The organism is Sinobaca sp. H24 (assembly GCF_023845525.1).
Genome location: NZ_JALBWT010000012.1, coordinates 1 through 57671 on the forward strand (window position 1 = coordinate 1; position 57671 = coordinate 57671).

Sequence of the window (57671 nt, forward strand, 5' to 3'; positions counted from 1 at the left end):
TTGTTACAACGATGCCTTCTCTTACTTTAGCCAGCTTCACGAGCTTACTGTCGACTTCCTGTATGTCTTCAAAATCACCTTCGAAGATTTCCACGTCATTATCAAGCTCTTTTTGAATACGGTTTAAAATATCAAGACCACGTCTTCCGCGATTGCGCTTTAATACATCCGAAGAATCAGCAATGTGCTGAAGCTCTTCCAATACAAATTCCGGGATAACCATTTTCCCTTCGATAAATCCGGTCTGGCAGATATCAGCAATCCGTCCATCGATAATAACACTTGTATCGAGAATTTTGTCCTTGCTTCCCCAGCCGGCTGGAACTTCCTGCTTTTCTTTGTCTCTCTCTGCCTGACGCGTGGAAGTAAAAAGGCCCATTAATTCATCTTTTTTCTTAAATCCAAGCTGGAACCCGAAATACCCAAGAAAAAAGCTGATAAAGCCGGGCAGTACAGAGTTCACTACAGGAATCTGCAGCGTATTCAGCTGAATCGTAACTAAAAACGCAATAAACAAGCCAAAAACCAGTCCTAGTGTTCCAAATAAAACATCTGTAATCGGCGCTCCTAAGATAGCTTCTTCTAAACGCTTCATCCATTTTACGATGTAATCCGCAAGCCAAAAGGTAGCTCCAAAGAAAAGAACCGCCCCTACTATACCGCCAATGTACGGGCTGGCCAGCCATGTAGGAATCGATGTAAGATTAAATAAAAATATAATATCAGGAATAAAAATGAATCCCAGCGTAGCCCCAGCCAAAATCAAAAATAGCTGTACAATAAGTCGTAACACCGTGCCATCCACCTCCTTATTAGAATTAATACCCTAATCTCATGATTTTACTTCCTGATTATACATGTCTTTCTAAAAATAACTGTTCCTGGATCTGCTGCAGGCCCTCTTTAATCTTCTTCGCTCTCGCACTTCCAATTCCTTCAATTTCGTCCAATTCTTCAATGGTTGCTTCGGTAATAAGCGAAAGGCTTCCATACCCCTGGACAACATTTTCGATAATGTATGGCGGAAGACGCTTGATTTTATTTAAGATGCGATAGCCGCGAGGGGAGATAGACTGGTCCTGTATGGTAGCTGCTTCAGGGTGTCCCAGTACTCTCATTATTACGTTATCATTGAGCAGTTCGTTTCGGTTCAATTTGGCGAGACCTTTTAATACCGCTTCCGGACTGGTCTGGGTATCTTTAACATAATCTTTAATTAGGTCATTTGTTTCCTGTTCCATTCCAGCCAGCAGTTCATCTAACTGCATGGTAATCAGACGGCCTTCTGTACCTAACTCGAGCACATAATTAAGAATTTCCTCTTTGATGCGAAGAACAAGCTCTGTTCTATGCAGAACCTGGGCTATATCCTGAAATGACACGGTTTCTTCAAATTCCAGGGCTCCCAGGTTAATGATGCTTTGATCCAATGCCGACTTGTATTTATCAAGCGTTTGAATACCCTGGTTGGCTTTTGTTAAAATCATTTCCATTTCACGCAGGGAATAGCGGTGTTCCCCTTTATAAAGGGTAATAACCCGTCGTCTCTGTGATACGGAAACAACCAGGCTTCCCGTCTGTTTAGCTACACGCTGGGCTGTTCGATGGCGGATGCCGGTTTCACTCGAAGGAATATCGTTATTAGGAACAAGCTGTGTGTTCGCATATAAAATTTTAGAACCATCGGCTGTTAAAATAATGGCCCCATCCATTTTGGAAAGCTCATATAAATAAGCCGGGGAAAACGCGCAGTTAATATAAAAACCGCCATCTACCATTTCTTTCAACTGGTCTGTATACCCTAAAACAATAAGTCCTCCTGTATTCGCTCTAAGCACATTATCTATACCACGCCTTAACTCCGTTCCCGGAGCAATATAGCGCAGCACCTCTCTCATAAACGTATGACGGCTTTCTTCCATTTTTACGACCTCCATGATCTGTTTCTTCCTTTTCTGCGCATATTATCTGGATATAGCTGTATCCAGTGCTTCTTCTAATGTCGTTACGCCTACGACTTTTATTTTAGCAGGAGGCGTCCAGCCGTCCATATTTTTTTTAGGAATAATGGCTCTCGTAAATCCAAGCTTAGCGGCCTCCCGTACTCTTTCTTCAATTCTCGATACCCTGCGTATCTCCCCCGTTAAGCCGATTTCACCGATAACAATATCTCCAGGGTACGTAGCATGATTTCGAAAGCTTGACGCAATGCTGACCGCAATTCCAAGGTCAACCGCAGGTTCATCCAGCTTTACACCGCCGGCTACATTTATATAAGCATCCTGATTTTGAAGCAGCATCCCCAGACGTTTTTCAAGCACCGCCATCAATAGAGCAATCCGGTTCTGATCCACACCCGTTGCTGTACGACGTGGGTAGGCAAAGCTCGATGGTGCTATCAATGCCTGCATCTCTACCAGAATGGGCCGGGTGCCTTCCAGCGAAGCGACAACGACAGACCCCGCCATGCCGTTCGTGCGCTCTTCCAGGAAAATCTCCGAAGGATTTTTCACTTCCTCCAGTCCAGCTTCTTTCATTTCAAAAATACCAATCTCATTTGTAGAGCCAAATCTATTTTTGACAGCCCGAAGAATTCGGAACGTATGATGACGTTCTCCTTCAAAATACAAAACCGAATCTACCATGTGCTCCAGTAGTTTTGGTCCTGCAATAGACCCCTGCTTCGTAACATGGCCTACAATAAATATAGCAATATTACGGCTTTTGGCAATTCTCATAAATGCAGAGGTGGATTCCCTCACTTGAGCTACACTACCCGGCGCTGATGTAACGGCCGGCTGATGCACGGTTTGAATCGAATCAATGATGACCAGATCCGGTTTGATATTATCAATCGCTTTTTCGATATAATCCATGTCTGTTTCTGCATAGACATACAACGTGTCTGATGTCACATGGAGCCTGTCCGCTCGAAGCTTTGTCTGTTTAATCGATTCTTCCCCTGAAATATAAAGTACTTTTTTCTGTCTGGCTGCCAAAATAGCAGAGACCTGCAGAAGAAGAGTCGATTTACCAATACCCGGGTCACCGCCGACGAGCACGAGAGAACCCGGTACAATTCCGCCTCCAAGTACACGGTTTAATTCCTCCATGGACGTCTTAATTCGGGGCTCCTGGTCTCCTGTTATTTTGGTGATAGATTGAGGCTGCTGATTATTGTTTTCATTAAAAGACCGCCGCTCGCCTTTGCCAGCTGAGGGTGTCTCCATTTCTTCCACAAGCGTATTCCATTGATTGCAGGAAGGACAGCGTCCCATCCATTTAGTCGTTTCGTATCCACATTCCTGACAGACGAATTTTGTTTTAGTTTTGGCCATATATACTCTCCCGTTCTCTTAAGTAATGATTTTATAACCTTAAGCATGCGTATGATGAAAAAAACTGCCCGTAGTGCGAATACGCACTTCCGGACAGTTGTTCCAGAAAAACTGTTTTATGCTTTCGCTCCTGATTTTGTAACCACAATGAATTCTCCGTCTTTTACATCAATAACAACAGTGCTTCCTTTTTCGATCGTTCCGCGTAGAAGCTCCTCGGAAAGGCGGTCTTCGACGTTCTTTTGAAGGGAACGGCGCAGTGGTCTTGCTCCATATTCCGGATCGTACCCTTCGTCTGCAATTTTCTGCTGAGCGCTCTTGGTAAGATCAAAAACAATGCCCTGTTCGGCAACACGCTTTTTCAATTCCTCAGCCATGAGAACGATAATTTTTTTCAATGTGCTCTTTTTCCAGGCTGTGGAATACAATGATTTCATCAATACGGTTTAAGAATTCAGGGCGGAATGTATTTTTCAATTCTCCCATTACCTTATCACGCATATTGTTATAATCTTTGTTTTCGTCTGTATGCGTAGCAAACCCGACGTATTTATTTTTCTTCAGCATGCTTGCACCAACGTTGGAGGTCATGATGATAGCAGTATTTCTGAAGTCTACTCTGCGGCCTTTGGAATCCGTTAGGAAACCATCTTCAAGTACCTGCAGCAAGATGTTAAATACTTCAGGGTGGGCCTTTTCAATTTCATCCAGCAGAATAACAGAGTAAGGATTGCGGCGCACTTTCTCTGTAAGCTGGCCGCCGTCTTCATATCCTACATAGCCCGGAGGAGAACCAACTAAACGGGAAGTGGAATGACGTTCCATGTACTCGGACATGTCTATCCGAATAACTGATTCCTCGTCTCCAAATAATGTTTCAGAGACCGCACGTGCCAATTCTGTTTTACCAACACCGGTAGGACCGAGGAAAATAAAGGAACCAATTGGACGTTTCGGATCTTTCAGCCCTGCTCTTGCTCTTCTGACAGCTTTGGAAACAGCTTTTACTGCTTCATCCTGACCAATGACACGGCCATGGAGAATCTCTTCCATTCTCAAGAGACGATCCGTTTCCTCTTCTGCCACTTTAGAAACAGGTATACCAGTCCAGCTTGCAACAATTTGGGCAATGTCTTCTGTTGTTACTTCTGTGTTTTCCTGGCCTTGCTTTTCTTTCCATTTGTTTTTCATATCTTCTACTTCTTCACGAAGGCGCTGTTCGCTGTCGCGAAGCGATGCTGCTTTTTCGAACTCCTGGCTCTGGACAGCTGCATCTTTTTCTTTTCTTGTTTCTTCGAGATTCTGTTCCAGCTCTTTAAGGTTTGGAGGAGCTGTGTACGAACGAAGTCTTACTCTTGATGCCGCTTCGTCAATTAAATCAATTGCTTTGTCTGGAAGAAAACGGTCTGGAATATAACGGTCTGAAAGCTTTACCGCTTCTGCAATTGCATCGTCTGTAATCTTCACGCGGTGATGGCTTCGTAACGATCGCGCAGGCCGGCAAGGATTTGAACGGACTCTTCTGTGGTTGGCTCATCCACTTGAATAGGCTGGAACGACGCTCAAGAGCCGCATCTTTTTCAATATACTTTCTGTATTCATCCAAAGTCGTAGCACCAATGCACTGCAGTTCTCCACGTGCAAGAGATGGTTTTAGAATATTCGATGCGTCAATAGCACCTTCTGCTCCACCTGCACCAATTAAGGTATGGAGCTCATCAATGAACAATATAACATTCTGCGATTGGCGGATTTCTTCCATCACTTTTTTAAGACGGTCTTCAAATTCCCCTCTATATTTGGTTCCAGCTACTACTGTACCCATATCAAGAGTCATGACCCGCTTGTTGCGGAGAATTTCCGGTACTTCGTTAGCAATAATAGATTGTGCAAGACCTTCTGCAATTGCCGTTTTACCAACACCCGGCTCTCCAATAAGGACCGGGTTGTTTTTTGTACGCCGGCTCAATACCTGAATAACACGCTCTATTTCTTTTGCTCTGCCGATTACCGGATCAAGAGCTTCCTCTTTTGCTACAGCTGTAAGATCACGTGCCAGACTGTCAAGCGTCGGAGTACTCGCATTGGATGCACCGGCTCCTGACTGCTGCTGTTGATGGCTGCCTGAACCGTCATTGCTTCCAAGAAGCTGAAGAACCTGCTGACGGGCTTTATTAAGACTGACACCGAGGTTATTCAAGACTCTTGCCGCCACTCCTTCGCCTTCACGGATTAATCCAAGTAGAATATGCTCTGTACCTACATAGGAATGACCAAGCTTTCTTGCCTCATCCATTGAAAGTTCAATAACTTTTTTAGCACGCGGCGTGTAATGAATAGTTTTAGAACCTTCCTGGCTGGCACCGATTAAGGCTTCTACTTCTTTTTGTATTTGGTCTGTTCCCAAATTAAGAGCTTGAAGGGCTTTTGCGGCAATACCTTCCCCTTCCCGAATCAAACCGAGTAAAATATGCTCTGTACCAATATTGTTATGGCCAAGGCGAATGGCTTCTTCTTGTGCAAGGGCTAGTACTTTTTGTGCCCTTTCTGTAAATCGTCCGAACATCATATATCCATGCACCTCCGTAGGTTAGTTAAGTTCTTTAGTTGATTGTACCTAATATATAAAAATAAATCCTCTATTTACATTAAAAATGCCGGAAGAATAGCTGAACCCTGTTAACTCGGTTCTATTTTCATCCGCTCCCGAATTAGAGAAGCACGCCTCACGTCCCGCTCTTTAGCTTCGAGCGGCCGATCTGCATACTGCTGTAGAAATCCAGGCTGCATGAGAATCATCAGCTCATTTAGAATATTACCCTTTATGTCTCTTATCAAATCAAGGTCAATACCAAGTTTCACATCAGATAGACGTTTTGCTGCTTCTTTTGTTTCTATAATCCTACTATTTGATAGGATCCCATATGACCGAAAGATGCGGTCTTCTATTTGAATACGGGACGTCTTCAATACAGAACGTCTTGCTTCATGCTCCTGTTCAATAATCTGAAGGACAATTCCCTGTAAGTCTTCCACGATATCCTCTTCTGATTTTCCAAGGGTCGTCTGGTTGGAAATCTGAAAAAGATTTCCAAGTGCTTCGCTTCCTTCTCCGTAAATGCCCCGGACTACAAAACCAAGCTGGTTAATAGCTGGCAGAAACCGGTTTAAAGCCTTTGTCATCACAAGCGCAGGAAGATGCATCATAACCGATGCTCTCATTCCTGTGCCTACATTTGTCGGGCAGCTTGTCAGGAAGCCCCGCTTTTCATCAAATGCATAGGTAACTTTGCTCTCTACCCAATCATCGAGCTCATTAGCGAAACGAAGGCCTTCTTCGGGTTGAAATCCCGGAAACAGGCACTGAATTCTTAAGTGGTCTTCTTCATTCACCATTAAGCTGACCGATTCTTTTTCATTCAGAAGAACGGCTCCGGCTGTACTTCGTTCTGCGAGATGAGGGCTGATTAAATGCTTTTCAACGAGCATCTTTTTTTCATTTTTAGAAAGCTCTTCCATGTTTAATAGTTCCAGACTGCCTGCAAAGCTCTCCTTATTTTCTGTCAGCTCTTTAGAAACAAAACCTCTCAGCGTCTCCGCAGAGTGTTCGGAAGAAATGATAGGAAATGGATAATCATTAAGATTTCTGGCGAAACGAATTCTTGTACTTAACACAATATCCTTCTCTGATCCGCTCTCTTCTTTCATCCATGGGCTCAGTGCATTTGATATGAAACGTTCCAGAGACATCAGCTTTCCTCTCCTTTCGGTTTCATCTGCTGCTCAAGCTCTTTGATGTGGTCACGGATCGAAGCTGCTTTTTCAAATTCTTCTTTTGCCACCAGATCTTTCAGCTTTTGACGCTCCTCATCAATTTCGCGCTGGACCTGCATTTGAGCTCCGGACCGCTTAGGTATTTTCCCATGATGACGGAGATTTCCGCTGTGTACTTTCTTAAAGATAGGATCCAGCTTTGCTTCAAAAGCTTCATAACAGTGCGTGCAGCCGAAACGCCCGGTTTTAACAAATCGTTCATAAGACAAACCGCAGTTATCACACACCAGCGGCTTTGGTGTATTAGTATATGACGTGTCGTTTTTTAATGGTTTATCAAATTTTAGAATACCGGAAAGCAGATCATGGATGGAATAGCTGTTTGTCCCATGAATCGTTTCCCCTTTTTCCCGTGCACACTCTTCGCATAAATGTACTTCTGTTTTTTGACCGTTTACTATTTTAGTAAAATGAAGGCTAGCTTGCCTCTGCTGGCATTCCTGACAATGCATGGCTGAGCCCTCCTTTCTGTAGTAAGCTTATCGATACCGAAGACTTTGAAGCATTGCTTTTAATAAATGGGCCCTGAGAAAATCTCTTTCCTCCGGATTTTTTAAAGCCAGAACTGTCCGGTCTACGGCAGAAAGCATAATGTTAGCTTCTCTTTTAGAGATAGCTTCTTCTTCAAACAGTCTCATTAAGATGCTCTCAGCAGAGACTTGATCGACCTTGCTGCCAATTAGTTCAACAATCTGGTCTACCAATTCTACGTGGTCATCTACTTTAATGCGGATAATACGTATATACCCGCCGCCGCCTCGTTTACTCTCTACTACATAACCTTTTTCAATGGTAAAACGAGTACTGATGACGTAATTAATCTGCGAAGGCACACATTCAAACTGTTTGGCCAGTTCACTTCTTTTTATTTCTATTAAATCTTTCTCGCTCTGTGTCAACGTTTGTTTAAGGTAGTGCTCAATAATATCTGATATATTCTTCATTGGTTTACCCTCCTGTCCGCTGCCGTTATAGGGTCTAACGCGTAACAATAACAAGGTATTGACCTTGACTATCTTTGACTTTAATATAATACAAATACATAGTTATTTCAAGTTATAGTCATTGTAACTTCAACTTCCACCGTTCCACTTTGAGAATAGAGCGCTTCGTATAAGTCAGCCTGCTTAGTAGAATTTGGCACTTCCACATGAATAGTAAATATTCTCGTATCTTTTCCCTCTTCGGTTTTTTGTTCTTTAACTTTTGATACTGTTACTTTTTGTTTTTCAAGCGCTTGAATAACACTGCTCAGTGAACCTGCATATTTATACATAGTCACTGTAATAGAGTTTGGCGTGGAAAATGGGTGGAATAAACGATCCACCTTATTCAATAAAAGAAGACTAAGCAGCACAATCAGCGTAGCAAAAGCCGCTGGAATATACATCCCGGCGCCGGCGGCAAGCCCAATAGCAGCAACCACCCATATGGACGCTGCAGTGGTCAGCCCCTTAATAGAAGCGCCCTGCACAATAATTGTTCCAGCTCCCAGAAAACCCACCCCACTGATTACATAGGAAGCAAGCCGGGAAGGATCATATGCAACAATATCTTCATTTAAACGAAGATAATCCTGAAAACCGAACAGTGCCATAACCATAACAAGGCATGCCCCGGTCCCTACAAGCATATGAGTTCGAAAACCTGCGGGGTGACGCTTAATCTCCCGTTCTATTCCAATGATACCAGCTAAAGCAGCGGCAGCTAAAAGTCGGATAAAGATAACGACCAGATCATAATCGAAGATAGACTCCATAATAAGTCCCCCAATCTCTCCCGTTCATGAATAAAACAAGAAAAGCTCTATATAAAAGAAAGTATAGTATAAAAGAACATATAAAAAAAGCACTCTTCCCAAAAGGGAAAAGTGCTTGCATTGGCCCGGCAACGTCCTACTTTCACAGGGGGTCGCCCCCCAATTATCATCAGCGCACAAGAGCTTAACTTCCGTGTTCGGCATGGGAACGGGTGGGACCTCTTGGCTATCGTCACCGGACAAGGCTGGTTCCTTCAAAACTGGATAGCGACATCCGAATGGAAAAAGTTGTTGGATAAGTCCTCGATCGATTAGTATTTGTCAGCTCCATGCGTCGCCGCACGTCCACCTCAAACCTATCTACCTTGTCATCTCCAAGGGATCTTACTCACTTGCGTGATGGGAAATCTCATCTCGAGGGGGGCTTCATGCTTAGATGCTTTCAGCACTTATCCCGTCCACACGTAGCTACCCAGCGATGCTCCTGGCGGAACAACTGGTACACCAGCGGTGTGTCCATCCCGGTCCTCTCGTACTAAGGACAGCTCCTCTCAAATTTCCAACGCCCGCGACGGATAGGGACCGAACTGTCTCACGACGTTCTGAACCCAGCTCGCGTACCGCTTTAATGGGCGAACAGCCCAACCCTTGGGACCTACTTCAGCCCCAGGATGCGATGAGCCGACATCGAGGTGCCAAACCTCCCCGTCGATGTGGACTCTTGGGGGAGATAAGCCTGTTATCCCCAGGGTAGCTTTTATCCGTTGAGCGACGGCCCTTCCATACGGGACCGCCGGATCACTAAGCCCGACTTTCGTCTCTGCTCGACTTGTAGGTCTCGCAGTCAAGCTCCCTTTTGCCTTTGCACTCTGCGAATGATTTCCAACCATTCTGAGGGAACCTTTGGGCGCCTCCGTTACTGTTTAGGAGGCGACCGCCCCAGTCAAACTGCCCACCTGACACTGTTCCTGATCCGGATCACGGACCGAGGTTAGAATAGTCGTACAGCCAGGGTAGTATCCCACCAATGCCTCCACCGAACCTAGCGGTCCGGCTTCCAAGGCTCCTACCTATCCTGTACAAGCAGTACAACCATCCAATATCAAGCTACAGTAAAGCTCCATGGGGTCTTTCCGTCCTGTCGCGGGTAACCTGCATCTTCACAGGTAATATAATTTCACCGGGTCTCTCGTTGAGACAGTGCCCAAGTCGTTGCACCTTTCGTGCGGGTCGGAACTTACCCGACAAGGAATTTCGCTACCTTAGGACCGTTATAGTTACGGCCGCCGTTTACTGGGGCTTCAATTCAAAGCTTCTCCCCAAAGGGGATAACCTCTCCTCTTAACCTTCCAGCACCGGGCAGGTGTCAGCCCCTATACTTCGCCTTGCGGCTTCGCAGAGACCTGTGTTTTTGATAAACAGTCGCTTGGGCCTTTTCACTGCGGCTCTCCTGGGCTATTCACCCGAAAGAGCACCCCTTCTCCGAAGTTACGGGGTCATTTTGCCGAGTTCCTTAACGAGAGTTCTCCCGCGCGTCTTAGAATTCTCCCACCCACCTGTGTCGGTTTGCGGTACGGGCACCTTTTTCCTCGCTAGAGGCTTTTCTTGGCAGTGTAGGATCGGGAACTTCGGTACTTAATTTCCCTCGCCATCGCCGCTCAGCCTTGATGAAGAGCGGATTTGCCTGCTCTTCGGCCTAACGGCTTGGACGTGCATATCCAGCAGCACGCTTGCCCTACCTTCCTGCGTCCCCCCATTGCTCAAATGGAAAGGAGGTGGTACAGGAATTTAAACCTGTTTTCCATCGCCTACGCCTTTCGGCCTCGGCTTAGGACCCGACTAACCCTGAGCGGACGAACCTTCCTCAGGAAACCTTGGGTTTTCGACGGAAGGGATTCTCACCCTTCTTTTCGTTACTCATACCGGCATTCTCACTTCCAGGCGCTCCACCAGTCCTCACGGTCTGGCTTTACGGCCCCTGGAACGCTCCCCTACCACGATCCCCCGAGGGGGATCCTCCACAGCTTCGGTACCGCATTTAGCCCCGGTACATTTTCGGCGCAGAGTCACTCGACTAGTGAGCTATTACGCACTCTTTCAATGGTGGCTGCTTCTAAGCCAACATCCTAGTTGTCTAAGCAACTCCACATCCTTTTCCACTTAATGCGGATTTAGGGACCTTAGCTGGTGGTCTGGGCTGTTTCCCTCTCGACTACGGATCTTAGCACTCGCAGTCTGACTCCCGGACAACAAGTCTCTGGCATTCGGAGTTTGACTGAATTCGGTAACCCGGGAAGGGCCCCTCGTCCAATCAGTGCTCTACCTCCAGGACTCTAATCCGAGGCTAGCCCTAAAGCTATTTCGGGGAGAACCAGCTATCTCCGAGTTCGATTGGCATTTCACCGCTACCCACACCTCATCCCCGCAATTTTCAACTTGCGTGGGTTCGGGCCTCCAGTAGGTGTTACCCTACCTTCACCCTGGACATGGGTAGATCACCCGGTTTCGGGTCTACGACCGCATACTAATACGCCGTTGAAGACTCGCTTTCGCTGCGGCTCCGCCTCTTCGGCTTAACCTGGCATACGATCGTAACTCGCCGGTTCATTCTACAAAAGGCACGCCGTCACCCATAAACGGGCTTCGACTACTTGTAGGCACACGGTTTCAGGATCTGTTTCACTCCCCTTCCGGGGTGCTTTTCACCTTTCCCTCACGGTACTGGTTCACTATCGGTCACTAGGGAGTATTTAGCCTTGGGAGATGGTCCTCCCGGATTCCGACGGGATTTCTCGTGTCCCGCCGTACTCAGGATCCACTCCGGAGGATCAGCGATTTCGGCTACCGGGCTGTTACCGTATCCTGCGGGCCTTTCCAGGCCGCTTCGCCTATCGCTGATCTTGATAACTCCGATGGAGTGTCCTACAACCCCAGGATGCAAGCATCCTGGTTTGGGCTGATTCCGTTTCGCTCGCCGCTACTCAGGAAATCGCATTTGCTTTCTCTTCCTCTGGGTACTAAGATGTTTCAGTTCCCCAGGTCTGCCTTTATCTACCCTATGTTCAGGTAGAAATACTATCGGATTAACGATAGTGGGTTCCCCCATTCGGACATCCCCGCCTCACAGCTCACTTACAGCTCCGCGGGGCGTATCGCCGTTCGTCGCGTCCTTCATCGGCTCCTAGTGCCAAGGCATCCACGTGCGCCCTTTCTTACTTAACCGTTTTTCCGTACAAAAAACAGCTGGCGCCTGCATAATGCAGGGCTTGCTTGGTCTTGTTTGTTTCGTTGTCGCTATCCAGTTTTCAAAGAACCAGGGTTCATCTTGCGAGAGGGTATCCTCTCAAAATGGAATGAAAACAACTGCGCGCACTCCGGACCGGTGGTCCGGGGTCGATCCACGAATCAAAGCTCCGTAGAAAGGAGGTGATCCATCCCCACCTTCCGGTAGGGATACCTTGTTACGACTTCACCCCAATCATCTGCCCCACCTTCGGCGGCTGGCTCCCAAAGGGTTACCTCACCGACTTCGGGTGTTGCAAACTCTCGTGGTGTGACGGGCGGTGTGTACAAGGCCCGGGAACGTATTCACCGTGGCATGCTGATCCACGATTACTAGCGATTCCGGCTTCATGCAGGCGAGTTGCAGCCTGCAATCCGAACTGAGAATGGCTTTGCGAGATTGGCTCCACCTCGCGGTTTCGCATCCCTCTGTACCATCCATTGTAGCACGTGTGTAGCCCAGGTCATAAGGGGCATGATGATTTGACGTCGTCCCCACCTTCCTCCGGTTTGTCACCGGCAGTCACCTTAGAGTGCCCAACTGAAATGCTGGCAACTAAGATTAAGGGTTGCGCTCGTTGCGGGACTTAACCCAACATCTCACGACACGAGCTGACGACAACCATGCACCACCTGTCATTTTGTCCCCCGAAGGGGAACCTTCTGTCTCCAGAAGTAGCAAAAGATGTCAAGACCTGGTAAGGTTCTTCGCGTTGCGTCGAATTAAACCACATGCTCCACCGCTTGTGCGGGCCCCCGTCAATTCTTTTGAGTTTCAGCCTTGCGGCCGTACTCCCCAGGCGGAGTGCTTAATGCGTTAGCTTCGGCACTAAGGGCATCGAAACCCCTAACACCTAGCACTCATCGTTTACGGCGTGGACTACCAGGGTATCTAATCCTGTTTGCTCCCCACGCTTTCGCGCCTCAGCGTCAATAACAGACCAGAGAGCCGCCTTCGCCACTGGTGTTCCTCCACATATCTACGCATTTCACCGCTACACGTGGAATTCCACTCTCCTCTTCTGCATTCCAGTTTCCAGTTTCCAATGACCCTCCACGGTTGAGCCGTGGGCTTTCACATCAGACTTAAGAACCGCCTGCGCGCGCTTTACGCCCAATAATTCCGGACAACGCTTGCCCCTACGTATTACCGCGGCTGCTGGCACGTAGTTAGCCGGGGCTTTCTGGTGAGGTACCGTCAGGGGGCGGCCCTGTTAGAACCGCCCTTGTTCTTCCCTCACAACAGAGCTTTACGATCCGAAAACCTTCATCACTCACGCGGCGTTGCACCGTCAGACTTTCGTCCATTGCGGATGATTCCCTACTGCTGCCTCCCGTAGGAGTCTGGGCCGTGTCTCAGTCCCAGTGTGGCCGATCACCCTCTCAGGTCGGCTACGTATCGTCGCCTTGGGGAGCCATTACCTCTCCAACTAGCTAATACGCCGCGGGCCCATCCCCAGTGCATGGTCCCGAAGACCATGCTTTTACAAGCCGATCAGGAGATCGGCTTGATTATCGGGTATTAGCTCCGGTTTCCCGGAGTTATCCCCGTCTGAAGGGCAGGTTGCCCACGTGTTACTCACCCGTCCGCCGCTCAATCCCCGGTTTTTCCCTCCGAAGAGGTCCGCCGGGTTTATGCGCTCGACTTGCATGTATTAGGCACGCCGCCAGCGTTCGTCCTGAGCCAAGATCAAACTCTCCATGAAAGTTGATGCTTAGTTCTTGCTGGTCTTACATTGCGCAGCAGACCTTGTCTGCCGCGACTTCTTGTTCGCGCGTTGTTTTCATTCCATTTTCAAAGGACACTGTTTTTGCTGCTTCGCCTCAATTTAGCGACTTTATTAGTATACCAAGCTGACTTGAAGATGTCAATATTTATTTGGTGGAGCCTAGCGGGATCGAACCGCTGACCTCCTGCGTGCAAGGCAGGCGCTCTCCCAGCTGAGCTAAGGCCCCATAATTAATGGTCGGGAAGACAGGATTCGAACCTGCGACCCCTTGGTCCCAAACCAAGTGCTCTACCAAGCTGAGCTACTTCCCGTTATAAAATAATAATGGTGCGCCCGAGAGGACTTGAACCTCTAACCTTCTGATTCGTAGTCAGATACTCTATCCAGTTGAGCTACGGGCGCATAAAAATGGAGCGGAAGACGGGATTCGAACCCGCGACCCCCACCTTGGCAAGGTGGTGCTCTACCACTGAGCTACTTCCGCAAAGCTATAATAAAAAATGGTGAGCCATGGAGGATTCGAACCTCCGACCCTCTGATTAAAAGTCAGATGCTCTACCAACTGAGCTAATGGCTCGTTCTATGAAAAAAATGGTGCCGGCCAAAGGACTTGAACCCTCAACCTACTGATTACAAGTCAGTTGCTCTACCAATTGAGCTAGACCGGCAAAAAATGGTGGAGGATGACAGGATCGAACTGCCGACCCCCTGCTTGTAAGGCAGGTGCTCTCCCAGCTGAGCTAATCCTCCATATAAATATTAAATTAAAATCGCCCGGCAACGTCCTACTTTCACAGGGGGTCGCCCCCCAATTATCATCAGCGCACAAGAGCTTAACTTCCGTGTTCGGCATGGGAACGGGTGGGACCTCTTGGCTATCGTCACCGGACAAGGCTGGTTCCTTCAAAACTGGATAGCGACATCCGAATGGAAAAAGTTGTTGGATAAGTCCTCGATCGATTAGTATTTGTCAGCTCCATGCGTCGCCGCACGTCCACCTCAACCTATCTACCTTGTCATCTCCAAGGGATCTTACTCACTTGCGTGATGGGAAATCTCATCTCGAGGGGGGCTTCATGCTTAGATGCTTTCAGCACTTATCCCGTCCACACGTAGCTACCCAGCGATGCTCCTGGCGGAACAACTGGTACACCAGCGGTGTGTCCATCCCGGTCCTCTCGTACTAAGGACAGCTCCTCTCAAATTTCCAACGCCCGCGACGGATAGGGACCGAACTGTCTCACGACGTTCTGAACCCAGCTCGCGTACCGCTTTAATGGGCGAACAGCCCAACCCTTGGGACCTACTTCAGCCCCAGGATGCGATGAGCCGACATCGAGGTGCCAAACCTCCCCGTCGATGTGGACTCTTGGGGGAGATAAGCCTGTTATCCCCAGGGTAGCTTTTATCCGTTGAGCGACGGCCCTTCCATACGGGACCGCCGGATCACTAAGCCCGACTTTCGTCTCTGCTCGACTTGTAGGTCTCGCAGTCAAGCTCCCTTTTGCCTTTGCACTCTGCGAATGATTTCCAACCATTCTGAGGGAACCTTTGGGCGCCTCCGTTACTGTTTAGGAGGCGACCGCCCCAGTCAAACTGCCCACCTGACACTGTCCTGATCCGGATCACGGACCGAGGTTAGAATAGTCGTACAGCCAGGGTAGTATCCCACCAATGCCTCCACCGAACCTAGCGGTCCGGCTTCCAAGGCTCCTACCTATCCTGTACAAGCAGTACAACCATCCAATATCAAGCTACAGTAAAGCTCCATGGGGTCTTTCCGTCCTGTCGCGGGTAACCTGCATCTTCACAGGTAATATAATTTCACCGGGTCTCTCGTTGAGACAGTGCCCAAGTCGTTGCACCTTTCGTGCGGGTCGGAACTTACCCGACAAGGAATTTCGCTACCTTAGGACCGTTATAGTTACGGCCGCCGTTTACTGGGGCTTCAATTCAAAGCTTCTCCCCAAAGGGGATAACCTCTCCTCTTAACCTTCCAGCACCGGGCAGGTGTCAGCCCCTATACTTCGCCTTGCGGCTTCGCAGAGACCTGTGTTTTTGATAAACAGTCGCTTGGGCCTTTTCACTGCGGCTCTCCTGGGCTATTCACCCGAAAGAGCACCCCTTCTCCCGAAGTTACGGGGTCATTTTGCCGAGTTCCTTAACGAGAGTTCTCCCGCGCGTCTTAGAATTCTCATCCCACCCACCTGTGTCGGTTTGCGGTACGGGCACCTTTTTCCTCGCTAGAGGCTTTTCTTGGCAGTGTAGGATCGGGAACTTCGGTACTTAATTTCCCTCGCCATCGCCGCTCAGCCTTGATGAAGAGCGGATTTGCCTGCTCTTCGGCCTAACGGCTTGGACGTGCATATCCAGCAGCACGCTTGCCCTACCTTCCTGCGTCCCCCCATTGCTCAAATGGAAAGGAGGTGGTACAGGAATTTAAACCTGTTTTCCATCGCCTACGCCTTTCGGCCTCGGCTTAGGACCCGACTAACCCTGAGCGGACGAACCTTCCTCAGGAAACCTTGGGTTTTCGACGGAAGGGATTCTCACCCTTCTTTTCGTTACTCATACCGGCATTCTCACTTCCAGGCGCTCCACCAGTCCTCACGGTCTGGCTTTACGGCCCCTGGAACGCTCCCCTACCACGATCCCCCAAGGGGGATCCTCCACAGCTTCGGTACCGCATTTAGCCCCGGTACATTTTCGGCGCAGAGTCACTCGACTAGTGAGCTATTACGCACTCTTTCAATGGTGGCTGCTTCTAAGCCAACATCCTAGTTGTCTAAGCAACTCCACATCCTTTTCCACTTAATGCGGATTTAGGGACCTTAGCTGGTGGTCTGGGCTGTTTCCCTCTCGACTACGGATCTTAGCACTCGCAGTCTGACTCCCGGACAACAAGTCTCTGGCATTCGGAGTTTGACTGAATTCGGTAACCCGGAAGGGCCCCTCGTCCAATCAGTGCTCTACCTCCAGGACTCTATCCGAGGCTAGCCCTAAAGCTATTTCGGGGAGAACCAGCTATCTCCGAGTTCGATTGGCATTTCACCGCTACCCACACCTCATCCCCGCAATTTTCAACTTGCGTGGGTTCGGGCCTCCAGTAGGTGTTACCCTACCTTCACCCTGGACATGGGTAGATCACCCGGTTTCGGGTCTACGACCGCATACTAATACGCCGTTGAAGACTCGCTTTCGCTGCGGCTCCGCCTCTTCGGCTTAACCTGGCATACGATCGTAACTCGCCGGTTCATTCTACAAAAGGCACGCCGTCACCCATAAACGGGCTTCGACTACTTGTAGGCACACGGTTTCAGGATCTGTTTCACTCCCCTTCCGGGGTGCTTTTCACCTTTCCCTCACGGTACTGGTTCACTATCGGTCACTAGGGAGTATTTAGCCTTGGGAGATGGTCCTCCCGGATTCCGACGGGATTTCTCGTGTCCCGCCGTACTCAGGATCCACTCCGGAGGATCAGCGATTTCGGCTACCGGGCTGTTACCGTATCCTGCGGGCCTTTCCAGGCCGCTTCGCCTATCGCTGATCTTGATAACTCCGATGGAGTGTCCTACAACCCCAGGATGCAAGCATCCTGGTTTGGGCTGATTCCGTTTCGCTCGCCGCTACTCAGGAAATCGCATTTGCTTTCTCTTCCTCTGGGTACTAAGATGTTTCAGTTCCCCAGGTCTGCCTTTATCTACCCTATGTGTTCAGGTAGAAATACTATCGGATTAACGATAGTGGGTTCCCCCATTCGGACATCCCCGCCTCACAGCTCACTTACAGCTCCGCGGGGCGTATCGCCGTTCGTCGCGTCCTTCATCGGCTCCTAGTGCCAAGGCATCCACCGTGCGCCCTTTCTTACTTAACCGTTTTTCCGTAAAAAAACAGCTGGCGCCTGCATATGCAGGGCTTGCTTGGTTTTTTGTTTCGTTGTCGCTATCCAGTTTTCAAGGAACCAATAGAGAGCACAATATGGTATTACCATATGCTCTTGTTCTTATTTTTTATGGTGGAGCCTAGCGGGATCGAACCGCTGACCTCCTGCGTGCAAGGCAGGCGCTCTCCCAGCTGAGCTAAGGCCCCATAATATCTATTAATTTATGATGGTGGGCCTGAGTGGACTCGAACCACCGACCTCACGCTTATCAGGCGTGCGCTCTAACCAGCTGAGCTACAGGCCCATCCTATAATTAATATTAGAACAAACTTCAGAACAAAATTGTCCTCTCAAAATGGAATGAAAACAACTGCGCGCACCCGGACCGGCGGTCCGGGGTCGATCCACGAATCAAAGCTCCGTAGAAAGGAGGTGATCCATCCCCACCTTCCGGTAGGGATACCTTGTTACGACTTCACCCCAATCATCTGCCCCACCTTCGGCGGCTGGCTCCCAAAGGGTTACCTCACCGACTTCGGGTGTTGCAAACTCTCGTGGTGTGACGGGCGGTGTGTACAAGGCCCGGGAACGTATTCACCGTGGCATGCTGATCCACGATTACTAGCGATTCCGGCTTCATGCAGGCGAGTTGCAGCCTGCAATCCGAACTGAGAATGGCTTTGCGAGATTGGCTCCACCTCGCGGTTTCGCATCCCTCTGTACCATCCATTGTAGCACGTGTGTAGCCCAGGTCATAAGGGGCATGATGATTTGACGTCGTCCCCACCTTCCTCCGGTTTGTCACCGGCAGTCACCTTAGAGTGCCCAACTGAATGCTGGCAACTAAGATTAAGGGTTGCGCTCGTTGCGGGACTTAACCCAACATCTCACGACACGAGCTGACGACAACCATGCACCACCTGTCATTTTGTCCCCCGAAGGGGAACCTTCTGTCTCCAGAAGTAGCAAAAGATGTCAAGACCTGGTAAGGTTCTTCGCGTTGCGTCGAATTAAACCACATGCTCCACCGCTTGTGCGGGCCCCCGTCAATTCTTTTGAGTTTCAGCCTTGCGGCCGTACTCCCCAGGCGGAGTGCTTAATGCGTTAGCTTCGGCACTAAGGGCATCGAAACCCCTAACACCTAGCACTCATCGTTTACGGCGTGGACTACCAGGGTATCTAATCCTGTTTGCTCCCCACGCTTTCGCGCCTCAGCGTCAATAACAGACCAGAGAGCCGCCTTCGCCACTGGTGTTCCTCCACATATCTACGCATTTCACCGCTACACGTGGAATTCCACTCTCCTCTTCTGCATTCCAGTTCTCCAGTTTCCAATGACCCTCCACGGTTGAGCCGTGGGCTTTCACATCAGACTTAAGAACCGCCTGCGCGCGCTTTACGCCCAATAATTCCGGACAACGCTTGCCCCCTACGTATTACCGCGGCTGCTGGCACGTAGTTAGCCGGGGCTTTCTGGTGAGGTACCGTCAGGGGGCGGCCCTGTTAGAACCGCCCTTGTTCTTCCCTCACAACAGAGCTTTACGATCCGAAAACCTTCATCACTCACGCGGCGTTGCACCGTCAGACTTTCGTCCATTGCGGATGATTCCCTACTGCTGCCTCCCGTAGGAGTCTGGGCCGTGTCTCAGTCCCAGTGTGGCCGATCACCCTCTCAGGTCGGCTACGTATCGTCGCCTTGGGGAGCCATTACCTCTCCAACTAGCTAATACGCCGCGGGCCCATCCCCAGTGCATGGTCCGAAGACCATGCTTTTACAAGCCGATCAGGAGATCGGCTTGATTATCGGGTATTAGCTCCGGTTTCCCGGAGTTATCCCCGTCTGAAGGGCAGGTTGCCCACGTGTTACTCACCCGTCCGCCGCTCAATCCCCGGTTTCCTCCGAAGAGGTCCGCCGGGTTCATGCGCTCGACTTGCATGTATTAGGCACGCCGCCAGCGTTCGTCCTGAGCCAAGATCAAACTCTCCATGAAAGTTGATGCTTAGTTCTTGCTGGTCTTACATTGCGCAGCAGACCTTGTCTGCCGCGACTTCTTGTTCGCGCATTGTTTTCATTCCATTTTCAAAGGACACTGTTTTTGCTGCTTCGCCTCAATTTAGCGACTTTATTAGTATACCAAGCTGACTTGAAGATGTCAATGGTTTACGTATTAACATTTTGTTGCTGTGCTGTTGCGCTAAAGCAACGTTTATTAATATATCATCACACGTCTTAACTGACAAGTCTTTTTTCTATATTTCCTCAAAAAATATTTAAAAAAGAAAAACCGGCCTGTACGCCGGTTTTTTCAGATTTTTATCTATTCATGTATGATGCTGATTTCTCATCTGCGGGAATAATAAAACGTCTCTAATGGAAGGAGAGTTTGTTAGAAGCATGACAAGCCTGTCCATTCCAATACCAAGACCGCCGGTTGGAGGAAGGCCATATTCCATCGACTCCAAATAATCAGTGTCCATCATATGTGCTTCATCGTCCCCCTGCTCTCTTTCCTGTACTTGGGCTTCAAAGCGCTGGCGCTGATCAATAGGGTCATTTAATTCTGTAAACGCATTAGCATGCTCGCGTCCTACAATAAAAAGTTCAAATCTATCTGTAAATCTTCCATCCTCTGGATTTTTCTTTGCCAGTGGAGAAATAGCCACAGGATGACCGTAAATGAAAGTAGGCTGGATAAGCTTCTCTTCCACAAAGTGTTCGAAAAACTCGTTTACTACATGACCAAAGGACATGCTTTCTTTAATAGGAACATTATGCTCTTTAGCAAGTGCACGTGCTTCCTCATCACTCATATCTTTCCAGAAGTCCACGCCGGTTTCTTCTTTTACTGCTTCTACTATATGAAGTCTGCGCCATTTTGGTGTCAGATCCACCTCGAGCTCTCCATAGGCAATCTTCGTTTTTCCTAAAACGTCCTGAGCAATGTGTGCAATTAAACTTTCTGTTAAATCCATAATGTCATTGTAATCTGTATATGCAGCATAAAGCTCCATCATCGTAAACTCGGGGTTATGACGAGTAGATATCCCTTCGTTTCTAAATACACGGCCTACTTCATATACTTTTTCCATGCCTCCAACAATCAAACGCTTTAAATGCAGCTCAATCGCTATTCGTATATAAAGCTCCATATCAAGCGCATTATGATGGGTCACGAACGGCTTGGCGGAGGCTCCACCAGGAATAGAATGAAGCATAGGTGTTTCGACTTCCAGGTATCCTTTATTATCAAGATACCTTCTCATAGACTGCATAATTCTGCTTCGAAGAACAAAAGTATCTCTAACCTCTGGATTAGCAATCAGGTCCAGGTAACGCTGACGATAGCGCTGCTCTACATCTTTAAGCCCGTGGAATTTATCAGGAAGTGGACGCAGTGACTTTGAAAGAAGCTGGATAGAAGAAAGTTTCACTGAAAGCTCTCCTACCTTAGTTTTGAAAGCTGTACCTGATACGCCGATAATATCTCCAATATCCAGGTCTTCAAACAGCTCATACATTTCATCTCCCACTGCATCTTTCCTTACATATATCTGTACCTGGCCGCTTAAATCCTGAATATGAGCAAATCCAGCCTTTCCTTTACCGCGTTTTGTCATTACACGTCCGGCCAAAGTTAATACCGTATCTTTCGTTTCAAGCTCTTCTTTTGAAAATTCCTCAAATTCTGTATGAACCGACTCCGCCGTATGTATGACTGTCAAACCGTTCTCCAAAAGGGTCTTTTCCTTCTTGCTGCATTCGTGCTACCTTTTCTCTTCGCACCATCATTTGATCATTGTATTCTATTTCTTCACTCACAGCTATCTCTCCCCGGCTTGCATTTTTAATCATATTTAAGGGAGCTGAGCCTTTTGGGGCCAGCCCCCGTTGCTGCTTTGTTCTATAGAACAATAAACTCTTTATTTTCATTTGTTTAAGAGGTTAGTACAATAGTACGCTATGTCAGCCGTCCGCCTGTTTGTTTATACAGGAGGACACCTTCTTTTTCTTCTGCAGGCAGTCGGTCCAGCCATTGTTTTACTTCTGCTGACCCTGGATTCAATGTAACATCCAATAGAGGAATCAGAACAAACGCTCTTTCCTTCATTCTTGGATGCGGAATAACTAACTCTTCCATCATAATATTTTCATCATTGTAGAGCAAAATGTCAAGGTCTATATTACGGGGTCCCCAGCGTATATCCTTTATTCGTCCCATTTCCTTTTCGATGCTCTGTGTAATACCCAGCAGTTCTTTCGGAGAACTCGACGTAGTGCCCCGCAGAGCTATATTTAAAAAATCAGCCTGGTCTGTAACACCTACCGGCTTTGTTTCATAAATATCGGAACACTCTATTATAGTAACCGCTTCTGTTTCCTCTAAAAGCTTTAGCGCTTTTTTCAGTGCCTCCATACGATCACCGATATTGGAACCTAAACCCAGATAAATATCTTTAGGCACTTATCTGCTCCTCGTAATCTCAATAGCGACATGCTCATAATGGCCAGGGATTGGCGGATCAGGCTTAATTACCTTTACCGTTACACGCTCAATAATGGAAAATGAAGCAAACAGGCTGGATGCAATTTGCTCTGCTATCGTTTCTACTAAATCGTATGTGTTTTCTTCGACCGCACGCTTAACCGTTTCAAAAGCTTCCCCATAGTTTACACTTTTATCAATGTTATCTTCCTGGGCTGCTTCTTTTAAATCTGTTTCCATTACTAGATCAACACGAAAACGCTGGCCAAGTTTATTTTCTTCAGGAAATACCCCGTGGTAGGCGTAAAACTCCATTCCTTTAATATAAATTTTATCCATGCTCGCTCATCCTTTCCTTTCTCAGCATTGCATCCATCATAAGAGCGGTTCTTTTCATTTCCAGCACATCATGGACGCGGACAATACTGCATCCTCTCTCAATACCCAGGCTTACTGTTGCAGCGGTCCCTTCCACTCTTTCGGCAGAAGGCAGTTCCAGCGTTTTAGCAATAAGAGACTTTCGTGAGCTTCCCAGCAGTACCGGATAGCCCAGTTCTGTGAATTCCCGCATTCGACGCATTACTTCTAAATTCTGTGCATATGTTTTAGCAAATCCAATTCCAGGATCTAAGATAATATACTCTTCCTTTACCCCAGCCTTTTTGCATATATTCACACTTTCAAAAATATCTTTTTTCATATCTTCCAATAAGTCGGTATATTCCATGTTATGTCGGTTGTGCATAAGAATAATTGGAACGTCGCAGGCGGCCGCTGCTGCAGCCATATCAGGGTCAGCTTTTGCACCCCAGATATCGTTGATCATACCTGCCCCTGCAGCTACTGCCTGTTTTGCCGTTTCCGCTTTGTACGTATCGATGGAAACAGGAACATCAAAACGGGAGGTGAGCGCCTCAATCACAGGCAGGACACGAGAAAGCTCTTCGTCGGCAGATACCGGTTCATAACCTGGTCTTGTAGACTCTCCTCCTACATCAATGATGTCCGCTCCATTTTCAATCATCTCGCGGGTTCGTTCGATGGCGTTCTCCATTTGATTGTAGCGGCCTCCGTCCGAAAAAGAGTCCGGTGTAATATTAAGTATTCCCATTATATAAGTGCGTTGTGAAAGATCGAGGGAGTGCTTTCCCCACTGGATAATGCCGCTCATCATCATTGCTCCTTGCTTATCTTCTATAGTAAATCCACAAACGACCAGGCAGAGCGCCTGATTTCTGCATAATCTGCTGCCAGTGTATACGATAGATCCGAATGATACGGATAGCTGTGTTTGTTAACTCCAAGCAGCGGGCTGATTTCCTGAATGGAGTTCGTAACAAAAGCTTCTTCCGCTTCCAGCAGCATTTTCGCTGGAAAACAGCCCTGTCGTATATAAAATCCGCGTTTTTCCGCAAGCATCATAACAGCTTTTCTTGTAATTCCAGTAGAATTCCTGTTTGAACCGCTGGTGTATAAAGGGTCGTCCCCTTCCGCCAAAACACATTGGATACTACACCTTCAGCTACATACCCTTCTCGCGTAAGAAACAGGCCTTCTGTATCGGGAAGTCCTCGTATCTCGTTTTTACCAAGAATACTATTAAAGTAATGATGGGATTTCAAACGAACGTCCGATTCCGGCGTATTTCTTTTTGTCTGAAGGACCTGAGCCCTTTTCGGCGATAAGTGAACGCCGGTACTTCTCTCCAGCGGCTTAGCGTAAATAATTACTTCCGGCTGGTCATAGGATGCCTGCTCCAATCCTAAAGGGGCCGGTCCGGCTGACACGTTAAACCGTATATATGCATTTTTCCAGTTGTTCGCTGATAACACCTTTTCGATTTGCGATGTAACGCCGTTTCGATCATATGTCCATTTTATATTCATCTCACGTAGGCCACGTTCAAGCCGGAGCATATGTTCATCCAGTAAAAAAGGATGACCGTCGTACACCCGAAATGTTTCAAACTGGCCCAGGCCATACATAAACCCGTGTTCAAATACAGAAAGGCGGGCTTCGCCCGCCTCCTCAATTATTCCGTTTTGTAATACAAACATTTTTATACTCCCTGTGGAAGGCTGTGAGTTGAAATAAAGTTTTTTAATATCGTTTTTCCAACATCGGTCATAATAGATTCCGGATGAAATTGAACGCCCTCTACTGCCAGCTCTTTGTGACGAAGACCCATAATTTCTCCTTCGTCCGTCCAGGAAGTAACTTCCAGGCAGTCCGGAAGCGTTTCTTTTTTTACAATCAGGGAATGATATCTCGTTGCTGTAAAGGGGTTGCTGAGTCCTTTATACACCGTTTCCTCATTGTGATGCATTTCGGATGTTTTTCCATGCATCAGACGATCTGCCCGTACTACATCTCCGCCAAACACCTGTGCAATAGACTGATGGCCCAGGCAGACACCAAATATTGGAATACTCCCGGCAAAGTGCTCCACGGCCTGCATGCTGATTCCTGCTTCATCCGGCGAACAAGGTCCCGGAGAAATCATTAGAAAGTCCGGCGCCATGGCTTCAATATCTTCAATGGTTATCTGGTCGTTTCGCCTGACAACAAGTTCCTCTCCCATTTCTCCAAGATACTGTACAAGATTATAGGTAAAAGAATCATAATTATCGATCATTAAAATCATCGTATACTTCCTCCTCTGCTCATCTCTTCTTCACTCAGCTCTTTTGCGGTCCAAAGTGCTTTTGCTTTCTTTAGACACTCTTTATACTCTGCTTCAGCATGCGAATCAATAACGATCCCCGCTCCTGCCTGAACGTAGGCCATACCATTTTTTGTAATCATCGTGCGGATGGCAATATTCAATTCAGTGTCTCCATTATACCCAATCCATCCAATAGAGCCAGTATAAACGCCTCGACGAACTTGTTCAAGTTCCTCGATTATTTCCATTGTCCTCACTTTAGGAGCCCCGGTAATTGTTCCACCCGGGAAAGTCGCCCGAATCATATCATAAACGTCCATGTTCTCAGCCAGCACCCCTTTAACATTGGAAACAATGTGCATAACGTGGGAATACCGTTCGATTACCATCAGTTCGTCTACTTCCACGGAGCCGAATCGGCAGACTCTGCCCAGGTCATTTCGCTCTAAATCAACCAGCATAATATGCTCGGCGCGTTCTTTTTCTGTAGTAAGAAGTTCTATTCCCAGTTCCTGGTCAGCCTTTTCATCCAATCCCCGGGATCTGGTTCCTGCAATCGGACGGGTGGAAGCTTCCTCTCCACGCTTTTTAATAAGTAGTTCGGGAGAACCGTTTACAAGCTGGAAATCCGGTGTGTGAAAATACCCCATATAAGGAGATGGGTTTATTTCCCGAAGTTTCCTGTAAATATGAAACGGATCGCTTCGAAGCGGCTTTCCCTGCCGCAGGGAGAGATTCGCTTGAAATACATCCCCTTGAGCAATGTATTCTTTCACCTGTTCCACCGCTTCAGCAAATTCAGCCTGTTTCCATGATGCCTCTTCTGTTTTTATGTCATTCGTTACAGTATATGTGTCTGATCCAGGCGGTTTTTCTTCTTCTGCAGCAGCCAACCAGCTTCTTCCCATGTAATCGAGTTTATCTTCATCATTTTCTTCTGTTCCTGACAGCCGCAGCACCCAAAGCTTTTTTTCTTCGTGGTCGTAGACAACAGCTTCTTGAAATGCTTGAAAAAAACAGTCCGGCGTATCCAGATCATCTGCTGTTGTTTCTTCTAGCTGTTCAATATACCTCACATAATCGTAGCTGATAAATCCAAATAGCCCGCCTTGAAAATCCGGAAAGTCCGGCGCGGTCTCTGTGGTATATTCCTTCATCCATTCTTTCATCTGCAGGAGGGGATCCCCATGTTTTTGGATGGTTTGTTCTGATGTTTCAATCGTTAGATGACTGTCTTTCCCCGTAAATAGAGCAAAAGGATGCAGAGCGGCAATACTGTAACGGCCTCTCTGTCCACTTTCTAAAATGACATGATAGTCGCAGCTGCTGCTTAAAGACGCGTAAGCTGAAAAAAAACGGTGTTCCGGAAAGTCAAAAGCCCGGCCGGAGATCCGGTACTTACCGCTCTCTATTGGAAGTGGTGCTAATTGAGGTCTCATCGTCCTCCCCCTTTGATCAAAATAAAAAGAGCAGGACCGTTTCGTCCTGCTCCCGTTTCTTTTATTTTATTGCTCGTCTTCGAAGTTGTAAAGCGGCGTGCTGAGGTACCGTTCTCCGTTACTTGCAATAATCGCAACTACTTTTTTGCCTTTGCCAAGTTTTTTCGCTTCTTGAAGCGCTACGTAGATCGCAGAGCCGGAAGAAATACCGCCGAGAATGCCTTCTTCTCTTGCTGCACGGCGTGCATACTCAAATGACTGTTCTGTTGTTACCTGTACAACTTCATCATAAATATCGGTGTTAAGAATTTCAGGAACAAAACCTGCTCCAATACCCTGAATCTTGTGAGGGCCTTTCTGTCCTCCGCTTAATACCGGAGAATCTGCCGGCTCAATAGCTACGATACGCATGTCCGGGTAATGCTCTTTAAGCAGTCCGCCTGCCCCTGTAATCGTTCCGCCTGTACCAATACCAGAAACGAAAGAATCAATCTGGCCGTCTACCTGCTCTAGAAGTTCTTTACCTGTTGTCGCGCGGTGAATAGCTGGATTTGCCTCATTTTCAAACTGCTGCGGCATGAAATAACCATTTTCTTCTGCCAGTTCGTGCGCTTTGCTGATTGCTCCGCCCATACCTGCAGGTCCTGGTGTCAATACTAGTGTCGCACCGTAGGCACGAAGAAGGTTGCGGCGTTCCATACTCATTGTTTCCGGCATAACCAGGATAGATTTATACCCTTTCGCTGCGGCAACCATAGCTAGACCGACACCTGTATTTCCACTCGTAGGCTCTACAATCGTGTCGCCTTCCTTTAGTCTGCCATCTTTCTCTGCAGCTTCAATCATAGCCATACCGATACGGTCTTTTACACTGCTTCCAGGGTTCATAAATTCAAGCTTTAGATACACATCAGCGTCATTTTCCCCCGTAAGGCGGTTAAGCTTCACCATTGGCGTTTGACCTATTAGTTCTAAAACATTATTTGCTACTCTCATGTAAATATCCTCCTCGACAATACCAAGTAATTTCATTGGTTTTATTGATTATATATTATCAGTCTTTTAAAAAGCTGTCAATACGGGCGTTTTCTATTTTCTGAGTATTCCTTTCTTTTTGAAAAAAGAACCTGATCACCAAATGACCAGGTCCTTTATGCATTTATTGCACACGGTTTTCTTTCTTTTCTGCTTCACTGCGTATTTCTTCAAGCTCCGGCACATCAAAATTATATATTTCATTGCAGAAGTGGCACTGAGTTTCGGCCCCGCCATCTTCTTCGATCATATCTTTAATTTCATCACTTCCCAAAGAAATGAGGGCATTGGTGATGCGTTCTTTTGAACAATGACAGGAAAAAGCCACTTCATTTTTTTCGAGGAAGTTAATGTCTGTTCCAAAAATAGTTTCAAGCATTTCTTCAGGTGATTTACCCTTTTCAATCAGCTTTGAAACCGGAGGCATGTTTTCAATCTGCTTTTCCAGTGCTTCAATCGTCTCTTCTTCCGCACCCGGCATCAGCTGGATAATAAAACCGCCGGCCGCTTTAATACTGTTATCCGGGTTAACAAGAACTCCCAGACCGACAGAAGAAGGCACCTGCTCGGAAGCTGCAAAATAATAGGTAAAATCCTCTCCGAGTTCTCCAGAAACAATAGGCACGGTTCCGGTAAAATGATCTTTCATACCAAGATCCTTCACCACAGCCATATGCCCGCCGGTTCCAACCGCCTGAGCTACATCAAGCTTACCGTTTGGGTTTAAGTCAAAATGAACCTGCATATTATGAGCATAACCCCGCGTATTGCCATCGGATGTGCTGTCTACAATAATGGGTCCCATTGGACCTCCGCCTTCAATCTTTATCGTAAGCTTATCTTCTCCTTTAAGCATAGCCCCCATCATTGAACCTGCGGTCATGGCACGCCCCAGGGCTGCTGCTGCTGTTGGCCAGGCTTGATGACGCTGCACCGCTTCATTCACCATATCCGTTGTATTAACTGCATACGCTCTGATTTTATTATCAAATGCTGTTGCTTTTACTAAATAGTCGCTCATATAATGTAACATCCTTTCCTACTTATTCTTTTATATTCTTCTGATAGATGGCATAAAGACCAGAAAGAGTCAGATATTCATCTATTTCATCTATTTCACTTGTTTCCTGCTTAAGCCATTTAGACGTTGATCCTGTAGCAATCGTGTATGCTTCAGACTGCTGTTCTTCTTTAATTTTTCTAATAAGGCCATCTACTTGAGAAGCATACCCATAGTACATACCTGCCTGCATCGCCTCAACGGTAGTTTTTCCAATCACTCGGGCAGGCTGCTTCCATTCAATTTTTGGAAGCTTCGCGGCTTTTTCATATAAAGCTTTGGTAGCAAGATCCAGCCCTGGAAGAATAACACCTCCCTGATACTGGCTGTTTTTATCAATATAACAGAACGTTGTTGCAGTTCCAAAGTCCACTACAATCAAGGGAGGAGTTGTTTTTTGAAGAGCCGCGACCGCATTAACAATACGATCAGCACCGACTTCTTTCGGGTTTTCGTAACGTATATTTAACCCTGTTTTCACTCCCGGACCTACTATTAAAGGAGAGAGGTTAAAATATTCTCTGCACAGCCGGCTCATCGTATTCATTAAAGATGGAACAACAGATGAAATGATAATACCGTTTATTTCTTCTGTTTTCCAGTTTTTGAACTGAAAGAAAGAAACAAGCTGAAGTCCATATTCATCCACTGTTCTTGTCTGATCGGCGGAAAGGCTCCATGTATCAAGGCGGTTACCGTCTTTGAATACACCAAATGTAATGGTTGTGTTCCCAATATCCATTCCCAGTATCATATTAGTCCCCTATCATTTCAAATAATCTGCCTTACGATAAAAGAGATGCCGCAGAGGGCATCTCTTTTCGATCTATTATGATTTTCGATCATCGTCAGACGGCGGTTCATTTGTCCAAGGAGTTGCGTCTTCCTTTGGATCTTCAGGATTGGCTTCTTTCTGCTCATCATTATCCTGAGCATCATCAGTCTTATCCGAAGAAGAATCGTCGTCTCCGCTGTCTTCAGAAGATGTCTCTTTTGTCTCATCTTCTTCTGAAGAATCTTCTTGTTCGGGATGTTTGACTACTTCCACTTCATCATCACTCTTGTTTAAGTGGTGATTGTCTGGAAGCTTACCCTCTTCTACAAGCGATTCAATCTGCTCTGCATCGAGTGTTTCCAGTTCCAACAGCTGCTGTGCAACAAGTTCAAGCTTGTCTTTGTGTTCTGTTAGTATCTGTCTGCAGCGCTCATAGGATTCTTTGATAAAGCGCTGAACTTCCTGGTCGATTTCATAAGCAATGGCATCACTGTAATTTTGTTCATTCTGCATATCACGGCCAAGGAAAACCTGGCCTCCGGAACCGGAACCGAATTGAAGCGGTCCGAGCTTATCACTCATACCGTATTCCGTTACCATTTTCCGGGCAATCGCAGTGGCGCGCTGGAAATCATTATGAGCGCCTGTACTTACTTCGTTAAACATAACTTCTTCCGCTACTCGTCCACCGAGCAGACCGACAATCTTATCCAGCAGTTCAGGTTTTGTCATGAAGTACCGATCTTCTCTCGGAAGCATAACGGCATAACCGCCGGCTTGTCCACGCGGAACAATGGTTACTTTGTGAACCATATCTGCGTTTCTAAGCTTCACGCCGACCACGGTATGTCCTGCTTCGTGGTGTGCAACAATCTGGCGTTTTTTTTCGAAATAACACGGCTTTTCTTGGCCGGACCGGCAATGACCCGATCAATGGCTTCATCTACATGAGTCATTCTAATTTTATCCATGTCAGACCGTGCAGTAATAAGTGCCGCTTCGTTTAAAAGGTTTTCCAGATCTGCACCGGAAAATCCTGGTGTTCTCTGAGCAATTGCTTTTAAGTTAACATCATTAGCAAGCGGTTTGTTGCGGGCATGAACCTGAAGTACTTCTTCGCGTCCTCTTACGTCAGGAAGGCCTACCATAATCTGGCGGTCAAAACGGCCTGGACGAAGAAGGGCAGGGTCAAGCACATCGGAACGGTTTGTTGCAGCAATCATGATAATACCTTCGTTTGCGCTGAAACCATCCATTTCAACAAGAAGCTGGTTCAGTGTCTGCTCACGTTCATCATGTCCGCCGCCGACGCCGGCTCCACGCTGGCGCCCTACTGCGTCAATCTCATCAATAAAGATAATACACGGAGCATTTTTCTTTGCATTTTCAAACAAGTCACGTACACGGGAAGCACCGACACCGACAAACATTTCAACAAAGTCCGAACCACTGACTGTGAAGAAAGGTACGCCTGCTTCGCCCGCTACTGCACGTGCAATAAGTGTCTTACCAGTACCAGGCGGTCCTACAAGGAGAACACCTTTTGGAATACGTGCTCCCATGTTGGCGAACTTGCGCGGATCTTTTAGGAAGTCTACTACTTCAATTAATTCCTGTTTCTCTTCATCTGCACCTGCTACATCTTTAAAGCGGGCTTTTTTCTTATCTTCCTGATAGAGCTTCGCTTTACTTTTACCGAAGTTCATCATTTTGTTTCCGCCGCCTCCGCCGCCTTGAGCACGGCTGAAGAGGAATAGGAATAATAGAATAATAATCACGAACGGAATAGCGGTAACAAGCAGGTTGGACCAGATACTTGGTTCATCTGCCGGTTGTGTATTTATCGTGAGCGCATTTCCATCCGGGCCCTGAGCGTTTAGTATCAGCTGAGTATTCTCATCGGTCATTGGAAGGTAAGCTTCAAATGCTTCCCCTTCTTCCATACCTTGTTCCTGGCCTTCTACTAAATACACTTCTCCTTCAGGCTGGAGGGTGGCTGACTCAATTTCATTATTTTCAAGCTTGGTTATCAATTCGGTGGTGCTCATTTCTTCTGTAGTGGTCTGATCCCCACTCAAAAAGCTGAAAATACCGATAATGACCAAAAACAAAAGCAAATACACCACGACGTTTCTAAACATTCGATTCATTCCTGACCTCCTTCTGTAAGCACTGGCGGTGTTCTATAAAACTTCTGATGCCGCTGCCTCATTGTTGTAAATTTTGGGTTTTAGTATTCCTATATATGGAAGGTTTCTATACCGTTCTGCGTAATCAAGACCATACCCGACAACGAATGCATCCGGTACGATAAAACCCGCTACATCCGGTACAAGATCAACTTTCCTGCCATCCGGCTTGTCAAGCAGCGTGATGATCTTCACTGATTTCGCTCCACGGTGCTTTATCAGCTTAATCAAGTAGTTAAGCGTAATGCCGCTGTCGATAATGTCTTCCAGAATGATGACATCTCTTCCTTCCACTGTTGTATCAAGGTCTTTAATAATTTTAACTTCCCCTGAAGACACAGTGCTTTTGCCGTAGCTGGATACATCCATAAAATCAATTTCAAGATGCGTTTCTACTCTTTTAATTATATCAGCCATAAAAGGAAGAGCTCCTTTTAGAACTCCTATAACCAGCGGAAAACGATTATCGTATTCTGCTGAGATAGCTTTCCCCATCTCTTTAATCTTGGTTTGGATCTCTTCTTCGCTAATTAGTATGTTCTCAATATCGTCATGCATCAGAATCGCTTAAGCCTCCCAAAAATTCATTATATCAGTATACATTTAAAAAATAGGGTTAATACCCGACTTCAATCATATCATGAATAAAGCATGAATTTCATCCTTCACGTCTTGAAAACTGTGCAGCATGTTCTTTCACAATGCCTTATCTGTCTGCTGGATCTAGTTCTTTTGACACTTAAATAAAATAGCTTTGGTCCCTTCCGCTGCTTTTTGCAGTTTTTTGTTTTAGCGAGCATAGGCACCCATAAGATTGTGTCATCGGAAGATACCACAACAGGCCAGCTGTCCCTTTGAGATTGAGGGACTTTTCATCGATAAATAAACGATTTAATTTCTTTCTCCCTGTCATTCCTGCTACATGCAGCTTTTCTCCCTGTATCCTGGAGCGGACCAGCAGCGGCAGCCTGACATCTGATTCTTTTATACAGAACACATCGCCCTGTTCCGGATTAATAAAGCCCTCGTGCCAGTCCGCCGTGATTGTCCATCCGTTAAAGGTGACGGTTCCTGGTACATCGAGGCGTTTTGGTGCTTCCACTTTGAAAGGCTCCATGTTTTTTGAATATAGAATGTACATGTATCGTATGTCCGTCGTACCAGCACCCCATCCGCCCAATGAATAGTGAAAGATGAAGCAGGCTTATAGAGAAGCGACAGCAGCTGTTCTATATGTATAGTAGAAACGGCCGTGTGTGTTGATTTTTGCAAAGATAAGTTAATAGTAGAGGAATAACCCTTCTTTGTAAAGCCAAATGAAGGGCTTTCCAACCGCTTATAGAAAACGTCAAAGAATGTTCATCCTGGTGTAGAATTAAACGAGCAGCTTCTTTCTCTGCCGCTTCTTTAATAAACTGTCTTTCGGCAGCTGTCCATTCATTTAATGTCTGAAAATGCTCCCGGGCCCCGCTGTTTTCTTGAAGAACGGCCGGCAGGGCATAATGTCTGATTCGGTTTCTTGCATACGTATCTGATTGATTGCTTGGGTCTTCTTTGAAAGGAATAGAGTGCTCTGTACAATAGGCATAAATAGACTCCTTGCTTAGGTTCAGCATCGGCCGGATAATCTTTCCCGACTGTGTTGACGAGAAGAAGCAATGCCGATGTCTTCCCATAAAGCGCGGCCGACTGTCATTCTAAGAAGCATTGTCTCTATCTGGTCGTCGCCATGATGACCGGTTGCCAGAACAGCTGCTCCGCATTCCTTCATCACTTTTTCCAGAAATTGATAACGCAGCACCCTGGCCTGCTCCTGTACCCCTTTTCCCTGTTCAGATAAATAGTCCCGGACTGGAAGAACTTCGGTATAAAAAGGAATCGATCGGCTTTGGCAGTAGGCTTCCACCATGTCTCTTTCTGCTTTTGAATCTTCAGGACGCAGTCCGTGATCGGCATGGGCCGCAGATACAGATATCTGCAAAGCGTCTGCCAATTCATCCAGCACATGAAGAAGCGCCATAGAATCTGCCCCTCCCGATACAGCCGCAATCACATGATCTCCTTCTTGGAGCAGTGAATGCTTTTTGATAAACGACTCAATTTTCTGTTTCATACCGCTGTCCTACTCCTTTTCCAATAGAAAATAAAGAAAGAGCAAATACGAGTCCAGCCGCTATTGCACCCGCCTGCATAAATGTTTGAACCCCCTGCTCGAGTCCTCTTATATGATTTTCTTCCACAAAAGCAAGCATAGTAGAGTAAGCTCGGCCTCCGGGAACCAATGGAATAATCCCCGGTATGGTAAACATGGTAACCGGCACTTTTTTCCATATAGCAAGCCAATGGGCGATAAAAGCGGCAAAAAAGCGGCGGCAGCGGCAGCAAAAACCGGGCTCATTCCTAATTCCGGGAGCGTACTATACACAATCCAGGCGGCAACCCCGGCACCTCCGCCCCACCAAAGCAGCCGGAGAGGGATATTAAATATAACGCCAAACGCCACGGTGGCGATAAAACATATTAACCATTCAAGCAAAATCATGTCCTTCTCCTTCCGGCACCTTGTGCCCTGCTACATATAAAAATAGAAAGCGACAGCGCTACTCCCGCTGCTATCGATAGAGACGTAACAAGCGCCTCTGAGCCCCTCGCTACTCCTGCTACAAGGTCTCCTGACATTAAATCCCGTACAGCGTTTGTAAGGGGCACACCTGGTACAAGAGGGATCAAAGAACCGATGATCACCTGGTTCAATTCTGTTCCAAACCCTCCATTCACCATAATTAATGCCAGTATCCCGCCGGTTAACGCCGCCGCAAATTCAGCGAAAAACTTTACTTTTAACACTCTTTGTATAAGAACCAGCGTGATCGTAGTAACGGTTCCTCCAATAAAGGCTGGGAGCATATCAAAATAACTGCCTCCAATTAAGAAAGAAAAAGCCCCTCCCCCAATACCGGAAGCCAGGTAAATAAACCAAAGTGGATAATGCATTGGTGCATCCTTTATCGCTTTTAAGCGTTCCTGCGTTTCATCCAGGGTTATATCTCCATAAGTAAATTCTCTGGCCAGCTGGTTCACTTCGGTCACTTTCCCTAGATCTTGGTATCGTTCTTTAATACGAATCATCTGCATACTATCGTAATCTTCCTCAGTCTTAAAAGAAAGAAATATACCGGTCGTGGTGACAAAGCTGTGGACATTATTCATTCCGGCTGCTTTTGCCATTCTTACCATTGTATCTTCTACTCGATATGTTTCTGCTCCATACCGAAGCAGCAGCCTGCCGCTCAATAGGCAGATGTCCATTGTTTTCTTTCCACGAACCACAGTATTCCCTCCAGTTATTCCTTATTTTCTTGAAATACACTATACCTTATATATCAGCTGGTGAATATACATTTTAACGATGGAGGATACAAAAAAAAACTGCACCTTTACAGGGCGCAGTTTTAGTATAAATTGATACTCTATTTTTAGAATATCTTTAGTATTATTTTTGGTAGCGGCGGAGGGAATCGAACCCCCGACCTCACGGGTATGAACCGTACGCTCTAGCCAGCTGAGCTACACCGCCAAATTAGCAACATCCGTAATTATAAACAATGCACCAGGCTCCGTCAACACTTTTCTTTTTACTGATGCTTACAGAACATAAAAAAACGCGTGCAGCTTTTTTGGTTCAAGAAAGCCGCACGGTCTCCGTACCATTTCTTATTTACGGGAATGTTTGCCCCGCTTATTATCTGTCTGCTTTCTTAATGAAGTCAGACGTTCTTCACTATCTTTCATAAAATTATTCATCTTATCTTCAAATGATAGAGGTTTTGCCCTTTTGCTTCCAGAAGATCCGCTCTGATGGCTTTTTTCTTTCGGCCGGGCGGGTGCAGAACGGATAGGCTTTGGTCGTTCATTAGCAGGTCGATCTATTGCTTTTCGAATAGAAAGGCTGATTTTTCCGTCTGTTTCTATCTTTAAAACTTTTACGATAACGTCATCGCCAACACTTACAAAGTCTTTAATATTATCGACATATTTATCTGCTATTTCACTGATATGAACCAGGCCGGTTTTGCCGTCAGCCAGCTCAATAAACGCACCAAAATGGGTAATGCCGGTTATTCTGCCATTTACCTTATCGCCCGCTATTATTGCCATGTAGAAGTTGTTCCTCCTCAAATGTTAATAAGAACCGTAAAGCTGTCTGATTACGTGTTAAACAGCAGCATGCATTTACTTATTGAACAAAGGGACGCCGCTTTGAATACATTTATTATTCAGCAGACTCTTCCGGCATTTTGTACAGTGTTTCATTCTGTTTTGTGAAGTAGTAGTCACTTCTGGCCACTTCTGCAATGTAATCTAAATCATGATAATTTTCTATGTCCTGCCTCAACTGTTCTTCTTCAGCCTGCATTTCCGTGTACTGAGTTTCTAAGTTTTCTCTTTCTGTTTCTTTGGCATGAAGCGTCTGCCACTGTGTAATGAGAATCACAGATAGTACTACAGCAATAATAGATCCTGTGACAGCCATCGCTGTTAAACGGCGGCGGAGGCCTTTTTTCCGCTTGGACTGAATAGCATCCTGCAGCTGCTGTTCGCGTTCCTGCTGACGGACATAAGACTTGTTAATTTCTGTTACTTTTCTACTGTTAGAACCCAAGACCTTCATCCCTCCTTCTGTTACTATTTTTATATATTATATTAGCCATTAGCTATATATTTTCAGAACTGTTATACAATAACCAATTACTAATATCATAACGAAGGAGGAGGGGTCTTTCAATATAAAATTGTATAAATTATGCAATTTTCTTTTATTTACTCTCCGGCGTCTCTTCTTTTAGAATAGTATACATGCTTTCTGCGGCTTCTTTTTTCGTCGTATCTTTAATTTCATCAACCGAAAACGTGATCGTTTTGCTCGCAAACCGGATAGACACTTCGTCCCCCGGCTTTACTTCTGTTCCAGCTTTTGCCTGATGGCCGTTTACTTTAATTCTCCCCTGCGCGGCTACTTCCTTAGCCAGGGTTCTGCGTTTGATCAAGCGGGATACTTTCAAAAATTTATCTATTCTCATCGTATACTCTCCTTTATTGGCCGTTCTTCGCCTTATACTGCTTTTCGAAATGCCTGTTGGCAGTATGAAGCGATTCTTCCGGATGAAGCTTATAGCGGCCGGCGATAGTTACCAGGACAAAAAGCACGCTGCCAAACGTTTCTTTCTGCTTTTCTTTATCCGTTCCCTGAAGCGCTGCTTTCCACTCCTGTAATTCTGTTTCAAACACTTCCCAAAGCAGCGGCTCTTCTTTAACCGGCATTCCCTGCTTTGCAGCCTGCTTTTGGAGCTCTGCCGCCCTGATCAGTGAAGGAAAAGAAACAGGTACATCCAGACTGTCTGTTTCTTTGCCGGCACCGGCACGTTCTGCCTTTTTTATCTCTTCCCAATTCCGGTTTACTTCCTCACTCGTTTCCGCTTCTATATCTCCAAATACGTGGGGATGGCGGCGTACCATTTTTTCATTAAGCGTTCCTATAATGTCCTCTATTGAAAAAAAGCCTTCTTCTTCTGCGATACGGGCATGAAGCATGACCTGTAAAAGGACATCGCCGAGCTCTTCCTGAAGGTGCTCGTCATCCTTTTCGTCTACAGCGTCAATCACTTCATACGCTTCTTCAATCAGGTACCGCTTTAATGAGTCATGCGTCTGTTTCTGATCCCACGGGCACCCGCCCGGTTCCCGAAGCGTACCGATAATTTCTTTTAACTTTCCAAACTCACGATATAAAAGAGCTTCCTCTTTTACAGGAGGGACATAAAGTGCCGTTAGGTTGCTGAGAGACGCACGGCGGTCCAGTTCAAAAAGAGGAAAGGTCTCCAGCTGTTCCAACGACGTTCCTGCAGCCGTAACGAGTGTTACCATATAATCGTCCGGATATTTTTCCATTAGAGTGAGCTTTGTATTAGAAGCACTCATCTGGTCATACACCTGCGAAATAATGACATGCTGTGTCACCATAAGCTGTTCCGGTACAAGAGATGTGGCGTCCAACAGTTGAAAGCCATCATTGGGATCTATTCTCAGGGCGGAAAAGGCAGGATCAAGAAAGCTTTGGCCTCCTTGAATATGAAGCTGTACTGTTCCCTTTTTTTCTTCTTCTATTAAACGCTGCACCGTTTCTTCCGCTACAAGCGGATGACCGGGCACCGCATAAATAAATGCTTCTTCTCCAGCTGCCAGAAGCTCTTCGACTATCTGGGCATATACCTCTCCAAATTGATCATGTGTTTCGTAAATATGATCAAAACTTTGAAAAGGAATATCCTCTTCCTCAAACATAGAAACGGCTGGATGCTCTTTTGTGCGCAGATATACATACTCAGCCTGACGCAGCTGTTTGTACACGCCGAAACTCATTTGATCGGCTTCTCCAGCTCCAAGTCCGATAATTGTTATTTGTTTCATGCTACTTGTTCCTCCTTTTTCGCAACGACTGTAGTTTTTTTACACCGGGAAGCATGTTTTGTTCTTCTTTGGTAATCACCTGCAGAACCGCTGTAAGATATAAGAAAAGTATACCTCCTGCTGCACATGTCATTAATGTAAAACCGGCGGCAACCAGCCTGTTTTCGTCATGCATCAGATCCTCCCCGGCAGTCATCATCACTAAAAGAAGAATACTCATGCCCGCCAGTGCGGCTAAAGCTTTGCCCAGCCAGACTATAGTGAAAGCTTCCATCATATCTTTCCGGTAAATCCAGTAAATGTTCACAGCTGCTGTTACACTTAATCCAGCTACCGTTCCTATGGCAGCGCCGTGTGTATCCAGAACAGGGATTAACACTATATTACAAATAAGCTTCACAGCAAAGCCTGCTGCGAGCGAAACAGCCGGCACTCTAAAGGAACCGTTCCCCTGCAGCACAGCTGCTGAAATCATTACCGTTCCGCTCATCACTAGTGCCGTCGAGAGCGTTCGGAGGACACCGGTTCCGCTGTCATTTGTAAACAGCATAATATTAATCGGCTCTGTTAAAATAACCATACCCGCTGCAGCTGCCATCCCTAATAAAAAACTGACTTTCATCATAAGTGAAGCGTAATACCTTGAAGAAGCAAGCTTTCCTTTCATTCTCTCTTCCTGCAGAAGCGGAACGAGTACCATGGCAAAAGAAGATGCAATCACCGTTCCAAATTGCAGCAGCGGCTGCCCCCGGTCAAAGACACCTTTAGCAATCATCGCTTCTTCTCCCACTGCGCCATTCATCTGCAGAAAACGCACGACAGTAAATGCATCAATCATTTGATACAAAATAAATAAAAGCGCTCCGAGGCATACAACTAGTCCCTGTGTAAGAAGCACTTTGGAATGTCCAGGCATTCTATGTACAGCGTTTCTATAGGAGAGCGGCTGTGCCAGTGATTTTTTTCTATTTTTCTGCAAAAACCAGACCAGCACCAGCACACTTACAACACTTCCAAGTACGGAACCTGCTGAAGCGCCTTCTCCGGCATCATACGCTCCATTGCCCAACGTTACAGCCAGCCAGGCAAACAATAGAATACCCGCTACTCTAATAAACTTTTCAGCTACATGGGAATACGCGGTCGGTTCCATCTGGTTCATTCCTTGAAAATATCCTCTTACTACAGACAAAATCGGCACAGTCAGGAGAACGTAGGACATCGTCCGAATAGCACCAGTCAGTTCAACATCCCCATAAACAAAGCGATCGTTCCAGCGCCTGTATAAAACAATACAAAAAGAATAGTAAAAAGCAGGGAGAGAATGAAAAAAGTCGACCAGGCTGTCTCTTTGGCCTCCTGAATTCCTTTATCTAGTTTAGCATCAACGATCATTTTAGAAATAATAACCGGGAATCCATACATGGCGATGACCATTGCCGCACCATATAAAGGATACACCTGCTGGTATACGTAATATCCCAGGTCTCCTGTCATGTTTTGATAAGGCACTCTATATAATGAACTCAGCACTTTTCCTATAATTGTGGCTCCTGATATAAATAAAGCGCCTGCCCATATTCTGCGGCCCGGGCTTTTTTCTTCCATGGCATTTGCTCCTTTTCCGTCCCCAGTATAGCACACAGCGCTTTTACTGCTGTCAGAAAAACCCCTGCTTTTCAGCAGAGGCCTCCCTAATTATTTCACTATCGCTTCATCTTCTTTTCTCGTATAAGGCAGCTGTTTTAGCAGCGCTTCAAGCACATGCAGGAAAGATTTCCCGCCAAGGCGGTCCAGATAAACGGCAAGCTTAATTTTCTGACCGCTCGTGCCAATGCCAATCGCTTTGCCGTATTCATTTACGGCTGCGAACAGTTTAGCTCCATCAATCTGCCGGCTTATTTCTTCTGTAACGAGCAGATTGATCTTTTTGTTTTCCTGCGTAATGGCTTCTGCCCCTTCTTTTGCTGCAAGCAGCTTAATACGGGAGATTGCAAACAAATCTTCCTTTCTCTTGGATACTCACCAAACCGGTCAATCATTTCGTCCTGCAGATCCTGCAGATCTTCCGGCGTTTCTATCCCTTTGAAGCGCTTGTACATTTCAATTTTCTGCTTGGAATCATTAATATAGCTTTCCGGAATGTAGGCATCTACTTTTACATCCATTTCAATTTCCGGAGGTTTTGGCTTAGGCGTACCGGCTCTCCGTTCATCAATTGCTTCTTTGAGCATCTGCGAGTATAAATCAAAACCTACAGATTCAATATAGCCATGCTGCTGGGAACCAAGAAGGTTTCCGGCACCGCGGATAGAAAGGTCGCGCATCGCAATTTTGAATCCGGAACCAAGCTCGGTAAATTCTTTAATCGACTGCAGCCTCTTTTCGGCTACCTCCGTAAGCACCTTATCCCTCTGATACGTAAAGTAGGCATAGGCAACCCGATTGGAGCGTCCGACCCGGCCCCTGATTTGATAGAGCTGAGAGAGGCCCATCCGGTCCGCGTCTGAAATAATCAGCGTATTAACGTTTGGAATATCTACCCCTGTTTCAATAATCGTTGTTGTTACCAGCACATCTTTATTGCCTTCTAAAAAGTCGATCATAACCGACTCCAGTTCCTGCTCATTCATCTGCCCGTGTGCGTAAGCAACTTCTGCTTCCGGCACCAGCATCGAAATCTGCTCTGCCACCCGGCTGATATTTTCTACCCGATTATGAAGGAAGTACACCTGACCGCCCCGGCTCAATTCCCGCTCCACAGCTTCTTTTACCAGCCCTGCGTTGTACTCTAGTACATATGTCTGCACAGGGAAGCGGTTTTCCGGTGGTGTTTCAATAAGAGAAAGATCACGCACGCCAAGCATCGACATATGAAGCGTTCTTGGAATAGGCGTGGCTGTAAGTGTGAGCACATCTACATTGGCTTTCAGCTGTTTGATTTTTTCTTTATGCGTTACACCAAACCGCTGTTCCTCATCGACGATCAGAAGACCGAGGTCTTTAAAGACCACATCTTTGGACAGTACACGATGTGTGCCGATTATCATATCGACGCCGCCTTCTTTCAGCGATTTCAGTGCTTCGGTCTGCTGTTTTCTAGTACGGAATCGGCTTAAAAGACCTATGTTTATCGGATGTTCCGTAAAACGCTCCGAAATGGTTTCATAGTGCTGCTGCGCCAAAATCGTCGTTGGCACTAAGAGCGCCACCTGCTTACCATCAGCAATCGCTTTAAATGCAGCCCGGATAGCTACTTCTGTTTTACCATAGCCGACATCTCCACAAAGCAGCCGGTCCATCGGCCGTTCGCGTTCCATGTCTTCTTTAATTTCCTGAATAGCTTTTACCTGGTCTTCGGTTTCCTGATACGGGAACGAAGAAGCAAACAGCGTTTCTTCTTTCTCACTTGGGGAAAAGGCATGTCCTTTTGAAGCTTCTCTTTCAGCGTACAGCTTGATCAGGTCATCCGCGATGTCTTCAACGGAAGACTGGACTTTACGCTTTACTTTTTTCCAGTCACTGCCGCCGAGGGCATAAATCTTGGGATTTTTATCTTCAGCACCTACATACTTCTGCACTTGATCAATTTGTTCTACAGGAACATATAATTTGTCATTTCCAGCATACGATACATTCAGATAATCCTTATGAATGCCTCCAACTTCCAGCGTTTCAATCCCTAGATACTTCCCGATGCCGTGGTTTACGTGTACAACAAGATCCCCTATTTTTAAATCTGAATAGCTTTTAATTCTTTCTGCGTTGGAAAGCTTCTGCCTTTTTTTATGGCGATTTACTTTTTTGGTGAAGGTTTCCTGTTCTGTGATAATGGCTATTTTTTCGGCGGGCAGTTCAAAACCGCTGCTCAGCTGGCCAATGACGACCGACGCTCTTTCCGTTGAAAATGGGCCGTCAAATCCGCTTCTATCTGTATCAACTTCATAGTCGGATAAAATATTCTGGAGACGCTGCGCACGGTCTTCATCGCTTGCCATAAAAACGACCTGATAGTCTGCTTTAACCCAGCGCTCCACCTCCGTTTTAAGCGCCGGCATCTGGCCGTGGAATGGCTGCATCGGCTTGCAGGATATACTGCTGGTGGAGCTTGGCTGGGAAGATGGAAGCGACCGTAAGAATAAAGAAAAATGAATTCGGGGCCAGGTTTTCTCTGCAAAAAGTTGATGAAAAGGCAGCGATAAAGAAAGGTCAAGCGGAAGCTCCCCCTGCTCCAGCACAGCTGTTTTCCATTCCGCTTCCTCCTGATCCAAACGTTCAGCCATTTCCTGTACCCGGCTGATTTCATCCAGAAAGACTACCGTATTCTCCGGGAAATAAGAAAGCAGTGTCGCCGGCTTTTCGTAAAAATATTCCGTATATTTATAAATACCCTGAAAACGGCTGTTCTGCTCCAGCTGTTCTTTTTCGTAGGCAAGATGTTCATGCAGTTTATCTTTGACATCGTTGCTCTTTACCGTTTGAATGGCTTTTTGCATACCCGCTTCCAGGAGGACAGCTGCTTTTTCAAAATGATGGCTGTAGAGAATGGTTTCTTCAGCAGGACCTATCGTAATTTCCTCGATTTGATGCAGAGAACGCTGATCTTCTGCATGAAAATAGCGCAGGGAATCTACTTCTGTATCAAACAACTCAATACGTACCGGATATTCTTCTGTTAAAGAATAGGTGTCTATAATACCACCGCGTACGCTGAATTCTCCGGGAGCCGAAACCATTGTCGTACGCTGATAACCCAGAGAAATAAGTCTTGCTACAAAGGAATCTACGTCTATTTCTTCTCCGGGACGAAGCGAGATGCTCGCTTCCTGCCATACATTCACCGGCGGAAGCAGTCGCTTGGCTCCGGAAACCGGCACAATAACCACACCCGTGAAAGTGCTGGAAGCGAGTTTATTAAGTATATCAATCCGCTGGGCGCGCATTTCAGGGCTTGCCGTAGCGATCTCAGAAGAAATCAGTTCATTTACGGGATACAAATAAACATCGGTATCCATTAGTTCCAGCAAATCATCATATATCTTTTGTGCCTGCAGCAGGGTATGAGTAATAATCAGCTGCGGATAATCAATGGACTGCTTAATATAGGACATAGCAAAAGCCCGGGCTGAACCACTCAGCCCGGCGACCAACTGTTCTCCAGCCCCGTCTTTAATTCCTTTTACTACCTTTTGTATTTCATCATTTCCTGCGAGGGCATTAATTAATCCCTTCATAACATCTTTATCCTCCTTGTTTCAAACCCTGGTTCTGTATCAGCTGATGCATCGACTTTATCATGTATAGTTTACAATGTTTCACGGAACGTTAACAGATAGTTGGCTTCAGGCTTTTTGATTAAATGTATTCATTACTTCTTTAAAGCTGTGAGACGTCCATGCTTCTGCTGCTTTGGCGGCCTGATCGGCAGCCTCCTGCACTTTATCCTTTTCATCAGGAGCAAAACGCCCGAGTACATGATTCACGACAGAGACTCCCGGATCCGGCCTTCCTACACCGATACGAATACGATTGAATTCTTTGGTACCTAAATGATCAATAATGGATCGAATGCCGTTATGGCCCCCGTGCCCCCCCTGCTGACGAAGGCGGAGGGTTCCCGGCTCCAGGTCGAGATCGTCGTAAAGCACAACAAGCTCATCCGGCGATACGTCGAAATAGTTCATGATCGGAGCAATCGCTTCTCCTGATAAATTCATATATGTTAAAGGCTTCAACAAAATAATTTTTTCCCCATTGATGATCGTTTCACAGGAAAGAAATAATTTTTTATTTTTTACCCACTGCAGGCCAAGACGGGCTGCCAGTTTATCTACGGCATCAAATCCAATGTTATGCCTTGTCTGGTCATATGTTTTGCCCGGATTACCCAGGCCGGCTATAATTTTCATCGTTGGTTTCTTCCTTTCCTCTCTGCGTCCAGAAAAGCGCAGACAGCGGCTAAGTTCTCTTAAACGCTGTCTGCACCTTTCTTATTAAAACAAGTGGTAAAAAGGCATAACCTGTAACGGTTATACCTTTTTATTACTGCTTATTATTCTGATTTGTTCTCGTCTTCTGTTCCTTCGGAATCGTCGCTCTCTTCACCGATTACTTCCGGCTCCTGCTCTTCATCGTCTTCCTCAGGCTCTTCTTCGATATCTGGAGTTACTACTGTAACTACCGTTTCTGTCGGCTCATTGATAATTTCAAAATTGCCGGATGCTTTCACATCTTCTACAGATATAGAGTCACCGATATTAAGCTCGGAGATATCAACAGTGATTTCCTCAGGAATGTCAGCTGGCAGTGCATTTACTGTTAAAGTAAACAATAGGTTTGATACAACGCCGCCGTCTTTTTCTCCAGGTGCTTCTCCAACAAGATTAACGGAAACTTCTGCTTCCATTTCAGATTTCATATCAACTGCAAAGAAGTCGATGTGAAGAATCTGATCCTTGATGCGGTCTATTTGCACGTCATGTGCAATAACCTGATGTTTCTTTCCGCCTTCTACTTCTAGATCGATGATACCGTTACGTCCTACTTCACGAATAGTTTTTATAAAACCAACACTATGCACTGAAACTGCTGTGCTATCGGTTGTCTTTCCGTAAAGAACGGCCGGTACCTGCCCGTTGCGGCGCAATGATTTGTTCTCAGAAGTTCTGAGATCTGTGCGCTTCTCGGCTTTTAGTACTGTAGCCATGCTTCTTTCACCTCATTTAGATTGTCTTCGCAGGGGTTAATTTTTTTTACCCACTTGAGACGAGATTATACCAGTCTTTTTTATAAAAAGCAAGTCCCTGCCCAGCAGGAGTTTATTCAAACAATGTGCTGACAGATGCATGTTCGTGTACACGGATAATGGCTTCACCCATTAACGGAGCCACAGACAGCTGTGTAATTTTAGCAATTTTCTTTTCTTCTGGAAGAACAATAGTATTTGTGACCACAAGCTCTTTTATCTGCGAGTTTTCGATACGCTCAATGGCAGGTCCGGATAGTACCGGGTGCGTGCTGCATGCGTAAACTTCTTTAGCTCCTGCTTCAATTAATGCATCAGCCGCAAGCGTCATCGTGCCGGCAGTATCAATAATGTCATCAATAATAATCGCCGTTTTCCCCTGGACTTCCCCTACAATATTCATTACTTCAGAAACGTTTGGTTTCGGACGCCGCTTATCAATAATCGCAATCGGAGCTTTCATACGGTCCGCCATTTTTCTGGCACGGACTACACCGCCATGATCGGGGGATACAATGACAACATCCTCGAGGCCTTTTTGTTCAAAATGATGAGAAAGAATAGGTTCTCCAAGCAGTTGATCGACCGGGATGTCAAAGAAACCCTGAATTTGGGTAGCGTGAAGATCCACACTTAATACGCGCGTCGCGCCGGCTGTTTCAAGCAGGTTAGCTACAAGCTTTGATGTAATTGGCTCTCTTGAACGAGCCTTACGGTCCTGACGTGCATATCCATAATAAGGGATAACCACATTTATCGTGTGCGCGGAAGCCCGTTTCATCGCATCAATCATAATCAGCAGTTCCATAAGATGTTCATTGGCCGGGTCGGAAGTAGATTGAACAAGGAAAACATCACATCCGCGGATGCTCTCTTCAATATTCATCTGCACTTCTCCATCACTGAAGCGCTTAACAGAGCTTTTTCCCATTGGGACTCCTATTTTCCTGCTGATCTCTTCAGCAAGAGCAGGGTTGGAATTCAAGGTAAAAAGCTTTAAATATGGATCCTCATAGGTTGGCATTAGTAAATTTCCCTCCGTTAACATTTTAAAAACCCAGGACTGTACCGGCTTTATTTATTTTATATAATTTTCTTTATTTGTCTGACGGGACCGGGCAATAGAAAGGGACTGGCTCGGCACGTCTTCTGTAATAGTGGAACCTGCTGCTACTACGGCATTCTCACCGATAGTCACAGGAGCAATTAAGTTAGCGTTGCAGCCTACAAACGCTCCGTCCTTCACTTTGGTCAAGTATTTCTGTTTGCCATCATAATTGACAGTAATCGAACCGCAGCCAAGGTTTACGTCGCTTCCTATTTCTGCATCTCCAATATAACTTAAGTGAGACGCTTTACTGCCTTTACCGAAAGAAGCTTTCTTCACTTCCACAAAGTTGCCTACTTTTACTTCGTCTGCAAGAACAGAAGCGGGACGAATATGAGCAAAAGGACCAATATTGACACTGCTGCCTACTTCACTTTCGGAGACAACAGAATGCCTGATTACCGTTTCACTGCCAACCACACTGTCCGAAATCTCTGTATGAGGACCGATCTTACATTTTGAACCGATCGTTACATTACCGTTTAGTATGGTCCCCGGATACAGCACCGTGTCGCTTCCAATAACCGCATCTGCTGAAATATACGTCTGCGCATCATCAATAAACGTTACACCCTGACGCATCCAATATGTGTTGATCCGACGCTTCATCGTCTGTTCTGCTTCTGCCAGCGCGACTCTGTCATTGACACCAATTGTTTCCGAAAAGTCCGGTGTTTTCCAGGCGGAAACCGTTTCTCCTTCATCTTTCAAAATCCCGATAACATCGGGAAGATAATACTCACCCTGGGAATTGTCGTTACCCACCTGCTTTAGAACACGAAACAGCGTTTCATTATCAAAGCAGTATGTGCCTGTATTGATTTCTCCAATTGCAAGTTCTGCTTCGGAAGCATCTTTTTGTTCCACGACACGCAGGACATTTCCTGTTTCCTGTTCACGTACCACCCGGCCGTACCCGGAAGGATCTTCTGCGCCTGCTGTTAATACAGTTGCTTTTGCTCCGGTTTCCTGATGATGGGTAAACAACGCTTCCATCGTTTCTGAGCTGATTAACGGCGTATCTCCGCAGAGAACAATCGTTACGCCTTCTTTATCTCCTAAAAGCTCCTCCGCCTGCATAACTGCATGGCCTGTACCGAGCTGCTTTTCCTGAAGTACATAGGAAGAACGGCTTCCAAGGTGTTCTTTTACCATTTCCGCTCCGTGACCTGTTACCGTGACAATGCTTTCTGCACCTGTCTGGGACACTTGGTCTACTACATGTTCCACCATTGGTTTCCCGCACACAGGGTGCAGCACTTTATATAATTCCGACTTCATCCGTGTACCTTTTCCGGCAGCTAAAATCACAGCATAGCGTTTATTCATTACTCATCCTCCAAGTATCCGATTTTCCATAACGAATATATCCTAAAAGACGCTTTATTTCAAGGCAGGCAGAGAAAGTCACATTATTCTGTAATGCTTTCTGCTTTCTGTTGTCTTTTGGATAACGTACAAAAAACGACCCTGCCTGCTGCAGAGCCGTACATTCCATCTTTAAGTATATCATGTTACAGCGGAGTTTGGGCTTCTTTTTCCCACTCCGTGGAATCCATTTCTTTCTGCCTGCTGTACTCCTGCAGAACCGCCTGCTGAATTTTTTCTCTGGCTCCAGTAGAAATAGGATGGGCAATATCCCTGAATTCTCCATCGGGAGTACGCTTGCTCGGCATTGCTACAAAATACCCATTGTTTCCATCAATGACCCGGATATCATGGATCACAAATTCCCCGTCCAGTGTTATAGATGCAATAGCGCGCATGCGCCCTTCTGTTTTCACACAGCGAAGTCTCACATCTGTTACTTCCATTTGCTCTACCCCCTTTTTATTTAAGATGTATACCAGCTACATTCAACAAAAAAAGAGATAGTCCTTCTAAAAAAATTAAATTTTTAGAAAATGATGGTAAAAAAAAGCCTTCTTTCTTTTTTCAAAGAGAGAAGGCCGTGGTCTGCTTTGCTATTTTTAAGCGTTCACTAAAGCAATGACTTCAATTTCGATCAGTACATCTTTTGGAAGCCTCGCCACTTCCACACAAGAACGTGCAGGCTGGTGAGAGCTGAAATACTCTCCGTACACTTCATTAATCAAAGGAAATTCATCCATATTTTTAATGAATACTGTTGCTTTAACGACCGTATCTAAAGAAGCGCCGGCTTCAGCAAGAACCGCCTGCAGGTTTTTGAACACCTGATGGGTCTGCTCCTGGACATTTCCTTCCAACAGCTCACCGTCTGCCTGAAGTGGAATTTGTCCGGAGCTGTAAAATAAATTGTTTACAATAATTCCCTGTGAATAAGGCCCGATTGCTTCGGGAGCGTTTTTAGTGAATACTTTTTTCATATATTATTCCTCCGCTTTTAATTTATTTATAATATTGCCGGGTTCCGCTTTCACCTGCTTCTGCTGGTTATTCACATCCGCGAGCCTTGCGATGGAAACATAATCATCAACGAGACGTTCCTCTACGTCTTCTGCTTCTACTAATACGCCAATACCGACAACTTCTGCTTTGAACTCACTCAAAAGATCCATCATGCCACGGGCAGTTCCGCCTGCTTTCATGAAATCATCGACGATTAAGACCCGGGCGCCCTCCTGAAGGCTTCTTCTCGCAAGAGACATCGTTTGTATACGTTTAGCCGAACCAGACACATAGTTGATGCTTACCATAGAGCCTTCGGTAACGCGGTGATCACGCCTTACGACACTTACCGGGACGTTTAAATGCGAAGCAATCGCATAAGCCAGAGGAATCCCTTTCATGGCAACTGTCATCACGGAATCAATTTTCTGCTCTGCAAATACCGTAGCAAACAGGCGCCCGATTTCTTTCATTAGCTGGGGCTTTCCGAGAATATCCATCATATACAAGTATCCGCCCGGCAGAAGACGCTCTTTGTCTTCCAGCTTTCCGCAGATATCCTGTACAAGCCCCGCTGCTTCCTCACCCTGTATTTTCGGTATGTATTTCACTCCGCCGCTCGCTCCGGCTACCGTTAACAAAGAGCCAATCCCCTGTTCTTCAAACACTTCTTTTACAATCGTTAAATCTTCACTAATAGAAGACTTAGCCGAATCATACCGCTCTGAAAAATAGCTCAGTGACACGAGCTGATGAGGGTGTTCCTTTAAATAATGGGTCATATCTACAAGCCTTCCGCTTCGTTACCATTTTTTCATGTAAACCTCCGTATCAAATCCGAATATTATATCCAAAATATATCATTAATATACGGATTTAATCAAGCCTATTCCTCATGACGGATCATCCGCACGGCATAAACCTGATCACAGAATCCCCGGAGCGCATTATATACACGATGCACCTTGGCTTCTCGTTCAATCAGACCAAATACCGTCGGGCCGCTCCCGCTCATCAGCGCCGCGTCCGCACCCGAATCGAGCATCCGCTCTTTAATGCGGGTTACTTCCGGATACATCGGAAGCGTCACTTCTTCCAGCACATTGTATAAATTGGAACACACATCAGGAAAGCTTCCCGCTTCAAGCGCCTTTACGATGGAAGGACTGGCAGGCTTTCTTTGCTTTCCCGCGTCTACCTTTTTATAAATATCTCCCGTTGATACACCGATCGGAGGTTTTGCTAAAATCACCCAGCATGGCGGAGGAGCCGGCAGGCGCTTAATTTTTTCGCCGCGCCCTGTAGCGAGCGCTGTTCCACCGTACACGCAGAATGCTACGTCAGACCCAATTTCTGCAGCGTACACGGCAAGCTCTTCTATAGAAAGACCGAGCCCCCACATTTCGTTAGCACCTTTCAGCGCCGCAGCTGCATCGCTGCTTCCTCCTGCCAGCCCTGCCGCTACAGGGATATACTTATGTATATAAATATGAAGACCGCTTTTTACCTGATACTTCTTCTGCAGAAGCCGGGCCGCCTGATAAGCAAAATTCCGATGGTCCACAGGAAGAAATCCCTCGGACATTTCTACAGTAATCCTGCCGTCAGCACGCAGCGTAAAATCCAGACGATCTGCTAAATCCACTTGAGCCATAACCATCTCTACCTCATGAAACCCATCCTCGCGCTTATGAAGCACATCCAGGCTCAAGTTAATTTTCGCAGGTGCTTTAATTGATCGTTTCACCTAACATTCTCCTTCTCTGTCTTCAGCCGCTGATAGCGACCTTCGCATCTGCCGCCTCATTATCTCTGTATATTTTAGTTGAAAACTTCCAGTATGTACAGTTTACGCTTACAGATGATCAGGCAGTGGCTTTATTTTCACCGAGAAATAATTTCCCATACAAAAAAAAGCTCCAGCAGAGAATTCTCTTCTGCCGGGGCTTTTTGGTACGCTTCTCCTTTAACAGAGGACGCACATATCATTCATATGTGGTTAAGGCTGCAATTACATTTTTTCAACTAGCGCTTCTTCTTCTGGAAGAAAAAGCTGTACGGTTTTCGTGAGTACATCTGTGTAACTGTAAGAAATTCTTTCCACGTGATGCTTTTCTTTGTCAAGCTTCACAATAAAAACAGAAGGATATGTTTCTTCCAGAAAACCGGATCGTTCGATCGTTTTCTTTCTTCCTCCATTAGCAATAACCGTGACTTTTTTACCGACCTTTGCATCTAGCGACTCTTTAATTTCTACCAGTGTTTTTCCCATTGTCTAAGATCCACCTCACTCATACAATAGTATACCACCAGTGAACGCTGATGTCAAGTAAATTTATGATTATATCAAGTATGAATAGAGCATGTCAACGATTTAATTCAGAAAAACTTTAAGAAGAAAATAAAGCTTCATTCTGCCGGTTAAAGCAGTGCTAGTGCCCTCTATTCCGCTTTTTCCCGCATTTCTTCCACATTGGATACATCCGGTTGCTTAATAGGGCAAACTCTTCTATAGATAGTGTTTCTGCCCGTCTGACAGGATCAATATCAATTTCAGAAAAAAGATTCTGCAGTTTCTATTTTATACGTTTTATTCATTACACTGTTCTGAACATTATTCCAAAGCGTTTCCGGCGCTGGGTAAATGCACCGCGTACCAGGGTAAAAAAGAAAGCTTCATCTCTCACTTCCACCGGCGGCCCGCTTCGTACATCCAGACGCAGAATAGCGGAATCCACGTTGGGTTTAGGCATAAATACAGTTCTAGGCACCACGAGTTCCTGCGTCACTTCTGCGTAATACTGTGCTGCAATTGAAAGGGACCCGTATGCTTTCGAGCCGGGAGCCGCTGCAATTCTCTCTGCCACTTCTTTTTGGATCATAATAACAATCCGGTCTACGGAAGCTTTTGTTCCAGCAGCCCCATTAATATTGGCGTCGTGACATAATACGGCAGATTGCCGACTACCGCCGTTTTTCCAGAGTCCCGAAGTTTTTCCAGCAGCGAACGCAGGTCAGCCTGCAGAATATCCTGATGGTGCACCGTCACATGGGGTAGGCTTTTAACGTATCTGCTAATAATCGGCAGCAGCCGTCGGTCGATTTCAAAGGCCTCTACCCTGCCCGCGGCTTTAGCCAGCTGCTCTGTGAGCGCTCCGATACCGGGGCCTATTTCTATCACAGAGTCGTTTTCACCCATATCTGCAGCCTTTACAATATGCTGCAGAATATTAGTATCTATAAGGAAATTCTGGCCGAGACTCTTTTTAAATGAGAAGCCGTACTTTTCCAATATTTCTTTTGTCCGCGTCGGTGTGGCAATATCTTTAGACACCTCGATCTTCCTCCTCTAATACTTCCTTCATCGCTTTGGCAAACTCTTCTTTTTGAATTTGGAAAATATCCAGTCTTTTTTGAAACTGTTTTCCGTTCGCGTAGCCGATTTTTAATTTTTCACCCATTTGTTCCCGCCGTCTTTTCGCATTGGGACCGGCAAGAAGCCCGGCCGCAATGAGATCTCCATGTGGAATATCAGAGCCCGGCCTGCTGTTTCCATAATCCTCTCTTACCGCGGCAAGGGCTTCCTGAATGTGTTCCGGGGACGCATGTTCAATGCCGAGGCTGCCTTTGAACTTCGAGGCTGCCATTGTTTTGGTAATAAAAGCATGTTTGCACCCGGGCACCCTTTCACTGACAATACGACGGATTCTTTCTCCGGGTGTATCTGGATCTGTAAAAATAATGACGCCGCGCCGTTCATTAGCCAGCTCAATTCTCTGCAGAACAGATTCGCCAATCGCCGAGCCGTTCGTTTCAATCGTGTCCGCATCAACTGCACGCTTAACGGCAGCAGTATCATCTTTTCCTTCTACAACAATGCATTCTTTAATACGCAGCATATTAGTTTCCTTCCAAACGAAACAAACGCCTTGCATTATCTGTCGTCTGAGCATAAAATGCTTCAGGGTCCATTCCTTTGATTTCCGCAATTTTATCCGCAATAAGCGTGACGTAGGATGGTTCATTTCTTTTGCCACGGTAGGGATGAGGCGCTAAAAACGGACAATCCGTTTCTATTAGAATCCGGTCCATCGGAATATCTGCCGCCACTTCTTTCGGAAGTTTGGCGTTTTTGAACGTTACCGGCCCTCCAAAAGAAATATAAAAATTCATTTCCAGGCATTTAGCGGCCATTTCGGCATCACCGCCGAAACAGTGCATAATACCTCCGGTCTTTTCCGCCTCTTCTTCCTGCAGCACAGCTACCACATCTTCGTGGGCTTCCCGGTCATGAATAACGATCGGAAGATTTACTTTTTGAGCCAGACGGATCTGCTTTCGAAATACTTCTTTTTGAATATCCGCTGGTGATTTATCCCAGTGATAATCAAGTCCCATTTCTCCAAGCGCCACTACTTTAGGATGCGAGGCGAGCTCTTCGATCCAGCTTAAATCTTCTTCTGTCATGTCTATAGCGTCAACCGGATGCCAGCCGACGGTTGCATATATAAATTCATAATTCTCTGCGAGTTCAATCGCTCTTTTAATAGTAGGGCGATCGAACCCAATCACATTCATCCACTCTACGCCGGCGGTTTTGGCCCGTTCTATCACTTCTTCTACATCTTCATCAAATTGCTCTACGTTTAAATGAACATGAGTATCAAACAGCATGCTTGTATCCTCCTTACGAAAAAGACAGGCCGGAGCCTGCCCTTTTCTTTCTATTTAATTAACAATCGAGCCATTAGGTAGAGACTCCGCTACCGTAGCAAGCGTCAGTTCTTTTCCTTTGGATGCAGCAAGAATCATTCCATGCGACCATTCACCGCGAAGCTTCACAGGCTTTAAATTGGTAACACAAATTACTTTTCGTCCTATGAGCTCCTCAGGCGTATAGTGCTGAGCAATGCCCGAAACGACCTGCCTTGATTCTCCTCCAAGTTCGAGCTGGATTTTCAAAAGCTTATCGGCTTTCTTCACTGGTTCGGCCGCTGTCACTTCCGCTACCTTCAGCTCCACTTTATGAAATTCATCAATCGTAATTTCATTGCTTTCCCTCTCCTGCACGTTTTCTTCCTGTGCCGGTTCTGTTTCTTCATTTTTCGCTTCTCCTCCCATATCTTCAATAATATGGGTCACTTCTTCTTTATAATCGAGCCTTGGAAACACCGGTGTACCTTTTTTCACCACTGTTGTTCCTTCAGGAAGCACTCCAAACGTATGAAGGGAATCCCAAACCGTATCTTCTTGCTGGATGCCGAGCTGCTCCCACATTTTCTGCGGTGTTTTCGTCATAAAAGGCTGGATCATAATGGATATATGGCGCAGCGATTCTGCCAGATGATAAAGCACAGACCCCAGCTGCTCGCCATGCTCATCGCTTTTCGCAAGCACCCACGGCTGTGTTTCATCAATATATTTGTTCGTGCGGCTTACCAGCTGCCAAATGGCTGCCAGGGCTACAGAAAATTCCATATCTTCCATAGCGTCTTCAACCTTCACCACCGTTGCCTCTACAAGTTCAACCAGCGAAGCATCAAACGGTGTTCCGTCTTTTAAGTAAGCCGGAAGCGTTCCGCTTTTATATTTGTTTACCATTGCTACTGTACGGTTAAGAAGATTCCCCAGGTCATTGGCCAAATCATAGTTGATACGGTCGACGAACCCTTCTGGTGTAAAGACTCCGTCGGAGCCGAATGGCACTTCACGAAGCAGATAGTAGCGGAGGGCATCCAGTCCATAGCGCTCAATCAACGGAATGGGATCGACTACGTTACCTTTTGATTTCGACATTTTTCCATCTTTCATCAAAAGCCAGCCGTGTCCGAAAACTTTCTTGGGCAGCGGCAGATCAAGAGCCATCAGCATGATCGGCCAGTATATTGTATGGAAACGAACAATTTCTTTTCCAACAATATGCACATCTGCCGGCCAGAATTTCTGGTAATCCGCATCCTGGTCCGTACTATACCCAAGTGCCGTAATGTAATTGGATAGTGCGTCTATCCAAACATAAACAACGTGCTCTGGATCGCTTTCTACTGGAATACCCCATTTAAAAGCGGTCCGGGAGACAGCAAGGTCTTCGAGTCCGGGTTTAATAAAGTTATTAATCATTTCGTTTTTGCGGGATTCCGGCTGAATGAATTCCGGGTTCTCCTCATAATACTTTAACAGGCGGTCAGCGTACCTGCTCATCCGGAAAAAATACGAGCGTTCTCTTACCCATTCTACCGCATGGCCGCTGTCCGGGCTTTTGCCGCCGACTATTTTTTCGTTCTCATATATAGGATCATCAAGCTGCCTTTCGGTATAAAACGTTTCATCCGGCACCGAATACCAGCCTTCGTATTCATCTAAATAAATATCTCCATTTTCTTTCAACGTTTCAAAAATCTTCTGAACGACTTCTTTGTGCCGTGATTCCGTAGTCCGAATAAAATCATCATAGGAAATATCAAGCTTTTCCCACAGGTCTTTGATTCCTATCACTACTTCATCAACAAACTCCTGTGGAGAAACACCTTTTTCTTCGGCCTTTCGCTCAATTTTCTGGCCATGTTCATCTGTACCCGTCAAATAACGTACTTCATAACCGCGAAGTCTTTTGTACCGGGCCATAGCATCTCCTGCTACTGTCGTATAAGCATGGCCGATATGAAGCTTGGCGCTTGGATAGTAAATAGGTGTTGTCAGGTAAAATGTCTTATCGTTCTTTGTCATAGTGGGGCCTCCTTCATAGAAAAACTTCCTTATATAAAATAAAATAAACCCTCGTCCTGCAAAGGGACGAGAGTTTCACTCACGCGGTACCACCCAAATTTCCCCCGGTAAACTGAGGGGGCTCGGTGCGCATTTTCCAAAAGCTTTAACAGAAAACAGCGCTTATCTTTAACGCAGAAATACGTTTCTCTTTCATTTCTTTAAACTCAAGAGAAAACTCCTCCCGGACCATTTTCGAAAATTCCAGCTGTACCGGTTCTCAGCAGTTCCCGGCTCTCTGTTACAGCGTCCTTTTGTACTTATCCCTTCATAGGAAATCAATATTCATTTTATATTAAACATCAATAGTAAATATATCCGGGAAAGCCATCACTGTCAATATATCAGCTGCTATATACATTTACGACTTTTTTCGACAAAAATCACTCTTTTTTCTTTTACCTATCCATTCAACAGCTCAACAAATGGAAATTGCACCAGGAGAGAAAACATAATATGCGTTTTTTTCATCTATTTAAATACTGATACAAAAGGATTTTGCTAACATGAAAAAATTTCTATATATTACAATGAGACAGAGTAAAAAATATTTGACTTGGTTTCTAATCATTGGTATTCTTAGGTTACAAATAGAGAAAAATGTCGAAAGATGACATAAACGATTTCAATCCTAGGAGGACGAAATTATGAAATCAACAGGTATTGTACGTAAGGTAGATGAGCTCGGCCGAGTGGTTATTCCGATAGAACTTCGCCGCACATTAGAAATTGCTGAAAAGGATGCTCTCGAAATTTATGTGGATCACGATCGCATTATTTTGAAAAAATACAAGCCGAATATGACCTGCCAGGTCACAGGTGAAGTTTCCGACGATAACGTCTCTCTTGCCGGCGGCAAAAACTATTCTTCTCAGAAGGCGCAGAGGAAATCATGAAGGATCTTTCAAAGTTACACAAACAAGCATAAGACAACGCTTAATAAAATCAATGAAAGCAGGCGCATCCTTTTGGATGCCGCCCTTTTTTGGTAACACTCATTTACCCGTCTTTAATTTCATGATAAGCGGCGTACAATTCCCGTTTCGGCATGTCCCTGTCAACGGCTGCTTGCTTAATCGCATCTTTCGAGGTCATTCCCTCATTTATATAGTAATGAACATGGCTTTGAAGACTGTATTCTTCCCACCAGTCGTTTTTCTTCATCAGATCCCCGCTCCCTGCTTCCACTACAAGAGAACATTCGCCCTTTATTTGGTGAGAGCCGGCGTAGTCTGCCAGCTCTGAAATACGACCGCGCGTAAATTCCTCAAAACGTTTGGTCAATTCCCGGCCAAGAGATGCCTGCCGGTCACCCCAGACGCTGCTCATGTCTTTAAGCATGTCTTTAAGCCGGTGCGGAGCTTCATAAAAAATAAGCGGCACACCGACTTCAGAAAGCCGTGCCAGTTCTTCGAGCCGGTCTTTTTTCTTTCTTGGAAGAAACCCGTAGAAATAAAATCCCTGGGCGGCCAGTCCGGAAGCTGCCAGAGCGGGCAGCACTGCATTCGCTCCCGGAAGAGGAATAACGGGGATATCCAATTCGACACACTGCTTTACAATTTCAAGACCCGGGTCTGAGACAAGCGGCATTCCGGCATCACTTACGAGCGCTACTGTTTTTTGTTCACGCAGTGCTTCCAGAATGGCTTCTCCTTTATATTGCTTATTGTGTTCATGGTAGCTGTTCATAGGGGTATGAATATCAAAATGCGAACAGAGCTTTTTAGTTTGTCTGGTATCCTCTGCAAAAATAATATCGGCTTCTTTTAAAATTCGGACGGCCCGCCACGTCATATCTTCTAAGTTTCCAATTGGTGTCGCAACCAGATACAGGCCGCCGCCTTCCTGGGCATAACTATGTTGTTGTTTCATGTCTGCCTCCTCTATTTTGATCAATTAACATCTTTTTTCTCTGCCGATTCCAGGATTTAATCTCCCGTTCCCGCTGCAATGCCTCTCGTTTTGTAAAGAACATTTCTTCATGCACTAAAATGAAAGGACCGCGGCCTCTCGTGTACTTTGCGCCCTTGCCCGCTGCATGGGCCGCTATTCTTTTCTCTACATTGTCGGTATATCCGGTATACAAGGTAGCATCAGCACAAAGGAGAATATATACATAATACTGTTTAGTTGCTTCCTTCATAATAATTCTGGAACTCCTTTGTATACTGTCTGTTCTTATCATACACAATCAAAGGGGTTCTATCGTCAAGCCGGGCCGGCCATTTTTTATGCCTTCCAGCAGTAAAATATTGGCCGGGCGGTCCGCCAGCGGATGTATCCATTTGGCTCGTTTCGGTTCAATGCCATACTGCTGATAAAGCTGCACTAGTTCCAGAAAGCGTTCCGGACGAAGCACCATCGCTACTTTACCCTTTTGCTTTACCATACGGGAGGCGGCTTTCACAATATCCTGAAGGGTGCCGTTCTTCTCGTGCCGGGCGGCTGCAAAATGAGGATTGCTATGATATTCCGCTTCGCCGGCTGCAGCAAAGTATGGAGGGTTGCACGTTACCAGATCAGCCTGTTTCATAGAGGAGGGCAGTTCCCGCACATCCCCTTCTATGCATTGAATCCGGTCAGATAACTCATTAAGCCGGATGCTCCGATCTGCCATTTCTTTTAAACGAGGCTGAATTTCCACCCCTGTCATGGAAACCTGGCTTCTTGTCGACAATACTAGCGGAATAACACCATTTCCGCTGCATAAATCGATGATAGTGCCTCTTGTGATAGGCACCC

The 57671-nt window shown here is 46.1% G+C and carries 40 protein-coding genes, 10 tRNA genes, 6 rRNA genes, 10 pseudogenes and 1 other annotated feature (1 of these 67 running past the window's edge); of the genes and pseudogenes, 1 reads left to right on the top strand and 65 read right to left on the bottom strand.

Going from position 1 to position 57671, the window contains the following annotated elements; all coding sequences use genetic code 11:
* From MMY81_RS15930 to metG, 62 genes and pseudogenes are all read right to left on the bottom strand, one after another.
* The coding region (locus MMY81_RS15930; RefSeq protein ID WP_252313651.1) for a PIN/TRAM domain-containing protein at nucleotides 1-793 on the bottom strand (793 nt) is incomplete at its 3' end.
* Nucleotides 794-851: 58 nt separating this feature from the next.
* On the bottom strand, nucleotides 852-1937 hold the full coding sequence (gene disA, locus MMY81_RS15935; RefSeq protein ID WP_252313652.1) for a DNA integrity scanning diadenylate cyclase DisA: 1086 nt from the start codon (nucleotides 1935-1937) through the stop codon (nucleotides 852-854).
* Nucleotides 1938-1964: 27 nt separating this feature from the next.
* Complete coding sequence (gene radA, locus MMY81_RS15940; RefSeq protein WP_252313653.1) at nucleotides 1965-3338, bottom strand: DNA repair protein RadA; 1374 nt, start codon at nucleotides 3336-3338, stop codon at nucleotides 1965-1967.
* 116 nt (nucleotides 3339-3454) lie between these two features.
* Nucleotides 3455-5907: pseudogene (gene clpC, locus MMY81_RS15945) on the bottom strand (ATP-dependent protease ATP-binding subunit ClpC).
* Nucleotides 5908-6017: 110 nt separating this feature from the next.
* Nucleotides 6018-7088: a protein-arginine kinase McsB gene (mcsB, locus tag MMY81_RS15950; protein ID WP_252313654.1), complete on the bottom strand. Its 1071-nt coding sequence runs from the start codon at nucleotides 7086-7088 to the stop codon at nucleotides 6018-6020.
* Nucleotides 7088-7624, bottom strand: coding sequence for a protein-arginine kinase activator protein McsA (gene mcsA / locus MMY81_RS15955; RefSeq protein ID WP_252313655.1), 537 nt, complete (start codon nucleotides 7622-7624; stop codon nucleotides 7088-7090). Before mcsA ends, mcsB begins: the two co-directional genes overlap by 1 nt.
* A gap of 27 nt (nucleotides 7625-7651) precedes the next feature.
* Nucleotides 7652-8116 (bottom strand): CtsR family transcriptional regulator, encoded by a 465-nt coding sequence (locus tag MMY81_RS15960; RefSeq protein ID WP_252313656.1) that lies wholly within the window; start codon nucleotides 8114-8116, stop codon nucleotides 7652-7654.
* Between the two features lie 107 nt (nucleotides 8117-8223).
* Nucleotides 8224-8931, bottom strand: coding sequence for an MgtC/SapB family protein (locus MMY81_RS15965; RefSeq protein ID WP_252313657.1), 708 nt, complete (start codon nucleotides 8929-8931; stop codon nucleotides 8224-8226).
* Between the two features lie 123 nt (nucleotides 8932-9054).
* Nucleotides 9055-9171 (bottom strand): 5S ribosomal RNA (rrf, locus tag MMY81_RS15970).
* Nucleotides 9172-9222: 51 nt separating this feature from the next.
* Nucleotides 9223-12153: ribosomal RNA gene (locus MMY81_RS15975) — 23S ribosomal RNA — on the bottom strand.
* A 197-nt stretch (nucleotides 12154-12350) separates the two neighbouring features.
* Nucleotides 12351-13919, bottom strand: a 16S ribosomal RNA gene (locus tag MMY81_RS15980).
* Nucleotides 13920-14093: 174 nt separating this feature from the next.
* Nucleotides 14094-14169 (bottom strand) — tRNA-Ala (locus MMY81_RS15985).
* An 8-nt stretch (nucleotides 14170-14177) separates the two neighbouring features.
* Nucleotides 14178-14254, bottom strand: a tRNA-Pro gene (locus tag MMY81_RS15990).
* A 14-nt stretch (nucleotides 14255-14268) separates the two neighbouring features.
* Nucleotides 14269-14345 (bottom strand) — tRNA-Arg (locus tag MMY81_RS15995).
* 7 nt (nucleotides 14346-14352) lie between these two features.
* Nucleotides 14353-14427 (bottom strand) — tRNA-Gly (locus MMY81_RS16000).
* Nucleotides 14428-14444: 17 nt separating this feature from the next.
* A tRNA-Lys gene (locus tag MMY81_RS16005) sits at nucleotides 14445-14520 on the bottom strand.
* Nucleotides 14521-14535: 15 nt separating this feature from the next.
* Nucleotides 14536-14611, bottom strand: a tRNA-Thr gene (locus tag MMY81_RS16010).
* 6 nt (nucleotides 14612-14617) lie between these two features.
* A tRNA-Val gene (locus tag MMY81_RS16015) sits at nucleotides 14618-14693 on the bottom strand.
* Nucleotides 14694-14715: 22 nt separating this feature from the next.
* Nucleotides 14716-14832: ribosomal RNA gene (gene rrf / locus MMY81_RS16020) — 5S ribosomal RNA — on the bottom strand.
* Nucleotides 14833-14883: 51 nt separating this feature from the next.
* Nucleotides 14884-17817, bottom strand: a 23S ribosomal RNA gene (locus tag MMY81_RS16025).
* 139 nt (nucleotides 17818-17956) lie between these two features.
* Nucleotides 17957-18032 (bottom strand) — tRNA-Ala (locus MMY81_RS16030).
* 21 nt (nucleotides 18033-18053) lie between these two features.
* Nucleotides 18054-18130 (bottom strand) — tRNA-Ile (locus tag MMY81_RS16035).
* A gap of 121 nt (nucleotides 18131-18251) precedes the next feature.
* Nucleotides 18252-19817, bottom strand: a 16S ribosomal RNA gene (locus MMY81_RS16040).
* Together the 16S, 23S and 5S rRNA genes with 9 tRNA genes alongside form the textbook arrangement of a ribosomal RNA operon.
* A 331-nt stretch (nucleotides 19818-20148) precedes the next feature.
* Nucleotides 20149-21679: pseudogene (lysS, locus tag MMY81_RS16045) on the bottom strand (lysine--tRNA ligase).
* A gap of 106 nt (nucleotides 21680-21785) precedes the next feature.
* A complete protein-coding gene (folK, locus tag MMY81_RS16050) occupies nucleotides 21786-22289 on the bottom strand; it encodes a 2-amino-4-hydroxy-6-hydroxymethyldihydropteridine diphosphokinase (protein ID WP_308215348.1) in 504 nt (167 codons plus the stop codon).
* The gene (gene folB, locus MMY81_RS16055; RefSeq protein WP_252313658.1) at nucleotides 22290-22649 is read right to left on the bottom strand and encodes a dihydroneopterin aldolase; all 360 of its coding nucleotides are present in this window, start codon (nucleotides 22647-22649) and stop codon (nucleotides 22290-22292) included.
* The gene (gene folP, locus MMY81_RS16060) at nucleotides 22642-23487 is read right to left on the bottom strand and encodes a dihydropteroate synthase (RefSeq protein WP_374562103.1); all 846 of its coding nucleotides are present in this window, start codon (nucleotides 23485-23487) and stop codon (nucleotides 22642-22644) included. The genes folB and folP overlap by 8 nt, the downstream gene beginning before the upstream one ends.
* A gap of 17 nt (nucleotides 23488-23504) precedes the next feature.
* Nucleotides 23505-23732 carry an aminotransferase class IV gene (locus MMY81_RS16065; RefSeq protein WP_374562105.1) on the bottom strand — a complete coding sequence of 76 codons (228 nt, stop codon included), beginning with the start codon at nucleotides 23730-23732 and terminating at the stop codon, nucleotides 23505-23507.
* The gene (locus tag MMY81_RS16070; RefSeq protein WP_252313660.1) at nucleotides 23729-24367 is read right to left on the bottom strand and encodes an aminotransferase class IV; all 639 of its coding nucleotides are present in this window, start codon (nucleotides 24365-24367) and stop codon (nucleotides 23729-23731) included. Before MMY81_RS16070 ends, MMY81_RS16065 begins: the two co-directional genes overlap by 4 nt.
* A 2-nt stretch (nucleotides 24368-24369) precedes the next feature.
* Nucleotides 24370-24954 (bottom strand): aminodeoxychorismate/anthranilate synthase component II, encoded by a 585-nt coding sequence (gene pabA, locus MMY81_RS16075; protein WP_252313661.1) that lies wholly within the window; start codon nucleotides 24952-24954, stop codon nucleotides 24370-24372.
* The gene (locus MMY81_RS16080) at nucleotides 24951-26414 is read right to left on the bottom strand and encodes an anthranilate synthase component I family protein (RefSeq protein ID WP_252313662.1); all 1464 of its coding nucleotides are present in this window, start codon (nucleotides 26412-26414) and stop codon (nucleotides 24951-24953) included. Before MMY81_RS16080 ends, pabA begins: the two co-directional genes overlap by 4 nt.
* 66 nt (nucleotides 26415-26480) lie before the next feature.
* Entirely contained in the window at nucleotides 26481-27410 is a 930-nt protein-coding gene (gene cysK, locus MMY81_RS16085) for a cysteine synthase A (RefSeq protein WP_252313663.1), read from the bottom strand.
* A gap of 163 nt (nucleotides 27411-27573) precedes the next feature.
* Entirely contained in the window at nucleotides 27574-28470 is an 897-nt protein-coding gene (hslO, locus tag MMY81_RS16090; RefSeq protein WP_252313664.1) for an Hsp33 family molecular chaperone HslO, read from the bottom strand.
* Nucleotides 28471-28492: 22 nt separating this feature from the next.
* A complete protein-coding gene (locus MMY81_RS16095; RefSeq protein ID WP_252313665.1) occupies nucleotides 28493-29263 on the bottom strand; it encodes a type III pantothenate kinase in 771 nt (256 codons plus the stop codon).
* 75 nt (nucleotides 29264-29338) lie between these two features.
* Nucleotides 29339-31434, bottom strand: a pseudogene (gene ftsH / locus MMY81_RS16100) (ATP-dependent zinc metalloprotease FtsH).
* Between the two features lie 33 nt (nucleotides 31435-31467).
* Nucleotides 31468-32031: a hypoxanthine phosphoribosyltransferase gene (gene hpt / locus MMY81_RS16105; RefSeq protein WP_252313666.1), complete on the bottom strand. Its 564-nt coding sequence runs from the start codon at nucleotides 32029-32031 to the stop codon at nucleotides 31468-31470.
* Between the two features lie 107 nt (nucleotides 32032-32138).
* Nucleotides 32139-32309: a hypothetical protein gene (locus MMY81_RS35360; RefSeq protein ID WP_374562110.1), complete on the bottom strand. Its 171-nt coding sequence runs from the start codon at nucleotides 32307-32309 to the stop codon at nucleotides 32139-32141.
* A gap of 44 nt (nucleotides 32310-32353) precedes the next feature.
* A pseudogene (gene tilS, locus MMY81_RS35365) lies at nucleotides 32354-32614 on the bottom strand (tRNA lysidine(34) synthetase TilS); the annotation flags it as partial.
* Nucleotides 32615-32702: 88 nt separating this feature from the next.
* Nucleotides 32703-33586: pseudogene (gene tilS, locus MMY81_RS35370) on the bottom strand (tRNA lysidine(34) synthetase TilS).
* A pseudogene (locus MMY81_RS16125) lies at nucleotides 33570-34015 on the bottom strand (threonine/serine exporter family protein). The pseudogenes tilS (MMY81_RS35370) and MMY81_RS16125 overlap by 17 nt, the downstream one beginning before the upstream one ends.
* Nucleotides 34012-34803 (bottom strand): threonine/serine exporter family protein, encoded by a 792-nt coding sequence (locus tag MMY81_RS16130; protein ID WP_252313670.1) that lies wholly within the window; start codon nucleotides 34801-34803, stop codon nucleotides 34012-34014. Before MMY81_RS16130 ends, MMY81_RS16125 begins: the two are co-directional and overlap by 4 nt.
* Before the next feature lie 170 nt (nucleotides 34804-34973).
* Nucleotides 34974-35050 (bottom strand) — tRNA-Met (locus MMY81_RS16135).
* 137 nt (nucleotides 35051-35187) lie between these two features.
* Nucleotides 35188-35631 (bottom strand): S1 domain-containing RNA-binding protein, encoded by a 444-nt coding sequence (locus MMY81_RS16140; RefSeq protein WP_252313671.1) that lies wholly within the window; start codon nucleotides 35629-35631, stop codon nucleotides 35188-35190.
* 115 nt (nucleotides 35632-35746) lie between these two features.
* Complete coding sequence (locus MMY81_RS16145; RefSeq protein WP_252313672.1) at nucleotides 35747-36136, bottom strand: FtsB family cell division protein; 390 nt, start codon at nucleotides 36134-36136, stop codon at nucleotides 35747-35749.
* A gap of 154 nt (nucleotides 36137-36290) precedes the next feature.
* Nucleotides 36291-36554, bottom strand: coding sequence for an RNA-binding S4 domain-containing protein (locus MMY81_RS16150; RefSeq protein ID WP_252313673.1), 264 nt, complete (start codon nucleotides 36552-36554; stop codon nucleotides 36291-36293).
* A 13-nt stretch (nucleotides 36555-36567) separates the two neighbouring features.
* The gene (gene yabN, locus MMY81_RS16155; RefSeq protein ID WP_252313674.1) at nucleotides 36568-37941 is read right to left on the bottom strand and encodes a bifunctional methyltransferase/pyrophosphohydrolase YabN; all 1374 of its coding nucleotides are present in this window, start codon (nucleotides 37939-37941) and stop codon (nucleotides 36568-36570) included.
* A 1-nt stretch (nucleotide 37942) separates the two neighbouring features.
* Nucleotides 37943-39549, bottom strand: a pseudogene (locus MMY81_RS36275) (putative polysaccharide biosynthesis protein).
* Nucleotides 39550-39639: 90 nt separating this feature from the next.
* Complete coding sequence (locus MMY81_RS16170) at nucleotides 39640-39942, bottom strand: hypothetical protein (RefSeq protein WP_252313676.1); 303 nt, start codon at nucleotides 39940-39942, stop codon at nucleotides 39640-39642.
* Nucleotides 39840-43175 (bottom strand): transcription-repair coupling factor, encoded by a 3336-nt coding sequence (gene mfd, locus MMY81_RS16175; protein ID WP_252313677.1) that lies wholly within the window; start codon nucleotides 43173-43175, stop codon nucleotides 39840-39842. Before mfd ends, MMY81_RS16170 begins: the two co-directional genes overlap by 103 nt.
* A gap of 108 nt (nucleotides 43176-43283) precedes the next feature.
* Nucleotides 43284-43850: an aminoacyl-tRNA hydrolase gene (pth, locus tag MMY81_RS16180; RefSeq protein ID WP_252313678.1), complete on the bottom strand. Its 567-nt coding sequence runs from the start codon at nucleotides 43848-43850 to the stop codon at nucleotides 43284-43286.
* Between the two features lie 143 nt (nucleotides 43851-43993).
* On the bottom strand, nucleotides 43994-44647 hold the full coding sequence (locus MMY81_RS16185) for a 50S ribosomal protein L25/general stress protein Ctc (RefSeq protein WP_252313679.1): 654 nt from the start codon (nucleotides 44645-44647) through the stop codon (nucleotides 43994-43996).
* A gap of 112 nt (nucleotides 44648-44759) precedes the next feature.
* On the bottom strand, nucleotides 44760-45710 hold the full coding sequence (locus MMY81_RS16190; protein WP_252313680.1) for a ribose-phosphate diphosphokinase: 951 nt from the start codon (nucleotides 45708-45710) through the stop codon (nucleotides 44760-44762).
* 54 nt (nucleotides 45711-45764) lie between these two features.
* Complete coding sequence (glmU, locus tag MMY81_RS16195; protein ID WP_252313681.1) at nucleotides 45765-47123, bottom strand: bifunctional UDP-N-acetylglucosamine diphosphorylase/glucosamine-1-phosphate N-acetyltransferase GlmU; 1359 nt, start codon at nucleotides 47121-47123, stop codon at nucleotides 45765-45767.
* Nucleotides 47124-47308: 185 nt separating this feature from the next.
* The gene (gene spoVG, locus MMY81_RS16200; protein WP_252313682.1) at nucleotides 47309-47608 is read right to left on the bottom strand and encodes a septation regulator SpoVG; all 300 of its coding nucleotides are present in this window, start codon (nucleotides 47606-47608) and stop codon (nucleotides 47309-47311) included.
* Between the two features lie 156 nt (nucleotides 47609-47764).
* A complete protein-coding gene (locus MMY81_RS16205; protein WP_252313683.1) occupies nucleotides 47765-48142 on the bottom strand; it encodes a RidA family protein in 378 nt (125 codons plus the stop codon).
* Between the two features lie 3 nt (nucleotides 48143-48145).
* A pseudogene (gene purR / locus MMY81_RS16210) lies at nucleotides 48146-48967 on the bottom strand (pur operon repressor); the annotation flags it as partial.
* 83 nt (nucleotides 48968-49050) lie between these two features.
* On the bottom strand, nucleotides 49051-49911 hold the full coding sequence (gene ispE, locus MMY81_RS16215) for a 4-(cytidine 5'-diphospho)-2-C-methyl-D-erythritol kinase (RefSeq protein ID WP_252313685.1): 861 nt from the start codon (nucleotides 49909-49911) through the stop codon (nucleotides 49051-49053).
* A gap of 264 nt (nucleotides 49912-50175) precedes the next feature.
* Entirely contained in the window at nucleotides 50176-50436 is a 261-nt protein-coding gene (locus MMY81_RS16220; RefSeq protein ID WP_252313686.1) for a Veg family protein, read from the bottom strand.
* 160 nt (nucleotides 50437-50596) lie between these two features.
* Nucleotides 50597-51498, bottom strand: a pseudogene (rsmA, locus tag MMY81_RS16225) (16S rRNA (adenine(1518)-N(6)/adenine(1519)-N(6))-dimethyltransferase RsmA).
* Entirely contained in the window at nucleotides 51491-52060 is a 570-nt protein-coding gene (gene rnmV / locus MMY81_RS16230; protein ID WP_252313755.1) for a ribonuclease M5, read from the bottom strand. Before rnmV ends, rsmA begins: the two are co-directional and overlap by 8 nt.
* A 4-nt stretch (nucleotides 52061-52064) precedes the next feature.
* Entirely contained in the window at nucleotides 52065-52838 is a 774-nt protein-coding gene (locus MMY81_RS16235) for a TatD family hydrolase (RefSeq protein WP_252313687.1), read from the bottom strand.
* Between the two features lie 54 nt (nucleotides 52839-52892).
* Complete coding sequence (gene metG, locus MMY81_RS16240; protein ID WP_308215371.1) at nucleotides 52893-54923, bottom strand: methionine--tRNA ligase; 2031 nt, start codon at nucleotides 54921-54923, stop codon at nucleotides 52893-52895.
* 26 nt (nucleotides 54924-54949) lie between these two features.
* Nucleotides 54950-55210 (bottom strand) — a binding site (T-box leader).
* A 366-nt stretch (nucleotides 55211-55576) separates the two neighbouring features.
* Between metG and MMY81_RS16245 the strand changes: the two are divergent.
* Nucleotides 55577-55857 (top strand): annotated as a pseudogene (locus tag MMY81_RS16245) (AbrB/MazE/SpoVT family DNA-binding domain-containing protein).
* Nucleotides 55858-55928: 71 nt separating this feature from the next.
* On the opposite strand, the gene rsmI reads toward MMY81_RS16245, so the two are convergent.
* The 3 genes in view from rsmI to MMY81_RS16260 are tightly spaced (at most 48 nt apart) and all read right to left on the bottom strand, a layout consistent with a single transcriptional unit that may run on beyond the window.
* Complete coding sequence (gene rsmI, locus MMY81_RS16250; RefSeq protein ID WP_252313689.1) at nucleotides 55929-56801, bottom strand: 16S rRNA (cytidine(1402)-2'-O)-methyltransferase; 873 nt, start codon at nucleotides 56799-56801, stop codon at nucleotides 55929-55931.
* The gene (locus MMY81_RS16255; protein WP_252313690.1) at nucleotides 56785-57072 is read right to left on the bottom strand and encodes a GIY-YIG nuclease family protein; all 288 of its coding nucleotides are present in this window, start codon (nucleotides 57070-57072) and stop codon (nucleotides 56785-56787) included. Before MMY81_RS16255 ends, rsmI begins: the two co-directional genes overlap by 17 nt.
* A gap of 48 nt (nucleotides 57073-57120) precedes the next feature.
* On the bottom strand, nucleotides 57121-57671 hold the 3' portion of the coding sequence (locus tag MMY81_RS16260; protein WP_308215351.1) for a tRNA1(Val) (adenine(37)-N6)-methyltransferase. It continues 112 nt past the right edge of the window; 551 of the gene's 663 nt are visible here — the last part of the coding sequence; the start codon falls outside the window, past its right edge — the gene reads right to left on this strand; its stop codon occupies nucleotides 57121-57123.

What these genes read in the sequence shown, in the direction of transcription:
- disA (WP_252313652.1), bottom strand. Translation starts at nt 1,937, where the DNA reads ATGGAGGTCGTAAAAATGGAAGAAAGCCGTCATACGTTTATGAGAGAG.
- radA (WP_252313653.1), bottom strand. Translation starts at nt 3,338, where the DNA reads ATGGCCAAAACTAAAACAAAATTCGTCTGTCAGGAATGTGGATACGAA.
- mcsB (WP_252313654.1), bottom strand. Translation starts at nt 7,088, where the DNA reads ATGTCTCTGGAACGTTTCATATCAAATGCACTGAGCCCATGGATGAAA.
- mcsA (WP_252313655.1), bottom strand. Translation starts at nt 7,624, where the DNA reads ATGCATTGTCAGGAATGCCAGCAGAGGCAAGCTAGCCTTCATTTTACT.
- MMY81_RS15960 (WP_252313656.1), bottom strand. Translation starts at nt 8,116, where the DNA reads ATGAAGAATATATCAGATATTATTGAGCACTACCTTAAACAAACGTTG.
- MMY81_RS15965 (WP_252313657.1), bottom strand. Translation starts at nt 8,931, where the DNA reads ATGGAGTCTATCTTCGATTATGATCTGGTCGTTATCTTTATCCGACTT.
- folB (WP_252313658.1), bottom strand. Translation starts at nt 22,649, where the DNA reads ATGGATAAAATTTATATTAAAGGAATGGAGTTTTACGCCTACCACGGG.
- folP (WP_374562103.1), bottom strand. Translation starts at nt 23,487, where the DNA reads ATGATGATGAGCGGCATTATCCAGTGGGGAAAGCACTCCCTCGATCTT.
- MMY81_RS16065 (WP_374562105.1), bottom strand. Translation starts at nt 23,732, where the DNA reads ATGATGCTTGCGGAAAAACGCGGATTTTATATACGACAGGGCTGTTTT.
- MMY81_RS16070 (WP_252313660.1), bottom strand. Translation starts at nt 24,367, where the DNA reads ATGTTTGTATTACAAAACGGAATAATTGAGGAGGCGGGCGAAGCCCGC.
- pabA (WP_252313661.1), bottom strand. Translation starts at nt 24,954, where the DNA reads ATGATTTTAATGATCGATAATTATGATTCTTTTACCTATAATCTTGTA.
- MMY81_RS16080 (WP_252313662.1), bottom strand. Translation starts at nt 26,414, where the DNA reads ATGAGACCTCAATTAGCACCACTTCCAATAGAGAGCGGTAAGTACCGG.
- cysK (WP_252313663.1), bottom strand. Translation starts at nt 27,410, where the DNA reads ATGAGAGTAGCAAATAATGTTTTAGAACTAATAGGTCAAACGCCAATG.
- hslO (WP_252313664.1), bottom strand. Translation starts at nt 28,470, where the DNA reads ATGAGCGACTATTTAGTAAAAGCAACAGCATTTGATAATAAAATCAGA.
- MMY81_RS16095 (WP_252313665.1), bottom strand. Translation starts at nt 29,263, where the DNA reads ATGATACTGGGAATGGATATTGGGAACACAACCATTACATTTGGTGTA.
- hpt (WP_252313666.1), bottom strand. Translation starts at nt 32,031, where the DNA reads ATGCATGACGATATTGAGAACATACTAATTAGCGAAGAAGAGATCCAA.
- MMY81_RS16140 (WP_252313671.1), bottom strand. Translation starts at nt 35,631, where the DNA reads ATGGCAATAATAGCGGGCGATAAGGTAAATGGCAGAATAACCGGCATT.
- MMY81_RS16150 (WP_252313673.1), bottom strand. Translation starts at nt 36,554, where the DNA reads ATGAGAATAGATAAATTTTTGAAAGTATCCCGCTTGATCAAACGCAGA.
- yabN (WP_252313674.1), bottom strand. Translation starts at nt 37,941, where the DNA reads ATGAAACAAATAACAATTATCGGACTTGGAGCTGGAGAAGCCGATCAA.
- mfd (WP_252313677.1), bottom strand. Translation starts at nt 43,175, where the DNA reads ATGAAGGGATTAATTAATGCCCTCGCAGGAAATGATGAAATACAAAAG.
- pth (WP_252313678.1), bottom strand. Translation starts at nt 43,850, where the DNA reads ATGAAAATTATAGCCGGCCTGGGTAATCCGGGCAAAACATATGACCAG.
- MMY81_RS16185 (WP_252313679.1), bottom strand. Translation starts at nt 44,647, where the DNA reads ATGGCTACAGTACTAAAAGCCGAGAAGCGCACAGATCTCAGAACTTCT.
- MMY81_RS16190 (WP_252313680.1), bottom strand. Translation starts at nt 45,710, where the DNA reads ATGCCAACCTATGAGGATCCATATTTAAAGCTTTTTACCTTGAATTCC.
- glmU (WP_252313681.1), bottom strand. Translation starts at nt 47,123, where the DNA reads ATGAATAAACGCTATGCTGTGATTTTAGCTGCCGGAAAAGGTACACGG.
- spoVG (WP_252313682.1), bottom strand. Translation starts at nt 47,608, where the DNA reads ATGGAAGTAACAGATGTGAGACTTCGCTGTGTGAAAACAGAAGGGCGC.
- MMY81_RS16205 (WP_252313683.1), bottom strand. Translation starts at nt 48,142, where the DNA reads ATGAAAAAAGTATTCACTAAAAACGCTCCCGAAGCAATCGGGCCTTAT.
- MMY81_RS16220 (WP_252313686.1), bottom strand. Translation starts at nt 50,436, where the DNA reads ATGGGAAAAACACTGGTAGAAATTAAAGAGTCGCTAGATGCAAAGGTC.
- MMY81_RS16235 (WP_252313687.1), bottom strand. Translation starts at nt 52,838, where the DNA reads ATGCTGTTTGATACTCATGTTCATTTAAACGTAGAGCAATTTGATGAA.
- rsmI (WP_252313689.1), bottom strand. Translation starts at nt 56,801, where the DNA reads ATGAAACAACAACATAGTTATGCCCAGGAAGGCGGCGGCCTGTATCTG.
- MMY81_RS16255 (WP_252313690.1), bottom strand. Translation starts at nt 57,072, where the DNA reads ATGAAGGAAGCAACTAAACAGTATTATGTATATATTCTCCTTTGTGCT.